The sequence below is a fragment of the Vibrio sp. 10N.261.55.C5 genome (assembly GCF_041470505.1).
Classification (GTDB): Bacteria; Pseudomonadota; Gammaproteobacteria; order Enterobacterales; family Vibrionaceae; genus Vibrio; species Vibrio crassostreae_C.
In genome coordinates this window covers 1-57671 of sequence record NZ_JBFRMS010000065.1, presented here as the reverse complement: position 1 = coordinate 57671, position 57671 = coordinate 1, and the positions used below count along the sequence as shown (strand labels likewise).

Genomic DNA, 57671 nt, shown 5'->3' with positions numbered 1-57671 from the left:
GGGCGCCGCTGAATATTGAAATTTCTGCTTTTGATGTTGGCAGCAAAAATATTGTTCACCCATTAACGCAAGCGATTCTAGGTAACGGCTTAGAAAATGCGATAGAGCGTGCGGACGTCATTACTGCTGAATTCGAACATATTCCTCACGATGTACTTGAGGTGTGTGAACGCAGCGGTAAGTTCTTACCGACAACAGAAGCAATTAAAGCCGGCGGTGACCGTCGTCTTGAAAAAGCCCTGTTAGACGAAGCAAATGTGAAAAATGCCAAATACTACGTGATTAACTCTCGCGAAGACTTTGACGCTGCGATCGCTCACGTTGGCTTACCAATGGTATTGAAGAGCACACTTGGTGGTTACGATGGCAAAGGTCAATGGCGCTTAAAAACATTAGACAATGTTGACGCAACTTGGACAGAAATGGCCGAGTGCATCGCCGCAACAGACAACCAAGCCATTGTGGCTGAAGAGTTCGTTCCGTTTGATCGCGAAGTATCACTGGTTGGTGCTCGTGGCGCTAATGGCGAGATTCAAGTGTACCCACTGGCTGAAAATGTTCACACCGACGGCGTGTTAAGCTTATCGACAGCGATTGATGACATTGAACTGCAAGAGCAAGCGAAAACCATGTTCACCGCAGTTGCAGAACGTTTGGACTACGTTGGCGTGCTTGCACTTGAGTTCTTTGATGTTCAAGGTTCACTGCTAGTTAATGAGATTGCACCACGAGTTCATAACTCTGGTCACTGGACGCAACAAGGCGCAGAGACTTGTCAGTTTGAAAACCACCTACGTGCCGTATGTGGCATGCCACTAGGCAGCACTAAACTGATTCGTCCAACCGCAATGATCAACATTCTTGGTGAAGATACCCTACCTGAAGCGATTCTGGCTCAAGGTGGTTGTCATGTTCATTGGTATGGCAAAGAGAAGCGTGCAGGTCGTAAGATGGGCCACATTAACGTGAGCGCTGACTACAACGCAGAGCTGCAAAGAGCGTTGTGCTCATTGGCTGAGATTCTTGATAAACAAGCCTACCCTGCTGTGCATGAGTTTGCTGAGCAGATGAAGTAAGCCTACATTGGCTTATTGATATAAAAAGTTTATTGGATACAAAAACGGCGCTCAGTGAGCGCCGTTTTTTTGTGTCTATAATATCGAGTTATTGAGATTGAATGTGGTGACACTTGCGATCTGCGCATTGCTTCTTGGTACCACTGGCCGTTTTCTTCTCCAGTAACAGTGGGAACTGGCACTCTTCACAGCGTCCTATAACTGGTGGCTGATTAACGGCAAACTTACACTTAGGGTAGTTACCACACGCATAGAAGATTTTGCCATAGCGAGATTTACGCTCAACCAAGTGACCTCGACCACACTCAGGGCAGGCAACAAGTGGCTGTTCTTCAGGTTGTTCTTTCGGTTGATCCAAAGATTCGATGTGATTACACGTTGGGTAACTACTACAACCAATGAACATCCCAAAGCGACCTTGCCTTAATACCAATTCGTTTTGGCATTTAGGACACGGCACGCCCAGCTCTTTCACCACATGACCATCATTTTGATGAAGAGGCTTGATGTAATCACAGCTCGGATACTGCTTACAGCCTAAAAATGGGCCGTGCTTGCCATGGCGAAGCTGAAGCTCTCCACCGCACTGTGGACATGGTTCATGCTCTAATGCATGTTCATGTGCTGAAAAAAGCTGATTATCAATCTTACTACTCATGACAAGCCTGTATTAATGCAAGATACCTTGCTCTTTGGTGTACAACAGCTCTTCCATTTGCGTGTAAGCACTTTCATTACCCGGCACATTAAATAGTACCATTAAGATAATCCACTTCAGATCATCCAACTCAAATTCATTGGTCTCTAACCCCATGACACGATCAATCACCATTTCACGAATCTCTGTCGTGAGGACGTTGATCTGCTCAAGGAACAACAAGAAACCACGACACTCCATATTAATACGTGATATCTCTTTACTTGTGTAAACACGCATCGAGGTATTAGAGCACATAGTAATCGCCGCTTGGTTATCGGTATCTTGCAGTGCAGCAAGGTCTTCTAACCAATGGAGAGCCTTATAAATATCATCTTGGTGAAACCCCGCTCGAAGAAGTTCATCTTCAAGTTCGTCTTGATCCACCTGCAATTCAGAATCGCTATGGATGTAGGTTTCAAACAAGTACATCAGTATGTCCATCATCATAGCTTAGCCTCTCCCCTTTCGAATATAGCCACCGGAAACTGCAACAACATGCCCTGAGAGCTCAAGCTCTAAAAGCTGCATCATGACTTCATGCACAGGTATATGGGTTCTCTGTGCCAAAATATCAACGGGTGTCGCCTCTAATCCTACGTTAGCTAACAGCTGTGGAAATGGCAATTGTTCATTTTCACCCTCATTCGGCGTAGGTTCGAATAAGCTCTGCTGCTGATCTATAGACCAGTTTAACAGACTCTTTATTTCAATCAGAACATCTTGAGCATTTTGCACTAAACATGCTCCAGCTTTGATGAGACTGTTACCTCCGCGACTGGTTGGGCTATGAATAGAACCGGGCAGCGCAAACACTTCTCGACCTTGCTCCATGGCATAGCGAGCGGTAATTAAAGAGCCACTCTTCTCAGCCGCTTCCACCACCAAGGTTCCTAACGACAAGCCACTTATAATACGGTTACGACGGGGGAAATGTTCAGGTCTTGGTTTAGCACTCGGTCGAAACTCTGAAATCAGCGCTCCGTTCTCACAGATCCTCTCAGCTAGATTTCGGTGGCGGGCAGGATAAATGGAGTCCAAGCCAGACCCCAACACTGCAAAAGTTTCCCCTCTTTTATCTAGAGCACCATCATGAGCATAGCCATCGATACCTAAAGCTAAGCCACTGGTGACAATTAAACCGTTTTGGACAAACTCTTTGGCGAAGGACTTGGCGGTCTGCAGTCCTTCAATACTGGCATTGCGGCTGCCGACCATCGCGATTTGAGGCTCGATCAGTTTTTCAACGTGACCTTTAACGAAAAGAACACTGGGCGCAGAGGCAATCTCATTAAGCAGTTTGGGATAATGTGGGCAATTAGGGGTAATGATGTGATGGTTAGGCTGTTTTGCTTGCCATGATAAGCAAGCCTCCACTTCTCTTGGGGCTTGCTCTCTTAGATAAGAAATTTGTTTGCCTGATAAACCCATCACTTGCAGCTGCTGGCTTGAGTAGCCAACAATGTTCGAAGGGGAATCGATACTCAGCAGGCGAGAAAGGCGTTTGCCACCCAATTGAGGAACAAAACTTAGAGTTAGCCAAGCACTCAGTTGTTGCTCATTCACTCGGTGCCCTTAACCTCTTCTGTCAAAGCAAGATCCAAAGGCGATACTGCCAGAATGCCCTTGCTAACAGGCTTAGAGCTCTGAGTGATCAACGCGAGGCTAAAATACTCATAAGGACGAATGACCATCAAGCTACCCAGCGAGGTACTTGGCAATTGCACCTTATCGCTCGCCGCAGACTCTTTATAACTGTATTCACCTTGCTTACCAAACACCACCGCACCGCTTTCGCTGAGGGTAAACATAGAACCTTGGCGAAGGTTATCCTGTGAACCTTTGTTGATCACCACTACCTGATTCTTCGCGCTGTACTGGCTGCCATCTAATGAGCCCAAGATATTAGCAAACTGACCTGCCGCACTAGGTGCAGGATAAAACGTGGTAGAGAGCTTCACCTGATCAACACCAAGTTCTGGTAGCACAAGGTCATTAAGCAGTACCTCTTGCAGCTGAGTGTCTATCTGCAAGCTGCTGAACTCAGCATCCACCTCTTTTAAGCGCGCAGTGGCGACCAGTCGCAAAGAGGTCATACTTGCTTGGGGTTGCTGCCGTTGGTAGGTTTCAACTGCGCGGTAGATACCCCACTTTTGATGTTGTTGGTTGCCCGAGATAAACAACCGGTCTTCACCCGATAAGAATCTCTTCCCATCACTCGTTCCTAATACTCGTTGTGCCGATTCGATATCTTGCTGCTCTACCAAGCGATCAGACTGTAAATAAGGTAGAACCAGTCCCTCGTTGACGGTAGGTACTGCTTTCTTCTCAGAAACACGAATCTTAGGGCTGAGTTTGATAACAGGCTTGAGGCTCAAGACAGGTTCACCATTAATCCAAACCAACGACAGTTTGTCTCCGGGATAAATAAGGTGAGGATTTTCTATCTCAGGGTTTACCTGCCATAACCTTGGCCACAACCATGGACTATCGAGATACATCGCAGAGATATCCCACAAAGTATCGCCCTTAACCACCACATACGCCTCAGGTGCGCCCTGTTTAATGGTTAAAGGTTGCTCACTATTTTCAGCCGTAGCGGCGAACGAAATCGAGGCACAAATAAGAGATAAAGCAGGCAATAAATGACGCATGACCTAGGTTCCTTGGTCTGAATATATGACATCTGATTGGAGAATTACCTTCAGGATGCTGTCATTTGACCTCTAAAATGTCTAGAATTGAGCCAACAAGGTTTAAGCTGTTTCGGCACAGTTCAATATTTCGAGTGTATATGTCTGTATTACAAGTATTAACATTACCAGATGATCGTCTACGTACCGTGGCGAAACCGGTAAAAGAAGTTACCCCAGAGATTCAAAAGTTCGTTGATGACATGATTGAAACCATGTACGACGAAGAAGGTATCGGCCTTGCGGCAACGCAAGTAGATTTCCACCAACGCATCGTTGTTATCGATATTTCAGAAACACGTGATGAGCCAATGGTGCTTATCAACCCTGAAATTACTGAGAAGCGCGGCGAAGATGGAATCGAAGAAGGCTGCCTATCTGTACCAGGCGCTCGAGCTCTAGTACCTCGCGCTGCAGAAGTAACGGTTAAAGCACTAGACCGTGACGGCAACGAATTCACATTCGACGCTGACGACCTTCTGGCTATCTGTGTTCAGCACGAACTTGACCACCTAGAAGGCAAGTTGTTTGTTGATTACCTATCGCCACTAAAGCGTAAACGTATCCAAGATAAGCTAGCGAAGATTAAACGTTTCAACGAGAAACAAGGTTAATAACCGCTGCTATTACTAAATTAGAAGGAAGCCTACCTTGAGTCAGTCTTTAAGAATTGTCTTTGCAGGTACTCCGGATTTCGCCGCCCGTCACTTGGCGGCGTTGTTGTCTTCGGAGCATGAAGTTGTTGCTGTTTACACACAGCCAGATCGCCCAGCAGGCCGCGGTAAAAAACTCACTGCGAGCCCAGTAAAAAACATCGCACTTGAAAACAATATTCCGGTTTACCAACCAGAAAACTTCAAGTCAGATGAGGCTAAGCAAGAGCTAGCTGAATTGAACGCTGACATCATGGTTGTTGTCGCTTACGGCTTATTGCTTCCGCAGGTTGTATTAGATACGCCTCGCTTAGGTTGTATCAACGTACATGGCTCTATCCTACCGCGCTGGCGTGGTGCTGCTCCGATTCAACGCTCTATTTGGGCAGGTGATAAAGAGACAGGCGTGACGATCATGCAGATGGATATCGGCCTAGATACTGGCGACATGCTAAGCATCGCAACGCTGCCTATCGAAGCGACAGATACTAGCGCATCAATGTACGAGAAGTTAGCGGGTCTTGGCCCTGACGCGCTTGTTGAATGTCTAGCGGACATCGCTTCTGGCAAAGCAGTTGCAGAAAAGCAAGACGATGAGCTTGCGAACTACGCGAAGAAGCTAAGCAAAGAAGAAGCGCGTATCAACTGGAGTGATGAAGCTGCGCATATTGAACGCTGCGTTCGTGCCTTCAACCCATGGCCAATGAGCCACTTTGAAGCTGCTGAGAACAGCATCAAAGTATGGCAAAGCCGTGTGGCAGAGCAAACTTCTGATAAGCCTTCAGGTACAATTCTGCAAGCGGATAAAACTGGTATCTACGTAGCGACAGGACAAGGCGTACTTGTTCTTGAACAGCTACAAGTTCCAGGTAAGAAAGCCATGTCAGTTCAGGATATCTTGAACTCACGTGCAAGCTGGTTTGAAGTTGGTACTCAACTTTCTTAACCGCTTTAAAGCTACTCAATATGCACTTAAAAATGTGTAGCTTGTAAAAACACAGTTTAGAAAACCTTTACGAGGGCAGAGATGTCCTCATGTATTCAAATAAATATTCGGTACCCCTCATGAATGTTCGCGCTGCTGCTGCAAATGTCCTATTCCAAGTTGTCGATAAAGGCCACTCTCTTTCACACGCTCTCCCTGCGGCTCAAAAAACGATCCGTCCGCGAGACCATGCTCTACTGCAAGAGATTTGCTACGGCGCACTTCGTTATCTGCCTCGTTTAGAGTCAATCGCTAACGAACTGATGGAAAACCCGCTTAAAGGTAAAAAGCGTGTATTCCACCACCTAATCTTGGTGGGCATTTACCAACTAAGCTTCATGCGTATCCCTTCGCATGCCGCGGTTGCTGAAACGGTTGAGGGTACTAAGACACTGCGCGGTCCAAGCCTGAGTGGTTTGATCAACGCTGTGTTACGTAGCTACCTACGTGACCAAGAAGAACTAGACGAGAAAGCCGTTAGCCACAATGCAGGCAAATACGGCCACCCAAGCTGGATTCTAAAAATGCTTCAAGAGAGCTACCCAGATCAATGGGAGCAACTGGTTGAAGCAAACAACAGCAAGGCACCAATGTGGCTGCGCGTTAACCGCCAACACCACACTCGTGACGAGTATGTTGAACTACTTAAAAACGAAAACATTGAATACACATTGCACCCAGAAGCAGCCGATGCCATAAAATTAGCTGCACCTTGTGATGTTACTTTGCTTCCTGGCTTCGACAGAGGTTGGGTATCAGTGCAAGACGCTGCCGCTCAGCTTTCGGTTGACTACCTAACACCAAAAGATGGTGAGCTGATCTTAGATTGTTGTGCTGCGCCAGGTGGTAAAACGGCACACATTCTTGAGCACACTCAAGACACTGAAGTGGTTGCGATTGACTGCGACATTAAACGTCTAGACCGCGTTTACGATAACCTTGAGCGTCTACAACTGCGTGCCGACGTAATTTGTGGTGATGCTCGCTACCCAGAAGAGTGGTGGATGGGTGATAAGTTCGACCGTATCCTACTTGATGCACCTTGTTCAGCGACTGGCGTCATTCGCCGTCACCCTGACATTAAGTGGCTACGCCGTGCCTCTGATATTGATGCACTAGCAGAGCTGCAAAGTGAGATTTTGGATGCAATGTGGCGCCAGCTAAAAGAAGGCGGCACCATGGTTTATGCGACATGCTCTATCACGCCGCAAGAAAACGTGCTGCAAGTGAAAGCATTCTTAGAGCGTACCGTGAACGCAACGCTGGTTGGGTCTGATATCGAAAAACCGGGTCGTCAAATACTGCCTGGTGAAGAAGATATGGATGGCTTCTACTACGCAGTTCTAGTAAAACAAGCATAACAACTAACAGCGGCTAAGAATTTATTTCTTAGCCGCTGTTTCTTTCTAGTGCATTATCAAAGCGAAAAGAGATCACTAGAATTACAACGGCAAAAAATAAGAGAAAGGCTATGAAGATCATTATTCTAGGTGCTGGACAAGTTGGCGGTACCCTTGCTGAAAACCTAGTGGGTGAAAACAATGACATCACGATCGTCGACCGTAATGCCGACCGACTTCGTGAACTTCAGGACAAATACGACCTTAGGGTTGTAAACGGTTATGCCAGCCACCCGAACACACTACGTGAAGCGGGCGCGCAAGATGCCGACATGTTGGTTGCCGTAACCAACATGGATGAAACCAACATGGCCGCATGTCAGGTTGCCTTCTCTCTGTTTAATACGCCAAACCGAATTGCTCGTATTCGTTCTCCTCAATATCTAGAAGAGAAAGAAGCGCTCTTCAAATCAGGTGCTATCCCAGTCGATCACCTGATTGCACCCGAAGAGCTAGTGACCAGCTACATCGAGCGCCTGATTCAATATCCAGGTGCACTGCAGGTTGTGAGTTTTGCTGAACAGAAGGTTAGCCTAGTAGCAGTAAAAGCCTACTACGGTGGTCCACTGGTTGGTAACGCACTGTCTGCTTTGCGTGAGCATATGCCGCACATCGATACTCGTGTTGCCGCGATTTTCCGTCAAGGTCGCCCTATTCGCCCACAAGGCACCACCATCATTGAAGCCGATGATGAAGTGTTCTTCGTCGCAGCGAGTAACCATATCCGCTCAGTAATGAGTGAACTACAACGCCTAGAGAAGCCGTACCGCCGCATCATGATTGTTGGCGGTGGTAACATTGGTGCAAGCTTGGCTAAACGCCTTGAACAGAGCTACAGTATCAAGCTTATCGAGCGCAGCTACACTCGCGCCGAGAAGCTATCTGAAGAATTAGAAAACACCATCGTATTCTGTGGTGATGCAGCAGACCAAGAGCTGCTGACCGAGGAGAACATCGATCAAGTTGATGTGTTCATCGCCCTAACCAATGAAGATGAAACCAACATCATGTCAGCAATGCTGGCGAAGCGAATGGGTGCCAAGAAGGTAATGGTACTGATTCAACGTGGCGCTTATGTCGACCTTGTTCAGGGTGGTGTGATTGATATTGCTATCTCGCCACAGCAAGCGACCATTTCTGCGCTGCTTACTCACGTTCGTCGTGCTGATATCGTAAACGTATCCTCTCTACGTCGCGGCGCTGCAGAGGCGATCGAAGCGATTGCTCACGGTGACGAAACCACCTCTAAAGTGGTTGGCCGAGCGATTGGCGACATCAAGTTACCACCGGGCACCACTATTGGTGCGATTGTTCGCGGAGAAGAAGTACTTATCGCGCACGATAGAACCGTAATCGAACAGGATGACCACGTAGTGATGTTCCTAGTGGACAAGAAATACGTACCGGATGTTGAGTCTCTATTCCAACCGAGCCCGTTCTTCTTATAGCCTTGTTCTCGTGAGCTTCTTCTCGCAACTTTCTTTTGTGAGAACGGCGCTCCGGCACAAAGCTGTAATCAATTAAAGCTATGGTCTATTAAGCTATGGTCAACTTTCGTCCGATATTATTAGTGATAGGGTTAGTGTTATCAAAACTCGCCCTTTTCATGTACATCCCTACATTGGTTGCCTTTTTCACAGGCACCGGTGGCTTCCTCGAGTTTGGTCAGTCGGTAGTGATCACGCACATTGTGGCGTTCATCTGCTTGAGCTTAGGCCGTTCAGCTAAGTTCCGACTTGGGGTACGGGATATGTTCCTGATCACCTCTCTGGTATGGACGATAGCCAGTGCCTTTGCTGCACTGCCGTTTGTCTTCATCAACCACATCAGCTTCATTGACGCCTATTTTGAAACCATGTCTGGTATCACCACGACAGGCTCAACCGTATTAAGCGGCTTAGACAGCATGGCTCCAAGTATTCTGTTGTGGCGTTCAATACTGCAATGGTTAGGTGGTATCGGCTTCATCGTGATGGCGGTAGCGGTTCTACCAATGCTCAACGTCGGTGGTATGCGCCTGTTCCAAACCGAATCATCCGATTGGTCAGATAAAAGTAGCCCACGAGCGAAAACAGTCGCGAAAAACATCGTGGCGGTTTATTTGGTTCTGACAGGCTTATGCATTATTAGTTATTTGTTTGCAGGCATGGGCATCTTTGATGCGATCAATCACGCGTTCACAACACTGTCGACGGGTGGTTACTCAACATCAGATAGCTCAATGAACCACTTCTCCAACAGCGCTCACTGGGTAGGAACCCTGTTCATGTTCCTTGGCGGTCTGCCATTCCTACTGTTTGTCAGCGCACTGCGTGGTAGAAAACTCTCAATCCTCTACAAAGACGCGCAAGTGAGAGGCTTCACGTATCTATTCTTAGTCACCAGTGCCGTGATATCGACATGGTTGGTGGTTAGAGATGACTACACAGTCATGGATGCGATGCGTGTTTCGATGTTCAACATTGTATCTGTTGTGACTACAACCGGTTTTGGCTTAGAAGACTTCACCGCGTGGGGCGCACTGCCAACCACCTTATTTGCGTTTCTAATGATGGCGGGCGCGTGCTCGGGTTCAACCTCTGGTGGTATCAAGATCTTCCGCTTCCAGATCGCGATGACCATGCTTCATAAACAGATGATGAAACTGATTCACCCGTCGGGCGTATTTGTTCAACGCTATAACCAACGACCAGTGAATGACGACATTGTGCGTTCACTGGTCGCATTTGGTTTGATGTTCTTTATTACGATTATCCTAATTGCAGGCGGCTTGAGCGCAATGGGACTTGATCCCGTGACCAGTATATCTGGCGCTATCACAGCCGTTGCCAACGTTGGTCCAGGTATGGGCAGCGTGATCGGTCCAACCGGGAACTTTGCTCCACTGCCCGACGCTGCTAAATGGTTGCTAAGCTTAGGAATGCTGATGGGGCGACTCGAGATACTGACGCTCATTGTTCTATTTTTCCCAGCCTTTTGGCGACGCTAACCAAGCACAAAATCAAGGAAACACAGATGAAATCATACGTACTTCTCGCTGGCGCATTGCTCGCAAACTCAGTATTCGTAAGTTCTGCCTTTGCTGATCAAATGGTCACACTGCCTGATGGAAAACAAGTGTTACTCAAAGATGATTTTACTTGGCAATACGTGGCACCGAAGCAAACGGAAACAGCAGCGACAACATCAGAGATCGAAGCGCCTATTGCAGCAGCCCCTGTCGTAGCCGTACCTGTCGCAACGAACACGCGTGGCACTACGATTGTGGTTAATAGTAAAAAGCCAAGCTTACAGCTGTCTCAGTCAGGAGTGGATGTTGTACTGGGTGCAAGTCGCTATGAAGACGGTGAGCTTATCATTCCGACAGCCATCACTAACCAAGGCACTCAAGCGGTCATTTTGGTATCACTTAACATCAGCGTATTTACTGCAGAAGGTGAGTTGTTGGCAGAAGAAGAAGTTGCTGTGTGGAAATCAATCAAACGAATGGCCGACACATACCTACGACCAAAGACGGGTGAAGAAGGCAAGCTCATCAAGCTCGACCTAGAACAACACCCTGAATATCAGATTAAAGCTGAGATTACTGAGGTGCTGACTCGTTAAACCGGAGTCACGTACAGATAGATAGCGAAGAAATGGCAAGCGCAGCCCGCCAACACAAACAAATGCCAGATGGCATGATTGTAAGGGATGCGTTTTGCCACATAGAAAATCACACCCAACGAGTAAATCACGCCACCGAGTGCTAGTAGCACCAAACCACCCATCTCGATATTCATCGCCAGTTGATAAACCACAATCAGCGATAACCAACCCATCGCCAAGTAAGTCACCAATGACAAACGCTTAAATCGGTAGACGAAGGCAATCTTCATAATGATTCCGACTAGCGCGATACCCCAAATCACTGCCATCAAACCCATCGCCAATGGTGTTCTTAAACTCACCAATAAAAATGGCGTGTAACTGCCCGCGATCAATAAGTAGATCGCACAGTGATCGAGAGTTTTCAGTAATCGCTTGGTCTTTTCTGTGGTGATCGAGTGATAAAGCGTGGAAGCGAGAAAGAGTAGGATAATACTGCTGCCATATACCGCCATACTCGCAATAGTCAGTATGTCGGCTTGATGGTCAAACGCACGAATCAGCAGCAGGATTAAACCAACCACGCCAAGCACAACACCCAAGCCATGGGTTATCGCATTGGCGCGTTCTTCGATGTCACTGTATTCGCTCGCCGATGATGCAGACATGATTATCCTACTAGAGTAAATGTTCGATTTGCCTAGTATTGCACATTAAGCTTACACGTGTAAGCTTAAGTTTTTATGACATCTTTTATGACATTAATAACGCCTAAACGGTGTGATGAAGCTAAGGTCTCTAAAGCTACAGAACCAAAGAGCTAACTAAGATGCGTTGTCTAGATACTCAAGTACCATCTTGCCCGCATCTTGTGGTGACGTATCCAATGGCACACTCAATTGACGCTGCAGTTGGCCAATGCCTAACAAGCTCGCCAACATGCCTTTTGCACCATCGCGATTGCGGTCTATCTCAAACCACAGCTTAAGCTCCGTATCATCACGATGAGCAACCACTTCCAGCTCACGCCAGCGGCCATGATAAGGGCCTGTGGTTGGAACAAATTCAAACTCTTGTACAAACGGTAATTCAAAGCCATCTACCGCTTCACATTCAACTTGGCGAATACGCAGACCTTGAGCTTCGAGTTCGTTAAAAATGCCATCAAGTAGCGCATCAGGACGAACCGTTAAAATATCCTTATCCGAAGGGTCAATCGCCATCGCAATATCGAGCCCGGTTTCAAGCCACACCTTTGAGTCACCAATCGTCACTGGGGTATTCAACGGCACATCAAACTCGCATTCAAAGTCACGAGTTTCTCCCGGCTGAATCACAAAGGAATACGGCAGGCTCCATTTGGCCAACGAGTATGTTTGGTGCATTCGACGTGTTTGACCGCCCTCTTGCCTTTGCGAATTCATAGTAATTTCTTTGACGTAACGACAGCACAAGTTGAGATCGATATTGTCGATCTCTTGTGGCTGAGCGCCACCATAGACATGCACAATAATGCTCGCCTTCTTGCCTGGATAAAGCACTTCCTGTTGCAATACAGAATCCACCTTGGCAGATCCAATTCCAAAACTTGCTAACGTTTTCTTTAAGAACGACATATGCACCTCCTTTAAAGCATCATCTTAAGCCTGAAAGAGGTTCAAACTCAAATATACTGCTCACACTATTTTAGCTCTAATATCGTCTATTTATCACTCAGGCGTCGATCGATAACTTAGATAGTGATAATCTAAGCCTTGATATGCATGCATATCATTATCCTGATTTATTTTTCGGATTGGCGAAAGCCAGACGAGTGACGCTTCAAGCAATTGAGGTGGAGCTCATGGTAAATCAGGCCATTAGATTGGCAATGGATATGCCTGACCGTTAGGTAAATTAATGCGCCCAACAGCTGTCAGGTTCTCGCACACCAACCGTAGTGCGATGCGTCGTCGTAGTGGCTTTGTTGCTGCTCCAACGGCTAAGAAATTGGCTCCTACAATGACTCTAGTTAAGAAGACTGCTTTATTAGCACCGACTACAACGAAAGTGATTAAAGCCGCTTAACAAAAAGCGCAGTTTTTACTGCGCTTTTTTCTTGCCCGCTCCCATCTTGAAATGTGTTTACACATTGGTATTCCCTACCCGATTTGATACCTTAGCCACAAATCATTATAAAATTTGTGGAGAAATAAAGTATGAAGTGTCACCGCATTGAAGAACTGCTTGAACTGATGGAGCCTGAGTGGCAGAAAGATCAAGAGCTTAACCTATTAGAGTTCATCATTAAACTATCAAAAGAAGCGGGCTACCAAGGCAAGCTTGAAGAACTGACTGACGATGTTCTTATCTATCACCTAAAAATGCGCAACAGCGAAAAAGATGAGATGATCCCGGGCCTGAAAAAAGACCAAGAAGATGATTTCAAAACCGCAATTCTAAAAGCACGTGGCCTTCTTTAGTCGCCCGTTAGTTTAGAGCTCAATTGCCGTATAGATAAAACACTCAATTTTAAAAAGCGACCACCAGGTCGCTTTTTTGTTTCTGTTCGCTATTTTTTCGTCACAACTGTTATGACTTTTGTTGTTAAAGGTTGATAGCGTTAAAGAAATGAGAACAAGATTGTCGCTATAATCGCCATCCATAAGAATCTTCTAAAATAATAAGAGTGAGTGCGATAACAACAAATGCACCAAGCTCAATTTCAACAGGTTCTCTAAACCATACTTTCAAGTAATGTCGTCATGCCCGACTTAACCGGGCAAACAAGCCACAAAAAGGATAGTCCATGAGTCAGGATAAAATCGATATCAAAGATGTGACTCCTAAAACCTTTAACCCGAAAACACATAAAGGTAATGGAGATCGATTTAACCCAAGTAACCGAATCTATGTTCGAGAAAGCAAAGGTAAATTCCAACAACTGCGTCGCTATGGCGGTTGGTTCTTACTTTTACTTTTTGCGCTTATCCCATGGATTCCCTTTGGTGAACGTCAAGCGATCTTGCTCGATATCGGCAGCCAACAGTTCAACTTCTTTGGCACCACCTTATACCCGCAAGATCTGACCCTACTCGCGATCCTATTTATGATTGCCGCGTTTGGCCTGTTTTTCATAACCACCTTCTTAGGCCGTGTCTGGTGTGGCTATTTATGCCCACAAACCGTCTGGACCTTCATGTATATCTGGTTCGAAGAGAAGCTAGAAGGCGCTGCCAATAAGCGAAGAAAACAAGACTCGGGCAAACTGACGAGCAATTTAATCCTCAGAAAAACCATCAAACACATTGCGTGGTGGGCGATAGCCATTGCGACGGGCTTAACCTTTGTTGGTTACTTCATCCCAATCAAAGAGTTAGTGGTTGGCTTCTTTACCTTTAACTCGTCTTTCTGGCCGGTGTTTTGGGTACTGTTCTTTGCTGGATGTACTTATGCCAATGCGGGTTGGATGCGTTCAATTGTTTGTCTGCACATGTGTCCTTACGCGCGTTTCCAGTCGGCAATGTTCGATAAAGACACCTTCATCGTTGGTTACAACACAGAACGTGGTGAAAGCCGTGGCCCTCGCTCTCGTAAAGCCGATCCAAAAGAGCTTGGTCTAGGCGACTGTATTGACTGTAATCTGTGTGTACAAGTGTGCCCTACGGGTATCGATATCCGTGACGGCCTGCAATACGAGTGTATTAACTGCGGCGCGTGTATTGATGCCTGTGACAACACGATGGAGCGTATGGGCTATGAGAAAGGCCTGATCAATTACACCACCGAGCACAGACTTGAAGGTCACTCGACCAAGGTAATGCGTCCCAAGCTGTTGGGCTATGGCGCTATCTTGATCGTGATGCTGGGCTTGTTCTTCGCCCAAATCGCGAGCGTTGATCCTGCCGGCCTAAGTGTTCTGCGTGACCGAAACCAACTGTTTAGAGTCAATAACCAAGGGTTGGTTGAAAACACCTACACCTTGAAAGTGATCAACAAGACTCAACAAGAGCAAGAGTACAAACTCGATGTTAGCGGACTGCCCGATTCTATCTGGTATGGTAAACAGACGATTACTGTCGATCCAGGCGAGGTTTTGAACCTACCTATCAGTTTGGGCGCCGACCCAGAAAAACTGAGCTCACCAGTTTCGACAATTCAGTTTATACTCTCGGATAATGAAGAGTTTACGATGGAAGTCGAAAGCCGCTTTATCAAGAAGCTCTGATACCCGCACCGTAGTGCTTGGTATAACAACCCAATAAATGGAAAAAGGCTCAGTAATGAGCCTTTTTTATTCTATGACGATGCAAGCCTTTAACTTTGATAACCTGACTCCTGACTTCATGTGGTACGCACTGGAGAGCATCGGAGTTCGCGCTGAATCCGGGCTTCTCGCTCTCAACAGTTACGAAAACCGTGTCTATCAGTTCACCGATGAAGACCGTAAGCGCTACGTCGTTAAGTTTTACCGTCCACAACGCTGGAACAAGGCACAGATCCAAGAAGAGCATGACTTCGCACTCGAGCTTATCGAACAAGAGATGCCGGTTGCGCCTCCAATGCGAATCAACGGTGCAACCTTACATGAATACCAAGGCTACCTATTTGCACTATTTGAAAGTGTTGGCGGCAGACAGTATGAAGTTGACAATCTAGATCAATTGGAAGGCGTAGGACGCTTTCTTGGTCGTATTCATAAAGCCAGCGCGGGAAGAACATTCCAGCATCGCCCGACCATCAGCTTAGATGAATACCTTTATCAGCCACGTAAGATTCTAGAGAACTCTCAGTTTATCCCGACGCACCTAGAAAATGCCTTCTTCAATGACGTTGACCTTCTGATCAAAGAGCTAGAGAGCCAGTGGCCGAGCAACATTGAGAATATCCGCCTGCACGGTGACTGCCACCCTGGCAATATTTTGTGGCGCGATGGGCCAATGTTCGTCGATCTTGATGACGCACGTAACGGCCCTGCGATACAAGATCTGTGGATGCTGCTCAATGGCGAGCGCCAAGATAAGCTGATGCAACTGGATATTTTGCTAGAGAGTTACCAAGAGTTTTGCGATTTTAATACCGCACAACTGAAACTAATCGAACCACTACGCGGTCTACGTATGGTGCATTACATGGCATGGTTGGCGAAACGATGGCACGATCCTGCGTTTCCTCTGGCCTTCCCGTGGTTTAATGATCCGAAATATTGGGAGCAACAAGTACTTGCTTGTAAAGAGCAAATTGCTACCCTGCAAGAGCCACCACTTTCGTTAATGCCTCAGTGGTAACAGCAATCGCAACATACAACTAGATAAAAATTCAAACATAATGGAGATTGGATAAATGAAAAAGCTATTCGCATTTTTCTCATTGATCATGTTGAGCCTTACCGCTCACGCTGCGAAATTTAACGAAGGTGAACACTACAAAGTTCTCGACCTAGAAGCATCAAAAAAACCAATGGTGACAGAGTTCTTCTCTTTTTACTGCCCACACTGTAATAGCTTTGAGCCAATCATCCAGCAGCTAAAACAACAGCTACCTAAAGACGCTAAGCTACAGAAGAACCATGTTTCATTCATGGGTGGCAACATGGGTCTGCCAATGAGCAAAGCTTACGCGACAATGATTGCACTGAAAGTTGAAGATAAAATGGTGCCAGTGATGTTTAACCGCATCCACACAATGAACAAGCCACCACGTGATGAAGAAGAACTGCGTCAAATCTTCCTAGACGAAGGCGTTGATGCGAAGAAATTCGATGCTGCGTATAACGGCTTTGCTGTAGATTCTATGGTTCGTCGCTTCGACAAAGCATTCAAAGACAGCGGCCTTTCAGGTGTACCCGCTGTTGTGGTTAACAACCGCTACCTAGTAGAAGCTCAAGGTATCAACTCTCTTGATGAGTACTTCGAGCTCGTGAACTTCTTATTAAAGAAGTAAGCCATTGATGAAAGGAAGCTTCGGCTTCCTTTTTTTTGCTAGTTCAAAAATCATTATTGATAAATAATTAACCTGGAAGTTTAAAGCTTTACTGCTATTAATAACCCGTCCTAAGAACCGGTGGGCAAGGAGCCCTTGAATGAAAATAAAAATAACTCTCTTGGCATTGAGCGTTGCGGCTTCTCCCGCTTTTGCCAAGCTTGCAGACCAACAAGGTTTCAGTGGTGAAATCTCTCTCAATACCGGGGTTACCTCTTCCACCTCGAACTTTAATACCGATGCTGATAGCAATCTTTCATCCACAGATCAGAAGGCTTCTTCGGAAAGCTCTTTTCTGGTTGCTCCTTTAGGTAGTGTTGCTTATACCTTTGGTGAAAAGCTAAACCATCAGGTATACACAGGTACCGCGCGAGATGATGTAGCAACAGGTACTGTAGTTCTCGAAGTCGGTTACAAATACCAACTTGAGTCAGGCATGGTGATCGACGCTTCACTGCTGCCAACCATTATGTCTGGTGAAACTTGGGCTGATCCATACAACACCACATCAGCTCGCACCAAGACCGATGAAACTGGCAATGCGTTTCGTTTGAAGCTAAGCAACATTGCGGGCTCAGCTTTCTCGCTAGACATGGCCTATGCGACCAAAGATGTCGACAAGGATGATATTCAAGATCAAGAGCTCAAACGAGATGCCAATACTCTCTACTTGAAAGGTCAATATCGCCTGCCACTTAGTCGTACCATGATGCTTATTCCATCCGTCATCTATCAAACACGTGATGCTGATGGTAAAGCTGAATCTTACGACCAATTCGGTGGTGAGGTAAGCTTGTTTGGTGGCATGGGGCGTCACAAGTACGCACTAACAGCGGGTTACAACCAACGCTCTTACGATGCGAGCAACCCGATCTACGACAAGAAACGCAGCGACGACAATATCAACCTATTCGCCGCCTATGAGTATGATCAATTCATGGATTGGGAAAACTGGTCGTTTATTTCACTGGCAGGCTACGGCACCAGCGACTCGAACATTACCTTCTACGACGAGTCTCAATATATAGTTTCAGTTGGCTTGAACTACAAGTTCTAACCTTAGCGAGTATGAACTGCAATCCAACGAAAGCCTGCATCTAAGCAGGCTTTTTCTGCTTGCTAGACAGCTTGAGCCGTGAGTTGTTTCAGCAAGCGATCCATCGCGCGATAGCCTAGCGCTTCTGATAGATGTTTCTTTTCGATCTGCTCGTTACCGTCAAGGTCGGCAATGGTTCGTGCCACCTTAATAATTCGATGATAAGCACGAATCGATAAACCCAAGCGATGTAGTGCTGTCTCAAGAAACTCTGCATCTTCGCGTCGCAGTGGGCAATACTTCTCAATTTCTCGGCTACCTAACAGTGCATTCGATTTATGGTTGCGAGATAGCATTAACTCTCGCGCCTGCCTAACCCTTTGCTTAACTACTTGAGTGGTTTCACCGCGATCACCGCCTTCGGCCAACATTCCTTTTGGCAACAGAGGTATCTCCAATGACATATCGAACCTATCCAGCAAGGGCCCAGATAAGCGATTGAGGTAACGCAGAATGATCTGTGGGTTGGCGCGCGCCTGGTTACCTTCGTAATAACCCGTTGGACTTGGGTTAAGTGCACCGACCAATTGAAAACGCGCAGGAAAACGAGTCTTGCCCGCAGCACGGGAGATAATGATCTCGCCCGACTCTAGTGGCTCTCGTAATGAATCAAGCACCTTGCGCTCAAACTCCGGCATCTCATCTAAGAACAATAAGCCGTTATGCGCTAAAGAGATCTCTCCGGGGCGAGGCACCGAACCACCACCCACTAATGCCGCCATTGAACTGGAATGGTGAGGAGAGCGAAAAGGTCGTTGCTTCCAGTTGTATTGATTGATTTCTTGTTGCGTTAACGAGGCCACCGACGCGGTTTCCATCGCTTCGTCATCACTCATTTCAGGTAATAGGTCACGCAGTCGAGAAGCGAGCATAGTTTTTCCGGTTCCGGGTGGGCCAAGAAACAATAAGTTATGATTCCCAGCAGCGGCTATCTCTAGAGCTCGCTTTCCTTGTTGTTGGCCGATAATATCTTGTAGGTCGCGAAGCACTGAAACATCAGCCTGATGATGTTCCGTTCTATATAGCCCAAGCTGAGCCTGTCCACACATGTCAGCACAAACCTCCAACAAGGTTTGTGCAGATTTATGCGCTCCCTTGCCCACCAGCGCAGCCTGATCACCGTTATGATGTGGGACAACTAAGCATCGCTCTACACTGTCGGCGGCTAACGTCGCAGGCAAAACGCCCTTTACCGAGCGAAGTTCTCCTGACAATGCCAACTCACCGATAAATTCATGTTGAGCTATTTTTGATGTCGGAAGCTGATCTGACGCCACCAAAATCCCAAGCGCGATGGGCAGGTCAAAACGGCCACCTTCTTTGGGCAAATCGGCTGGGGCGAGATTGACCGTGATTCTTTTCGATGGAAACTCAAAGCGAGAATTGATGATCGCGCTTCTCACTCGGTCTTTAGATTCCTTGACCGTTGTTTCAGGTAGACCCACCAGCGTGAAGCCAGGCATTCCGTTGCTTATATGCACCTCAACGGTCACTTCTGGCGCCTCTACACCCACACTAGCTCGGCTATGAATTATCGCGAGTCCCATAACTTTCCTTTGTCTTTGATTTAAAAGTATTCGCTCTGGATATTCGTTGCTCACCAAAGCGATAAGGTTGTTATATAGCTTGGTGGAATGGTATTTTAATGTGAAAAAAGAATGACATTTCCCTTGTCATGCGGCAGATTTGTGTGATAACACTAGAGATGTAGACATTTACTGAAGACAATAAACGAGAAAACTCGAATATTATGATTTTTAACGCTCGCATTTACGCACTGATTAACCTGATTATCGTAGTCATTATTAAGACTGCGCGGGGGCGAGTGGGAAGAAAGTAACCACGAATTAGAAAAAACCCCCGCACTGACAAGTCCGGGGGTTTTTTCTAATTTAAACATTCGATTTTTATATTTTTGAGCATTTTCGGCTTTGCCGATTTACAGGAAGAATGGGAGCACAAGATGTGCAGAGACAAAGGAAACAGTTACCAAAATAAAGGTAATACGGGAGAATTCCGATGAAAGGCGCAGAACTAGTCGTATCCGCACTCAAGCAACAAGGAATTGAGACCGTATTTGGTTACCCCGGTGGTGCCATCATGCCAATCTACGATGCACTCTATGACGGCGGGGTTGAACATATCCTATGTCGCCATGAGCAAGGCGCCGCTATGGCCGCGATCGGCATGGCTAGAGCAACACAAGATGTCGCTGTTTGTATGGCAACCTCGGGACCAGGTGCAACCAACCTAGTTACTGGCCTTGCTGATGCCTTTATGGATTCAATCCCATTGGTTGCTATCACAGGTCAGGTTGCAAGTTCCCACATTGGTACCGATGCATTCCAAGAAATGGATGTGATTGGTATGTCTCTGTCATGTACTAAACACAGCTACCTAGTAACTGATATTGAAGAGCTAGCTCCAACCCTCGCTGAAGCGTTTGTGGTAGCAAAGTCTGGCCGCCCTGGCCCGGTTATCGTCGATATCGCTAAAGACGTTCAACTAGCAGAAGCACCTGTTAACGCTCTTCCTGAATTTACTCCACCCGCAATTCCTGTTGCGACAACTGATGCCATTGAACAGGCACAGTACTTTTTTTCTCAAGCGACCCGTCCTGTTTTATACGTAGGTGGTGGTGTTCAACTTGCTAAAGCAACCGATGCGGTTCGTGAGTTTTTACGCCTAAACCCAATGCCAGCAGTAAGCACACTGAAAGGCTTGGGCACTATCGAACGTGACGACCCACACTACCTTGGCATGCTGGGTATGCACGGCACTAAAGCCGCTAACCTTGTGGTTCAAGAGAGTGACCTGTTGATTGTTGTCGGTGCTCGTTTTGATGACCGAGTAACTGGCAAACTCGATACCTTTGCGCCGCATGCTAAGGTTATCCATATCGATATCGATGCCGCTGAGTTCAGCAAACTGCGTCTTGCCAATGCGCCAATTCGCGGTGACATCAACAAGATCATGCCTCAACTAGAGCTAAGCCAAGACATCTCCTCTTGGGTTCATCACTCTGAAGGTCTTCGTAGCTCATTCAAATGGCGTTACGACCACCCTGGTGATCTGATTTTTGCTCCACTGCTGTTGAAGCAACTGTCAGACATGATGCCAGCAAGCTCTATCGTATCGACTGATGTGGGCCAACACCAAATGTGGGCAGCTCAGCACATTCAGCCTCGCGATCCACAGAACTTCATTACCTCTGCCGGTTTAGGCACCATGGGCTTTGGCTTGCCAGCTGCAATGGGTGCTTCGGTTGGGCGTCCTGATGACCAATCTATTCTTATCTCTGGTGATGGATCGTTCATGATGAACGTGCAAGAGCTTGGCACGCTGAAACGCCGCCAAATCCCAGTGAAGATGGTACTTCTTAACAACTCTCGCTTGGGTATGGTTCGCCAATGGCAATCGTTGTTCTTCGATGGCCGCCATAGTGAAACTATCCTAGATGACAACCCAGACTTCGTAATGCTAGCGAAAGCGTTCGATATCCCGGGTAAAACCATCACGCGTAAAGAAGAAGTAGAGCCAGCACTAAAAGAGATGCTAGAGAGCAAAACCGCCTACCTACTTCATGTTCTTATCGATGAAGAAGAGAACGTATGGCCACTAGTACCGCCAGGTGCTTCAAACAGTGAGATGTTGGAGAACACATAACATGAAAAGATACCTATTAGACATCAAAGCCGATGATAAGCCTGTACTACTAGAGCGTGTTCTTCGTGTTATCCGCCACCGTGGCTTTATTGTTAAGCAAGTAGCGGGCACTCAAAACCACGAAAGCAAAGTGGCGAGTGTTGAGATCATTGTAGACAGTGACCGTCCGATCTCTTTCTTAGTCAATCAAATCGAAAAGCTGTGGGATGTGCGTACCGTTGACGTTATCTCTATCAGTCGTAATGAATTGCCAAACAACAACTTACAACAAAAGATAAACGCATAAGGAACCACAAACATGACAGCTAAAACGGCAGACTATATTTGGTTTAACGGTGAGATGGTTCCTTGGGCAGAGGCGAACGTTCACGTCCTGACTCACGCAATGCACTACGGTACTTCTGTGTTTGAAGGTGTTCGTTGTTACAACACACCAAAAGGGCCGGTTATCTTCCGTCACCCTGAACACGCTAAGCGCCTAAAAGACTCAGCAAAAATCTACCGCTTCCCTATTCCTTACACAGAGGAAGAAATTATGGAAGCGACTCGCGAAACGCTACGTCAAAATAAGCTAGAGTCAGCGTACATCCGCCCTCTCGGCTTTGTTGGTAACGTAGGTTTGGGCGTATGCCCTCCAGAAAACACTGAGATGGAACTTATCATCGCTGCTTTCCCTTGGGGTTCTTACCTAGGTGAAGAAGCGCTAGAAAACGGCGTTGATGCAATGATTTCTAGCTGGAACCGTGCCGCTCCAAACACGATCCCAACCGCAGCAAAAGCCGGTGGTAACTACCTATCTTCACTATTAGTTGGTGGCGAAGCTCGCCGTCATGGTTACGATGAAGGCATCGCACTGAGTGTTGATGGTTACCTTTCTGAAGGGGCTGGTGAGAACATCTTTGTGGTACGTAACGGCGTGCTATCCACACCACCAGCGACCAGTGCGATTCTGCCGGGTATCACGCGTGATTCGATCATGACACTAGCAAAAGACATGGGTTATGAGATCCGTGAAGAGAACATTGCTCGTGAAGCGCTATACCTTGCCGATGAAGTATTCATGACAGGCACAGCGGCGGAAATCGTTCCGGTTCGCAGCGTAGACAAAATTACAGTAGGTGAAGGCAAACGCGGTCCTATCACTGAAAAAGTTCAAGCGGCTTACTTTGGTCTATTCAATGGAACCACTGAAGATAAGTGGGGCTGGTTAGACTACGTTTACCCAGCAGACCAAACTTCAGAAAACCAAACGCAAACAACTAAGTAAGCAACAGCCAAATATTTTATAAGGATTTAAGCAATGCCAATCTATCGTTCAGCAACGACTACCCACGGACGCAACATGGCTGGTGCGCGCGCTTTATGGCGTGCAACTGGCGTTAAAGATGATGACTTCGGTAAGCCAATCATCGCAGTTGTAAACTCTTTCACTCAATTCGTACCAGGCCACGTTCACCTTAAAGATATGGGTCAATTGGTAGCAGGTGAAATCGAGAAAGCGGGCGGTATCGCTAAAGAATTCAACACCATCGCAGTCGATGATGGTATCGCAATGGGCCACGGCGGCATGCTGTACTCACTGCCATCACGTGAGCTTATCGCGGATTCAGTAGAATACATGGTCAATGCACACTGTGCGGATGCGATGGTGTGTATCTCTAACTGTGACAAAATCACTCCGGGAATGATGATGGCAGCAATGCGCCTTAACATCCCAGTGATCTTTGTATCAGGCGGCCCAATGGAAGCGGGTAAAACCAAGCTTTCCGATCAAATCATCAAGTTAGACCTTGTTGATGCAATGATTCAAGGTGCCGATCCAACGATTTCTGATGAGCAAAGTGAGCAAGTAGAACGTTCTGCGTGTCCGACATGTGGTTCTTGTTCAGGTATGTTCACGGCTAACTCAATGAACTGTCTAACTGAAGCGCTAGGCCTATCTCAGCCTGGTAACGGTTCTATGCTAGCAACGCACGCTGACCGTGAAGAGCTATTCATCAATGCTGGTAAGCGTATCGTTGACCTAACCAAGCGTTACTACGAGCAAGATGACGCATCAGCACTGCCTCGTAACATCGCGAACCGCGCAGCCTTTGAAAATGCAATGGCTCTAGATATCGCAATGGGTGGCTCGAGTAACACCGTTCTTCACCTATTGGCAGCAGCTCAAGAAGGTGAAGTCGACTTTGATATGGGTGATATCGACGAGATGTCTCGCCGCGTTCCACACCTATGTAAGGTTGCGCCTTCAACACCTAAATACCACATGGAAGACGTTCACCGCGCTGGTGGTGTTATGGCTATCCTAGGTGAACTAGACCGCGCAGGCCTACTGAACAACCAAACTCGCACTGTACTTGGCCTAAGCATGCAAGAGCAGCTAGCTCAATACGACATCATGCAGACAGAAGACGAAGCGGTACTTAAGTTCTTCCGCGCGGGCCCAGCAGGTATTCGTACCACCAAAGCCTTCTCACAAGATTGCCGTTGGGATCGTCTTGATGACGACCGTAAAGAAGGTTGTATCCGTACTAAAGAGAATGCATTCAGCCAAGAAGGTGGCCTAGCCGTACTTTCAGGCAACATCGCCGTTGACGGTTGTATCGTTAAGACAGCAGGTGTTGATGAAGAGAACCTGAAATTCCAAGGTCCTGCTATCGTATTTGAAAGCCAAGATAGTGCTGTTGATGGCATCTTAGGTGGCAAAGTGAAAGCGGGCGAAGTGGTTGTTATTCGTTACGAAGGTCCTAAAGGTGGTCCGGGCATGCAAGAAATGCTTTACCCAACCACTTACCTAAAATCAATGGGTCTAGGCAAGTCTTGTGCTCTATTAACAGATGGTCGTTTCTCGGGTGGTACATCGGGTCTGTCTATCGGTCACGCTTCTCCAGAAGCAGCAAGTGGCGGTGTGATTGGTCTAGTAAACACTGGCGATATCATCACTATCGACATCCCTAGCCGTTCGATCACACTTGATGTGCCTGAAGCTGAACTAGAAGCGCGTCGTGTTAAGCAAGACGCACTAGGCTGGAAACCAGAAAACCGTCAGCGTGAAGTGTCTTTTGCACTGAAAGCTTACGCAAGCATGGCGACCAGTGCCGACAAAGGCGCCGTGCGTGATAAGTCTAAGCTAGAGGGCTAGTCTATGAGTGATGACACGGTCAGTCCCCAAAAACAAACTGGCGCAGATTATCTGCGTCAGATCCTGAGAGCGCCAGTTTACGAAGCCGCAATCGTGACACCTCTGCAAGAGATGCCTCGCTTAAGTGCTCGCATTGGTAATCAGGTTCAGCTAAAGCGTGAAGACCGTCAGCCGGTCCACTCGTTCAAGCTACGTGGTGCCTACAACATGGTATCAAGCCTTTCAGAGCAACAGAAAGCCGCAGGTGTGATTGCAGCATCGGCAGGTAACCATGCTCAAGGTATGGCGCTGTCCGGTTCTAAGCTTGGTATTCAAACCACGATTGTGATGCCAAAAACCACACCAGACATCAAGGTTGATGCGGTACGTGGCTTTGGCGGTAACGTAGTTCTACACGGCAGCAACTTTGATGAAGCTAAAGCTGAAGCAGAACGCCTTTCCGCAGAACATGGCTACACCTTTGTGCCTCCATTCGATCACCCATTGGTGATCGCCGGACAGGGCACCATGGGTATGGAAATGCTTCAGCAAAATGGTCACATGGATTACATCTTTGTGCCTGTCGGTGGTGGTGGTTTGGCTGCGGGTGTTGCCGTGCTAGTTAAGCAATTGATGCCGGAAATAAAAGTCATCGCGGTTGAACCTGAAGATTCATCTTGCTTGAAAGCAGCCCTCGATGCCGGTGAGCCAGTAGTACTGGATCAAGTCAGCATGTTTGCCGATGGCGTTGCGGTTAAGCGCATTGGTGAAGAGACATTCCGTCTGTGTCAGCAGTACATCGATGGTCACATTGCCGTGTCTAGCGATGAGATCTGCTCTGCGGTCAAAGACATCTTTGAAGACACTCGTGCGATTGCCGAGCCTTCTGGTGCGCTTGCTCTGGCTGGTTTAAAGAAGTTTGCAGAGCAGAATCAACTGCAAGGCAAGCAACTGGCGACGGTACTGTCTGGTGCTAACACCAACTTCCACGGTCTGCGTTATGTCTCTGAACGTTGTGAACTAGGTGAGAAGCGAGAAGGTCTACTTGCGGTTACGATTCCAGAGCGACAAGGAGCATTCCTAGAGTTCTGTAATATTATTGGTGGTCGAGCGGTAACTGAGTTTAACTACCGCCACAACGACGAAAGCCTAGCGAATATCTTCGTTGGTGTACGCCTACAAGGTGGTCAAGAAGAACTCGAACACATCATCAATGACTTACGTGAGGGCGGCTACCCGGTTGTCGATCTCTCTGATGATGAGATGGCAAAACTGCACATTCGCTACATGATTGGCGGTAAACCATCGAAGCCACTGAAAGAACGCCTATACAGCTTTGAGTTCCCAGAGTACCCAGGTGCATTGATTAAATTCCTTGATACCTTAGGGACACACTGGAATATCAGCCTATTCAATTACCGTAACCACGGTGCCGACTACGGCCGTGTATTGTGTGGCTTTGAACTTGAAGACGATGATTTGGCTCAGTTCTCAACACATCTACGAGAGCTTGGCTATCAGTGTAAAGATGAAACCGATAACCCTTCCTACAAGTTCTTCTTGTCATAAGAGTTAACGACCGAATCAAAAAGAGCGAGTATTTACTCGCTCTTTTTATTGGTGCTGATTCAACTCAAACTTGAAAAGGATCTTCTCGCTAAGATCATTAGACCGCCTTGCGATGATCCAACCAATCTTGGTGAAGTTGTTCACTCGATCCTAGGTATTTCACCATCCACTCGATCAACTTATGGTTATCGTCTTTTCGCCACACCAAACAACAATGACTCTGCGGACTCGGTTCAGGCAGTATTTTTTCCACCAGCAAGCCTTGTTCGATAATTGGCGCGGCAATGTGCCTCGGCATATAACCCACCCCTACTCCATTTTTAAGGCATTCAATTGCGCTATACCAATTGGGTAACAACAGGCGTCTTTGACTTGAGTAGTGGCCTGTGTGTCGCTTAGGGAGCACACTGGAGGTATCATCCAAGCAGATGGCTGGATATTTGCTCACGAACTCTTCATTGAGGTTCTGTTCGCGCACACACGGGTGACTTGGCGACATTACAAATGCCCAATCTAATTGCCCCATGTCTTTGACTTCAAAATCGCCACCAACTGGCACAGCTGAGGTGGCGCCAATCACGATATCCGCCCTGCCCTGTGCAATCGCTTCCCATGAGCCGTTGAATACCTCCATGTTGATCTGAAGTTCGGCAAACTCAAAGGTTTGATAGAACTCTTCAATCATCGGCTTCATCTTGTCGAGCTTCACCACATTATCGAGCGTCAGACGCAAGGTTTTCTTCCAACCTCGAGCTGCTCGACGAGTCTGGGCACTGACCTCTTCCATTTGCCTCAGTAGTGCACGCGCCTCTTCAATGAACAGTTCACCTGCCGGAGTGAGCTCAACCTTTCTCGGTAAACGCCTGAAAAGCAGCACATCCAGTTCTTGTTCGACCTGTCTGACACCATAACTGATCGCCGAGGGCACTTTGTGCAACTGCTCAGCCGCCGCGGTAAAACTGCCCAAGCGCGCTACCGTATCGAGCATTTCTAGAGAGGATTTAGAGAACATAAGCCTTCAAATTTTTTGATTGATAACCACATATTTTAGCGTTTTATTTTATCAGGTCTGAAAAATAGAATGTCAGCATAAATAAACAGGGGCTTTCACTTCTGTATATCAAACAATTTTTTTGATGATAAAAACATCATTACCTTTAGCTTAATGGCATCTTATGAATATTTCTAAATTTCAATTGGTCTACCTTGCAGTTCTTTCAATGCTTGGCTTTATTGCGACCGATATGTACCTTCCTGCATTTAAGGCAATGGAAGTTGATTTCGCAACCGGCCCAGAGCAGATTGCCCTGTCTTTAACGGTATTCCTTGGCGGTATGGCAATGGGTCAGCTTCTTTGGGGTCTGGCGAGTGACAAGTATGGTCACCGTAATACGCTGGCGGTTGGTCTTGTTATCTTTACTGCAGCTTCATTCGGCTTAGCATTCAGCACCGAGGTATGGCATCTACTGACACTGCGCTTCATTCAAGCGATCGGCGTATGTGCTCCTGCGGTAATCTGGCAAGCAATGGTTATCAAGCGTTACTCACAAAGCAGTAGCCAACAAATTTTTGCAACCATCATGCCTTTGGTTGCGCTATCTCCTGCATTAGCACCTCAGCTAGGTGTGTTACTGGCGGATAGCTTTGGCTGGCACAGCATCTTCATCACATTAACCTTGATGGGTGCACTGCTAGTGGCGACAACAATGGCTCAACCAAAAGAAGCGCCTGAAGTAAAACAGACATCGATTAAGACAGACATCAAGATGTTGCTTAAATCAAAGCCTTACATGGGTAATGTCTTAATGTTTGCTTCAGCATCTGCAGCGTTCTTCGCTTACCTAACGGGTATGCCAGAGATCATGGCTCAACTAGGTTATGAAGCAAAAGACATCGGTTTGAGCTTTATCCCACAAACAATCGCGTTCATGGCGGGTGGTTACTTCGGTAAGCAAGCAGTGAAGAAATATGGCGATGGCGTTGTACTAAGAAACCTTATCGGTTTGTTCAGTGTAGCGGCGATGCTTATCTTTATCGCATCACAGTGGGAACTGACGTCAATCTGGCCTCTACTTGCGCCTTTCTGTTTGATTGCTGTCGCAAACGGCGCACTTTACCCAATCGTAGTAAACCGTGCTCTATCAAGCGCTAAACAAAGCCCAGCAACAGCTGCTGGTCTACAAAACAGCCTGCAAATCAGTATCAGTGGCCTATCAAGTGCATTGGTCGCGGCAATGGCTAGCCAAGCACTAAGCGCGACGGGTATTGCCGTTGTGATCTGTTTGGGTGCGTTGTGGGTTGGCTATATTGTTTCGAACAAAGAGCTTTCTGAACACTTCGCGACACCTGACAACTCTCGAGTAGTCGCTGACGAGAAACAAGACTAGTTTCTAAGTTAACGAAAACAAAAAAGAGCGAGATTACTCGCTCTTTTTTTATATCTAAATTTTACTTCTACTTATTTTGCAGCAACTTCACCATCGACTACTTCTAACGCTGGCGCTTTATGGCGGCTATATTCATCATAGTTAACCACTCGGCTGCGGCCCATATCTTTCGCCATGTACAAAGCATTATCGGCCATCTTAACCAGAGACTCGGTATCAGACGCTGGCTTAGGATAAGTGGCGACACCTATCGAAACACCCAACTGACCTAATGACAGACCTTTATGCTCAAGGTGCATTGAACGCACCGTATCACATAAGGTTTGACCAAACTCCGTCGCTTCTTGCATTGAATAATGTGGAAGCAGTACCGCTAACTCCTCACCACCGAGTCGGCAAGCAATCTCGTCTTCGCTAACACTCTGTTTGAGCAGTGCGCTGATCTCTTTCAATACGAAGTCACCTGCATCATGACCAAAGTTGTCATTGAAGCGTTTGAAGTGATCCAAATCGAGCATCAATAGCGATAATGGCTGCTCGCTGGTGGGCGAATTCATTGAGTGCTCTTCCAGTTTTTGTTCGAAGAAACGACGGTTGAATAAGCCAGTCAGCGGATCGCTCAATGCTTGAGAACGCAGTTTCTCTTGCAAGCTGAGGTTGGCTAAAGCGAGCCCCAAGTGTTCAGAAACACTAAAAGCCAACTGTTCGATAATCGGATCAATCTTGATATCACCTTGACCAAAATAGAGGTGCATAATGCCAATGGTATTGCCGTGCGCCGTCAGCGGAATACACAAGGTTTGATTGTTGTCCATTTCATGCATGTGACCACAAGTAAGAGAATGAAAATCGTTATTCGATAGATGAGCACGCCCTTTGCGCAGCGACCAGCACTCTTCCGGAGCAAAGCTGACACTGCCTGGCCATGTTTCTCCCCAATCAAGCTGAGTGATCAACTGGTTACGAGATGCACGCATCAAAGAAACACTGCCATTCACCTGACCAAGAATACGCGGCAAGATATCTGAAACGATCTGCTGCGCCTCAACCATGTTGCTGCACGCGGCCAGCATAGTCGCAAGGCGATGCATCAGCTCAATTTCATGGGTTCTTTGGCGAATCCGTTCATCTTGCTTCTTTTGCTCCTCTTCCACTCGCTGAACGATTTGGCGATTGCTCACGTAAGAGGTGCCAATCAAGAAGCTTAAACTCAGCACGACCATGCCCACCAGTATTCCCATTAATTGGAAGTTCATCTGTTTCAATTGATGCATTGGCGAGGAGATCACGACAACGAAATCTTGTCCGTTAACGCTCTCTTTCATTGAATAATAGATTCGGTCGATGGAGGTCACGGTACTAAAACGGACATCACTGCCAATACCTTGTTGAAGCGCTTGTTGGAATTCGGGGCGGTTAGCGTGGTTTTCCACTCTCGCCAATGCATGCTCAGATAAGTCCGTATCCCCTATCACTACCCCATCGGTATTGATCACTTGAATTCGAAGGCGAGTATTGGCTTGGGTTAACCCTCCAATGTAGTGATCAACATCCACGCCAGCCGTAAATAACTCGCTGTCTTCACGAATTTCATAGATAACATCGGACATCAAAGAGACAAGATGATCGCGCTCATTCTCCACCACTAACTTTTCCAAGGTGACATAAAAGCCATAGAGACCTATTAACATTGAAAAAGACAAAATAATGATCGGCAATGTTTGCCATTTCTTTTCAACCAATATCACGATGTATTAACCCAACTTTACCGAACCGTAACCTGAATACTAACAAGCCTCCAACAAAATACAATTGGCAAATCTATTATTTCACTGTCAGTAAATTCTGACAAAAAAGCCAGCAACTGACGTTACTGGCTTTGATTGGAATCCAATTTTAAGTGCTGGAGGCGGAAAGGTTACTTCTTAGTCGGACGTTTCCAATCAGCGATCTTGCGCTCTTTAGCTCGGCTGATAACCAGCTCATTTTCCAACACATCACGCGTCACTGTAGAGCCAGCTCCAACGGTAGCACCATTACCAATCGTAACAGGCGCGATTAATTGGCTGTCTGAACCAACGAATACGTCATCACCAATAATGGTCTTAAACTTATTCGCCCCATCGTAGTTACAAGTAATTGCACCCGCACCCACGTTTACGCGCTGACCAATTTCAGCATCCCCAAGATAAGTCAGGTGGTTGGCTTTAGAGCCTTCGCCAAGGCGAGTGTTCTTCACTTCAACAAAGTTACCGACGTGCGAATCGTTACGCATGTCTGCACCAGGGCGTAGGCGAGTAAATGGACCAACCGTACAGTCTTCACCAACAGTCGCTCCTTCGATTACGCTGTATGGACGAATAACTGTGTTGTCATCGATCTCACAGTCTTTCAGCACGCAGCCAGTGCCGATAACCACGTTATCGCCAATGCTTACGCTGCCTTCGATGATAACGTTAGTATCAATCTCAACGTCCATACCGCACTGCAGTTCACCACGCAGATCAAAGCGGCTTGGGTCGCGTAGCATCACGCCTTGCTTCAATAGCTTATCGGCTTGCGTAGCTTGGTAAGCGCGCTCTAGGCGAGCCAGTTGCGAACGATCGTTAACGCCTTCCACTTCAATTGGGCTTACTGGGTGTACCGCTTCAACTGCACGACCTTCGTCGTGAGCCGCAGCGATAACGTCAGTCAGGTAATATTCACCCTGTGCGTTGTCGTTGCTTAGACCTGACAACCAGCGCTTCAGATCGCCACCAGTCGCCACCATAACGCCGGTATTGATCTCTTTGATAAGCTTCTGCTCATCCGTTGCATCTTTCTGTTCAACGATAGCCACAACAGGGCCATTACGACGAATAATACGTCCGTAGCCCATCGGGTTGTCTAACACGACAGTAAGTAGCGCGATGCCACCGTTTGGTTGAGCGTCTAATAGGTTTTCAATGGTTTCAGGTGAGATTAGTGGAACATCACCGTAGAGCACCAATACTTTTTCATCATCAGCGAAATGTGCAGATGCTTGATCCACAGCGTGACCTGTGCCGAGCTGTTCAGCTTGCAGTGCCCAGTTTACAGATTCTTCAGCTAAGGTAGCCTTCATCTGATCACCACCGTGGCCGTAAACCAGGTTGATGTTTTGAGCGCCTAGACCATTACATGTATCGATAACATGCTTCACCATTGGCTTACCCGCAAGTGTGTGCAGAACCTTTGGTGTGTTTGAATACATGCGAGTGCCTTTGCCCGCCGCGAGAATTACCGCGCTAAACTTCATTGTAAACCTATCCAACGTTATTTTTATTAAGCCGATATTGTAACCGTTTTTGGGCAAAAAATTAAATCGCAATAACCATTTAACCAGTAGTGATACGTAAAAGAAGCATTTTTGAGAATCTAAAAATGCAAAAAGGCGACCCTTAGGTCGCCTTTATCTCAGAGTCTGTAATCTTAAAAAGATTAACGACGCTGTTTTGTCAGTTCGATAACTCGTAACTGAGCAATGGCTTTAGCCAGTTCACCGGCCGCTTGTGCGAAGTCTATGTCGCCATGCTGATTTTGGATATTCTCCACAGCCTTGCGCTTAGCTTCTTCCGCCTTTGCTGCGTCTAGCTCTTCACCACGGATAGCTGTATCAGCCAGTACAGTTGCTGTACCAGGCTGAACTTCTACCATACCACCAGAAACATAAATGATTTCTTCGTGGCCGTGCTGCTTAACAATACGCACCATGCCAGGCTTTATAGCGGTCAGCAGTGGACAGTGACCATGGAAAATACCAAGTTCACCCTCACTACCGGTCACCTGAAACGTCTCAACAAGACCAGAGAAAAGCTTTTTCTCTGCACTTACTACGTCTAGGTGAAAGGTTATTGCTGCCATATCGCCTCCTAGTTAGCCTTATAGCTTCTTAGCATTCTCAATAGCTTCGTCGATAGTACCGCAGTACATGAACGCTTGCTCTGGAATGTCATCGTATTCACCAGATAGTAGACCTTGGAAGCCACGTAGAGTCTCTTTTAGAGGTACGTAAACACCTGGGTCACCAGTAAATACTTCCGCTACGTGGTAAGGCTGAGTAAGGAACTTCTCAATCTTACGAGCACGAGATACTACTTGCTTATCTTCTTCAGATAGCTCGTCCATACCTAGGATAGCAATGATATCTTTCAGCTCTTTATAGCGCTGAAGTGTAGACTGAACGCCACGAGCGATGTCGTAGTGCTCTTGTCCAACTACCAATGGATCCAGTTGGCGAGATGTAGAATCTAGCGGGTCGATCGCTGGGTATAGACCCATAGCTGCGATGTTACGGTTAAGTACAACCGTTGCATCCAAGTGCGCGAACGTTGTTGCTGGAGACGGGTCAGTCAAGTCATCCGCAGGTACGTATACCGCCTGTACAGACGTGATAGAACCTTGCTTAGTTGACGTGATACGCTCTTGTAGAACACCCATTTCTTCTGCAAGAGTAGGTTGGTAACCTACCGCAGAAGGCATACGGCCTAAAAGTGCTGATACCTCAGTACCTGCAAGCGTGTAACGGTAGATGTTATCTACGAATAGTAGAACGTCACGACCTTCGTCACGGAAACGCTCAGCCATTGTTAGACCAGTCAGTGCAACACGTAGACGGTTACCTGGTGGCTCGTTCATCTGACCGTAAACCATCGCTACTTTAGATTCTTCAGGGTTTTCAACGTTTACAACGCCTGCTTCCTGCATTTCAAAGTAGAAATCGTTACCTTCACGAGTACGCTCACCTACACCTGCAAATACAGATAGGCCAGAGTGTTGAAGTGCGATGTTGTTGATAAGTTCCATCATGTTAACGGTCTTACCTACACCTGCACCACCGAATAGACCGATTTTACCACCCTTAGCGAATGGACAAACCAAGTCGATTACCTTAACACCCGTCTCTAGAAGAGCTGTCTCGTTAGACTGTTCTTCGTAGCTTGGAGCTTCACGGTGAATTGCGTAGTGCTCTTCTGCACCGATTTCACCACACTCATCAATCGCGTCACCTAGAACGTTCATGATACGACCTAAGGTCTTAGTACCTACTGGTACTGAGATTGGAGCGCCAGTATTTTCAACTGTCAAACCACGACGTAAACCATCAGAGCTACCCATTACGATTGCGCGAACTACGCCACCGCCAAGTTGTTGCTGAACTTCAAGAACTAGACGCTCTTTCACTTCATTAACATTCAGAGCATCGTATACACGAGGTACTTCGCCCTGTGGGAACTCTACGTCGACTACCGCACCGATGATCTGTACGATCTTACCTGTAGCCATCGTTAATCCTCTAACTATTTAGTTTTACCTAAGCTTAAAACGAATAAGCGATTAAACCGCTGCTGCGCCTGAAACGATCTCAGAAAGTTCTTGTGTAATAGCCGCTTGACGCGCCTTGTTGTACACAAGCTCTAAATCATCGATTAGGTCGCTAGCGTTGTCGGTTGCAGCTTTCATTGCAATCATTCGAGCCGCTTGCTCACAAGCAAGGTTCTCTACCACACCTTGGTACACTTGAGATTCGACGTAACGAACCAATAGTGCATCTAGTAGTGGTTTTGGCTCAGGCTCATAAATGTAGTCCCAAGCATGATCGCGCTGCATATCTTCGCTATCTGATTTAGGCAAAGGAAGTAATTGATCGATCGTTGGTTCTTGTACCATAGTGTTCTCAAACTTGTTGAACACTACGAACAGGCGATCCAATTCACCTTCATCATATTTCTTTAGCATTACGCTTACAGAGCCGATTAAGTCTTCAAGGCTAGGGCTATCGCCTAGGCCAGAAACTTGAGCTGCTACTTTCGCGCCGCTGTTGTTGAAAAATGCTGTTGCTTTTGAACCGATAATTGCCAGTTCAACGTCAGCACCTTTCTCAGACCAATCTTTCATGTCGTTCATGGCTTTCTTGAACAAGTTAATGTTCAAACCACCACAAAGACCACGGTCTGTAGAAACGATGATGTAACCAACACGTTTGGCTTCACGTTCCTCAAGATAAGGATGCTTATACTCAAGGCTACCGTTAGCCAAATGACCGATCACTTTACGCATTGTTTCTGCATATGGACGAGTAGCTTCCATTGCGTCTTGAGAACGACGCATTTTTGAAGCTGCTACCATTTCCATTGCTTTCGTAATCTTCTGTGTGCTTTTAACACTACCGATTTTATTACGTATCTCTTTTGCGCCGGCCATCGTTACTCTCCGTTAATGGTATGAGGTGACCCGAAGGCCACCCACCAATTACCAGGTCTGGGTTGCTTTGAAATCGTCAACAAGCTTCTTCAGCTCAGCTTCGATATCATTGTTGTAAGCACCCGTTGTGTCGATCTGTGTAGCTAGATCGCCATATTGACCGCGAGCAAACGATAGTAAAGCAGCTTCAAAGTCTAGAAGCTTAGCAAGCTCTACGTCTTGAAGGTAACCACGCTCTGCAGCGAAGATTACAAGTGCTTGGTCAAATACAGACATAGGAGCGTATTGCTTCTGCTTCATTAGCTCTGTAACTTTTTGACCATGGTCTAGCTGCTTCTTAGTCGCTTCATCAAGGTCAGACGAGAACTGTGCGAATGCCGCAAGTTCACGGTACTGTGCTAGAGCTGTACGGATACCGCCAGATAGCTTCTTGATGATTTTAGTCTGCGCTGAACCACCTACACGAGATACTGAGATACCTGGGTCAACAGCTGGACGTACGCCCGCGTTGAATAGCTCAGTTTGTAGGAAGATCTGACCATCGGTAATCGAGATTACGTTCGTCGGTACGAATGCAGATACGTCACCAGCTTGCGTTTCGATGATAGGAAGAGCAGTTAAAGAACCAGTCTTGCCTTTCACTTCACCGTTAGTGAATGTTTCTACGTAGTGTTCGCTTACACGAGCAGCACGCTCTAGTAGACGAGAGTGAAGGTAGAAAACATCACCTGGGAACGCTTCACGACCTGGTGGACGCTTAAGTAGTAGCGAGATCTGACGGTAAGCTACTGCTTGCTTAGATAGATCATCATAAACAATCAGTGCATCTTCACCGCGATCACGGAAGTATTCACCCATCGCACAACCTGCGTATGGCGCTAGGTATTGTAGCGCTGCAGATTCAGAAGCTGATGCAACAACAACGATAGTGTTAGCTAGCGCGCCGTGCTCTTCTAGTTTGCGAACTACGTTAGCGATAGTCGATGCTTTCTGACCGATTGCTACGTAGATAGAGAAAATACCTGAATCTTTTTGGTTAATAATCGCATCGATCGCCATCGCTGTTTTACCAGTTTGACGGTCACCGATTACTAGTTCACGTTGACCACGACCGATTGGGATCATTGAGTCAACAGACTTGTAACCAGTTTGTACAGGTTGATCTACCGATTTACGGTCGATTACACCTGGTGCAATTACTTCTACAGGCGAAGTCAGTTTCGCTTCGATAGGACCTTTGCCATCAATTGGCTCACCTAGTGTGTTTACAACACGACCAAGTAGTTCTGGACCTACTGGCACTTCAAGAATGCGGCCCGTACCTGTAACTTTCATGCCTTCCTGTAGGTCAGCATATGGGCCCATTACAACAGCACCAACCGAATCACGGTTCAAGTTAAGTGCTAGCGCGTAACGGCCACCCGGTAGTTCAATCATTTCACCTTGCATCACGTCCGCTAGGCCGTGAATGCTAAGGATGCCATCGCTTACCGAAACGATAGTACCTTCATTGCGAGCTTCACTAACAACGTCGAAAGATTCAATACGTTGTTTAATTAGATCGCTAATTTCAGTGGAATTAAGTTGCATGCTCCAATCCCCATTAAGACTGCAATGCATCGCTCAGGCGGTCTAAACGACTGCGCGCTGAGTTATCGATGACTAGGTCTCCGGCTCGAATAATAACTCCACTAAGTAGAGTCTCATCTATACTGCAATTCAGCTGAACTTTGCGCGCTAAGCGCTGTTCCAATTTGCTGCTGATCTCTGCGCGTTGTTCTTTAGAAAGTTCAACCGCTGAAGTGACTTCAACGTCGATCTCTTTCTCGTGCTCTTGTTTGAGCAATAAGAACTCTTTGCAAACATCAGGAAAAGCCATTAAGCGGCCATTCTCTGCCATTACTTTTATCAAGTTCTGGCCGAATTCATCAAATTGTTCGCCACAAATTACAATGAATACTTCAGCTAATTTTTCAGCAGTTTGAGAGCTGCTTAAGAAATTGTGAACATCATCATTTTGTGCCACTTCGGCAGCAAAAGTAAGCATCTGACCCCATTGGTCTAGCTCACCTTTCTCTACCGCAAAGTCAAACGCTGCTTTAGCATAGGGGCGTGCGATTGTAGTCAAATCAGACATATACAGCCCCTTGCTTTAAAGTTTTGCAGTAATGTTGTTAAGAAGATCATCGTGTACATCTTTATCGATTGTACGCTCAAGGATTTTCTCAGCACCAGCAATTGCCAGAGTTGCGACTTGTTTGCGCAGGTCATCACGGGCACGTGTGCGCTCAGCTTCAATTTCGGCTTCCGCTTGCGCTAAGATTTTCTGGCGTTCTGCCTGAGCCTCTTCGCGAGCTTCATCAATAATTTGAGCCTTGCGTTTATTTGCCTGTTCAATAACCTCAGTTGCGGTGCGCTTCGCTTCTTTCAATTGGTCAGAAGCGTTGGCTTGTGCTAGATCCAAGTTTTTAGCAGCGCGTTCAGCGGCTACTAGACCGTCAGCAATTTTTTTCTGACGCTCTTCAATTGCTTGCATGATTGGTGGCCATACATATTTCATGCAGAACCAAACAAACATAGAAAAAGCAATTGCTTGACCTAACAGAGTTGCGTTCATATTCACAACAGCTACCCCTCGTTAAGAATCAACTACAAAAATTTAATTAACTAATTAACAGTTAATTAGCCTGCTAGTTGACCAACAAATGGGTTAGCAAACGTGAATAGTAGTGCGATTACGATACCGATCATTGGAACAGCATCCAGTAGACCAGCGATGATGAACATCTTAACTTGTAGCATTGGAGCCATTTCAGGTTGACGCGCAGCGCCTTCTAGGAATTTACCACCAAGAATAGCAAAACCAATTGCAGTACCTACGGCACAAAGACCAACAATAATAGCAACAGCGATTGCTGAAAAACTTAGTACAGTTTCCATTTACGTTCTCCGATTAACATTAATAGTTAGAATAAAACTTAAAAATTTTTAGTGATCGCCATCTTCATGGGCCATTGATAAATAAACAATTGTTAACATCATGAAAACAAATGCTTGAATCAAAATAACCAAGATATGGAAGATAGCCCAAGGTAGAGAGCCTACCCATTGTAAATACCACGGTAGCATTGCCGCACAAAGAATGAATACAACCTCACCTGCGAACATGTTACCGAATAGACGCATACCAAGTGATAGAGGCTTCGCGAGTAGCGATACCACTTCAATCAGTAGGTTAAACGGGATCATGATTGGGTGATTAAATGGATGTAAAGCAAGTTCTTTGGCGAATCCACCTAAGCCTTTTACTTTGATGCTGTAGTAGATCATCAGAGCAAAAACACCTAAGGCCATTGACATGGTTATATTAACATCAGCTGAAGGAACCACTTTCAAATAAGGGATACCTAGCCAATGCTCCGCAGGATATGGTAAGAAATCGATAGGCACTAAGTCCATCAAGTTCATTAAAATAATCCAGCAGAATATAGTCAGTGCTAATGGAGCAATCAGAGGGTTGCGGCCATGGAAAGTGTCTTTAACGTTGCCATCAACGAATTCAACTACCATTTCAACAAAACACTGAAGCTTACCAGGTACACCTACTGTTGCTTTCTTAGCGACTGAGCGAAAAACCCAAAGGAATAACATCCCTGTCAACACCGAAAAAAACAGACTGTCTATATGTACGTTCCAGAAACTTGTCTCCTCTACAAGACCAAACTTAGCTAAAGAAAGGTTTTGTAAGTGGTGCTCAATGTATCCGGATGCTGTTGGCGCAGCCATAACTCATCCTATTTTTTATTGTTAATGAAAAGCACTGGCGCAAAGATATTAATACCTAGAACCAGTAAATAGGTCAGTTTGAGGGGAACTAATTCCACCTGCATATACATGTAGACAATAGAGAATAGTAGAACTGTGATAAGGATTTTTAGCGCTTCGCCTGCATAGAACGACGCCGCAACTAACTTAGTTGCGCGAGCTCCACTAAATAGGAAAGCACACACACAAAAAACTGCATTCGCGATGACAAAAATACCGCCACCGATTAATGCAGCAAAACCCCAATCAGGATTAACAGCTAAACCTAACCCTATCGCCACTAATATAACCGCGCTAAGCTCGATCAATAACATTTGCTTTGCAAGCACTCGTCCTGGTCTTGCTAACGCCGCTACCATGTATTCGTTCCTCTTTTAAGCCCACTTTACCACTCGCTTAAAAGCGTGCTGAGAAATTGGCGAAAATTATACGTTCAGCCAAATTGATTGCAATAACAATGCTGCAATCATTTACATTTTTGCATACAAACCTACAACTTTTGTACGAAATCACTTGTTTATTACATAATTGACCTAAATCAATTATCTCATTTAGTACTCTAGTTTAGCAATAAGTTGCTCTAATTTGTGAGGCTCATCAAGAGTAATTGTCACTTTTGACTTACCGCTAACAGAACGAGTAACTGAAACGTTTGCTTGCAATTTTTCCGTGAGTCTTCGTGAAAGTTCGATGGCCTCAGTGTCTTCGGGCTTCGATTCAGCTTCAACGTCTGGTTTTAAGCACTTTTTGACAAGTTGCTCAGTTTGACGCACGGTCATTTTTTTGGTTGCTGCGGTATTCGCTGCCTCAACCTGGGTAACACCTTCAAGCGCAAGCAGTGCTCTAGCATGCCCCATTTCTAGTTGTTTACTGGAAACTAAACCTTTTACTTCATTTTCGAGCTGATTTAGACGTAATAAGTTACTAACGGTAGCTCTGGATTTACCAATCACATCGGCGACCTGCTGATGTGTCAGTGAAAACTCGTTCTGCAAGCGCTCTAGCGCTTGTGATTCTTCGATAACATTCAGATCTTCACGTTGAATGTTCTCGATCAATGCCATCGCAATCGCGGCCTTGTCTTCTACTCTCTTGATCAAGCATGGAACTTGTTTAAGACCAGCTTGACGAGCCGCTCTCCAACGACGTTCACCAGCAATAATCTCAAATTGGTCGTGCGCTAAAGGGCGTACAACGATCGGTTGGATAATGCCTTGAGATTGTATAGATGCCGCTAACTCTTCTAGCGCTTCCGGCGCAATATCCTTACGCGGTTGATATACACCAGGCTTCAAGCAACCAACAGCCAGTTCAATAAGCTCACCATCAGCCGACAACGCCTGACTATGAGAAGCAACTTGCTGTTTTTCACGAGCCAATGAGCTAGTTGCAAGCAATGCATCTAGCCCTTTTCCTAAACCACGCTTAGACATTGAGCGAATTCCTTTGGTTGGACCTATACTGGGACTTCTTCACGACGCAACATTTCGCCAGCAAGAGCAAGGTAAGCCTTAGCTCCTGCGGAATATTTGTCGTAGTACATTGCTGGCTTGCCGTGACTCGGGGCTTCTGCCAGACGCACATTTCTAGGGATCACAGTTCGGTAGACTTTGCTACCAAAGTGTTTTTTGAGTTGATCAGATACTTCGTTCGATAAGCGGTTGCGAGGATCGTACATAGTACGCAGAAGACCTTCGATCTTCAGGTTCTCGTTTACAACAGCCGCTAGCTTACTGATGGTATCCATCAATGCAGTCAAACCTTCCAAAGCAAAGTATTCACATTGCATAGGAACCAATACGGAGTCGGCCGCAGCCATCGCGTTGATTGTAAGAAGGTTTAATGAGGGCGGGCAATCAATAAAGATGAAATCATAGTTATTACGAATGGGTTCGAGTGCATTTTTTAAACGAACTTCACGAGCAAACACTTCCATCAGCTTGATTTCTGCCGCAGTAACATCACCGTTCGCGGCGATGAGGTCATAATTGCCAGATGTACTCCGGCAAACCACCTCATCAAATGGGGTGTCTTCAACCAACAAATCGTAAGCTGTTGCTTCAACTTGATACTTGTCGACACCGCTCGCCATAGTGGCATTACCTTGAGGATCGAGGTCAACAACCAATATCTTGCGTTTTGTTGCCGCCATTGATGCTGCTAAATTAATGCAAGTTGTTGTTTTTCCTACGCCACCCTTCTGGTTGGCAATTGCTACGATTCTACCCACTATGGCCTCGCTGATTATCCCTGACGCGATAAAGTAACTAGATGACGCTCTCCATCAAGCTCTGGCACTTGCAAAGCTTTAATGTCTGTCACTGAACACCATTCAGGTAACTGGTCGATTTCGTCTCTAGGATGTTGTCCCTTAAGAGCCAAAAATACACCGGATTGCTCTTTAGGTAAATGGTGACACCACTCTACCATGTCTGTCATTGACGCAAATGCACGACTGAGCACTGCATCAAACTTTTCTTCTGGTTGAAATTCTTCAACGCGACTTTGAACCGGTACCACGTTGTCGATACCCAGCTCATGAATCACCTGTTTGATAAAACGAATACGCTTACCTAGGCTGTCTAGCAAGTAAAACTCGCAGTCTGGATTCATGATTGAGAGCGGAATCCCAGGAAGACCAGGTCCCGTACCCACATCGATAAAGCGCTTACCTTGTAAGTGAGTGCTAACAATGATGCTATCTAAGATATGTTTCACCATCATTTCTTGTGGGTCACGAACTGATGTTAGGTTATAAGCTTTGTTCCACTTGTTCAGTAACTCAACGTAGCCAACCAACTGGCCACGTTGTTTTTCAGATACTTCAAGTTCAGTCTGGCCAATAAGGTGATCCAGTTTTTCGCGTAATGCGCTCATTATGCTTCCTCACCTTTTTTCAACAGGCCGTGTTTTTTCAAGTAAACCAACAGAATTGAGATTGCTGCAGGTGTGATACCTGAAATTCGCGAAGCAATACCAATTGAGTCAGGCTTAGCTGTCGTTAGTTTAAGAACCACTTCGTTAGAAAGTCCTTTTACCTTGCTGTAATCGATATCAGCAGGCAGTTTGGTGTTTTCATGACGCAGTGATTTTTCAATTTCGTCTTGTTGACGCTGAATGTAACCATCGTACTTCACTTGGATCTCAACTTGCTCAGACGCTTGTTGATCTTCCAGTGCAGGACCAAAACGATCCAATGCGGTTAACTGTGAATAAGTCATTTCAGGGCGACGAAGAAGATCTTCACCGCTCGCTTCACGAGACATTGGTGTTTTCAGAATTTGGTTCAGTTGATCAATATCTTCAGATTTTGGATTAATCCAAGTCTCTTTCAGACGTTGACGCTCCTTCTCCATGTTTTCCATCTTCTCGTTGAAACGAGCCCAACGAGCGTCATCAACAAGGCCAAGTTCACGCGACTTTTCAGTCAAGCGGATATCGGCGTTGTCTTCACGAAGCAGCAGACGGTATTCCGCGCGAGACGTAAACATGCGGTAAGGTTCTTTGGTACCCATGGTAGATAGGTCGTCGATAAGCACGCCCATGTAAGCTTGGTCACGACGTGGACTCCAGCCTTCTTTGCCTTGAGTAAACAAACTTGCATTCAGACCGGCCATCAAGCCTTGTGCAGCCGCTTCTTCATAGCCAGTGGTACCGTTGATTTGACCCGCAAAGAATAGACCTTTGATAAACTTAGTTTCGTAAGTCAGCTTAAGGTCGCGAGGATCAAAGAAATCGTACTCAATCGCATAGCCAGGGCGAACGATATGAGCATTTTCAAAGCCCTTCATCGAACGAACAATTTGAACCTGTACATCAAACGGCAGACTGGTAGAGATACCATTCGGGTATAGCTCGTGAGTCGTTAGACCTTCTGGCTCAATAAAAATTTGGTGACTGTTCTTGTCAGCAAAACGCATTACTTTGTCTTCAATCGAAGGGCAGTAACGAGGGCCAATGCCTTCAATCACACCCGCGTACATAGGGCTGCGATCAAGGTTGGCACGAATTACGTCATGCGTATTTTCATTGGTATGCGTGATGTAACATGGAATTTGACGAGGTTGTTGAGCTCGGCTGCCCATGAACGAGAAAACAGGCGTCGGGTTATCACCGTGCTGAACCTCAAGCTCAGAAAAATCAACGCTACGCGCATCGATACGAGGAGGAGTACCTGTTTTCAGGCGATCAACTCGGAATGGAAGATCACGAAGACGGTCAGCCAGTGCGATCGATGGTGGATCACCAGCACGGCCACCTGAAGAACTTTCCATACCAATATGGATCTTGCCGCCTAGGAATGTGCCCACAGTCAGAACCACAGCGCTTGCGCGGAACTTAAGGCCCATCTGCGTTACCACACCTACCACTTGATCCTGTTCAACGATCAAGTCATCAACCGACTGTTGGAACAAAGTCAGGTTTGGCGTGTTTTCAAGAACGTTACGAACAAAGGCTTTGTACAGTGCGCGGTCAGCTTGTGCACGAGTAGCACGAACCGCAGGGCCTTTTGATGCGTTCAATGTTCTGAACTGAATACCTGCATGATCAATAGCTTGCGCCATTAATCCACCCATTGCATCGACCTCTTTTACCAAGTGGCCCTTACCGATCCCGCCAATGGCTGGGTTACAAGACATTTGTCCTAGTGTATCGATATTATGAGTAAGTAATAACGTACTTTGACCAGTACGTGCAGATGCGAGTGCGGCTTCCGTTCCTGCATGGCCACCACCAACAACGATGACGTCAAATTTTTCGTGATAAAGCATGAACCGACCTCAGGTATTCAAACGTTTTCTAGATTGATAAAAAGGAGCGATATTCTACCTGTTTTCATAGCCTGAGAAAACGTTTTTGGGATTTTTCGAAAAAGCTGTTTTTAATTAATATAGATAAGATCTTTAAGGAGATCTTTTATTAGATCTATTATTAGGATCGAGGGTATCTGTGGATAAGTCGGAAATGATCAACGAGATCATGGATCTTTTTTGGATCAAATGATGTGATCTAACTTTGATCAGGATGAGGATTAGCTGGGATCAAAATGGCTACTTATTCACAGGAGGAAATTAGCCTAAAACTTGTTATTTGGATAACTATAGGTTAATCACCGTATATGTATGATCTTATCCACAGCAGAAATTGAAAATAGATCGCTAATTTTCGGTGTTTTTGAAAAAAAGTTATTCACAATCACGATGTTCAGAGACAAAAAAAGCGGCATAAGCCGCTTTTTGAGAGAGGAGAGAGGTTAAAACTGGTCGCTATGATCGTTGAACCAAGCTTCTGCTGCGTCTTCTGGTACCGGAGTTTCCAATACATCGATGGTAAAACAGTCAGAAATAGGCTGAGCACCGAGCTCTTTCATCTGGCTGTGGACTGATTTTCCCGCCAAACAGAAGGTATCGTAACTCGAATCACCAAGCGCCACGACAGCAAAGCGAACCGGGCTTAAATCTGGAGATTGCTGGGCCAATGCGTCGATAAACGGCTTAATATTATCTGGAAATTCACCCGCACCATGAGTTGAAGTCACCAGCAACCAAAAGCCTTGTTGGGGAATATCATCGAATTCAGGCTGATTATGAAGGGTGATCTCGTGGCCTTGCTCTTCAAGAAGATCATTAAGGTGATCGCCAACGTACTCTGCACCACCTAAGGTGCTGCCTGTAATAATGTGGATCATTAAGCTGTCCTTACTAAAGAAAAAGGCCAGCATGAGCCGGCCTTTAAAGGTTATTTACCAATACAGAAAGAGGTGAAGATACGGCCGAGTAGGTCATCGGAACTGAATTCACCAGTAATCTCGTTAAGGTGTTGCTGCGTTATACGCAGTTCTTCTGCCAAGATTTCCCCTGCCATATAGCCTTCGAGCTGTTGCTGGCCAATATCTAGATGCTCAGATGCGCGTTCTAGGGCATCTAAGTGGCGACGACGTGCCATGAAGCCACCTTCATTGCCACCAGCAAAGCCCATGCAATCTTTTAAGTGATTACGTAGTGCATCAACGCCTTGTCCCGTCTTTGCTGATAGTCGAATCAGAGTTGGATCATTAACATGGCAAATCCCGAGATCTTCACCGGTTTGATCGGCTTTGTTACGAATCACGGTCATTCCGATGTTATTCGGCAGACGATCAACGAAATCTGGCCAGATATCTTTCGGGTCGGTTGCATCGGTAGTGGTGCCATCGACCATAAATAAAACGCGATCGGCTTGAGCAATTTCTTCCCAAGCGCGTTCAATACCGATTTTTTCGACTTCATCCGAGGCTTCACGCAGGCCTGCGGTATCAATAATGTGCAGTGGCATACCATCAATATGGATATGTTCACGAAGTACATCACGGGTTGTACCTGCAATATCAGTCACAATCGCGGAGTCTTTACCCGATAATGCATTCAGTAAGCTCGACTTACCGGCATTAGGACGACCTGCAATCACCACCTTCATACCTTCACGCATGATGGCACCTTGATTGGCTTCTTGGCGAACCGCTTCGAGGTTGTCGATGATAGCTTGTAAGTCAGCACTTACTTTACCGTCAGCAAGGAAATCAATCTCTTCTTCTGGGAAGTCGATAGCGGCTTCAACATAGATGCGTAAGTGAATCAGAGAGTCCACCAGCGTATTAATGCGTTTCGAGAACTCACCTTGCAACGATTGCAGAGCTGATTTCGCCGCTTCTTCTGAACTGGCATCAATGAGGTCAGCAATCGCTTCTGCTTGGGTTAAATCCATCTTGTCGTTCAAGAAGGCACGCTCCGAGAACTCACCTGGGCGTGCTGCGCGTAGCCCTGGAATAGCGAGGATGCGCTTGATGAGCATATCCATTACCACAGGACCACCGTGGCCTTGCAGCTCTAAAACGTCTTCACCGGTAAACGAGTGCGGGTTAGGAAAGTAAAGCGCGATGCCTTGGTCTAGCTCTAAACCATCGTGAGATTTAAAAGGGGTGTACTCAGCGTAACGTGGTTTCAGTACTTTGCCGGTAACTTCAAGCGCAACTTGGGCTGCTTGTGGGCCTGAAACGCGAATAATACCGACGCCGCCACGGCCGGGTGCAGTCGCTTGAGCAACAATCGTATCTGTAGTCATAGTTGTGCCTGCTAGCATGTGAAAGCCAAAAAGGGGCGCTCACGATTAATCAATTAGCTGAATTGTAATCAGCTAAAAACAAAAAGGCGACCTTTTGGTCGCCTTTCTTTGTCTCTTTCTATTATCGAACTTACTTAGAATGTAAGCCTTTCTTTTCCAGCGCGCGGTAGATAAGCGTTTGCTGAATCAGAGTTACGATGTTCGATACTAGCCAGTATAGAACCAGACCTGAAGGGAAGAACAGGAAGAAGAATGTGAACATAACCGGCATAAAGGTCATGATCTTCTGCTGCATTGGATCCGTTACAGTTGTCGGGCTCATCTTCTGGATTAGGAACATTGAAGCACCCATCAGAAGTGGCAAGATGTAGTATGGGTCTTGTGCTGAAAGGTCAGTAATCCAACCGAAGAACGGTGAGTGACGCAGTTCAACAGACTCCATTAGTGCCCAGTATAGCGAAATGAAGATAGGCATTTGCAGAAGGATAGGTAAACAGCCACCTAGTGGGTTTACTTTCTCTTTCTTGTAAAGCTCCATCATTTCTTGGCTCATGCGTTGACGGTCGTCGCCGATACGCTCACGCATTGCAGTCAGCTTAGGCTGAAGCATACGCATTTTCGCCATAGACGTGTACTGAGCTTTCGTTAGTGGGTACATAGCACCACGAACGATGAAAGTTAGACAGATGATTGCCAGACCCCAGTTCACAACGATGCCTTGAATGAACGAAAGCAGAGTATGAAGTGGTTTAGCAATGAACCATAACCAACCGTAGTCAACTACTAGGTCTAGGTTAGGTGCAACAGCAGCCATTTGGTCTTGAAGTTTAGGACCAACCCAAAGCGTTGCTTTGAAGTTTGCTTCGTCGCCAGTAGCGATGGTTTTGTTCGGCATGCGAACACCGATGTCGCCAAGGTTACCAATTACACGAGTGTAAAGGTTGCTGCCTGCTTCGTCGCGTGGGATCCATGCACTTGCAAAGTAGTGCTGAATCATCGCTGCCCAACCTTGACCGTTTGCTAGGTTAAGAGACAGGTTGCGATCTTGCATGTCGTCGAAGCTGTATTTTTTGTAACGCGTATCTTCCGTAGAGTAAGCACCACCACGGTAAGTTGGCATTGTTAGGCTACCGCCGTCATCCATTACGTTCTGACGCAGGTGAGCGTACATGCCGAATGTCGCGTTGTTACCAGAGTTGTTGACTACATCGTATTCAACATCCATTGCGTAGCTGCCACGCTTAAGGATGAATGTTTTCGTGTAATCAAGGCCGTTCGCTTGGTAAGTCATCGGGATGCGTAGTTCATCCTGACCATCAGCAAGCGTGAAGCTGTCTGCTGAAACTGTGTAGCTTGGGCGGTTTGTGCTGCTTAAATCGATACCTTGAGGACCCACTAGACCGCTTTGTGCGATAAATTGGTGACCGGGTTCGTTTTTAAGAAGAACAAACGTATCTTCAGAATCGAACTCAGCAGAGTAATCGTTTAGGTTTGCTTTAACGACATCACCACCAACCGTATCAATTGACAGAGTCAGTACATCAGTTGTTACTGTGATAGTTTTAGCAGAAGAAGCAACTTGACCAGGAGCCGGGTCTAGATCATCTGCATAAGATGGCGCTGGTAGGGTGCTGCCAGATTGTGCCTGCTCAACCGCTTGTGGTGCTGGATTCTGAGCTACGTTCCATTGTTGGAACAGTAGGAAAGAAACCAAAGCCAATGCGATTAACAGGATATTACGTTGAGAATCCATCGTTATTTATCTCTGTCTTGTTTTTGGACTGGTGGAACGGGGTCAAAGCCCCCTTCGTTCAAAGGATGGCATTTTAATAGACGTTTGCCTGATAACCAACACCCTTTTACAAAACCGTGAGCTTTCAACGCTTCTATCGCATATAAAGAGCAGGTTGGAGTAAATCGGCAGCGTGGGCCGATGAGTGGACTAATAAACCATCTATAAAAATAGATGGGTATTAGCGCTATCCACGCGAAGGGCGAGACAGGCGAAGCCATAATTTGTCGAGTAGCTTGAACATTTCTTCATTGCTTAAATCTTGCGCGCTCTTCTTAGCGATTACAACAAAATCTTTGTTAGGAAGTTTGTGTTGAGTGTTACGAAAGCTTTCACGAGTAAGACGCTTGAATCGGTTACGACCCACGGCGGTTTTAATCTGCTTTTTCGGAACGGCTAATCCAAGACGAGGATTTGAAAGAGAGTTATTTCGGGCAATGATGGTGAAATGAGGGGAGCCAGCTCGATGAGCTTGCTTGAAGACATTTTGATAATGTTCGGGAGTTAACAAGCGTAACTCCCGACCGAAGGCTAGCTTATTCAAAATAATCAAAGATTACTTAGAAAGACGCTTACGGCCTTTTGCACGACGTGCATTGATTGTTGCGCGACCGTTCTTAGTAGCCATGCGAGCACGGAAACCGTGAGTACGCTTACGCTTTAGAACTGTAGGTTGAAAAGTGCGTTTCATTGTAATTACCTTACTGATCAGTAGTTTTAGGTTTTTGTTAAACCCGGCGTGGGCATTTTTTCTCTTCTTTATATAAGAAAGGAAAACCGACGCCTCTCAACAAAGAGGCGGAATTGTAATCACTGTCACAAAAAGTGTCAATGATTGGGTTAACTAAAATTCCGGTCGGGGGATTATACGTAGAATAACTAAAATCACAAGGATCCTTAGTCGATCCCAATCTTATTTAAGAATTTTTTTAATTTAGGATCCTGTGGATTACCAAAAATATCCTGTGGAGATCCCTGCTCGATAATATGACCGTCAGCCATGAAGATCACTCGGTCTGCGACCTCTCTCGCGAACTGCATTTCATGGGTAACCACCAGCATGGTTTGATGCTGATTTGCCAGTTTTTTCATTAGGTTAAGCACTTCGCCAACCCACTCAGGATCGAGCGCTGAAGTCGGCTCATCAAACAGTAAAAGCTCGGGTTGTAGTGCCATTGCACGGCCAATACCCACCCGTTGTTGCTGGCCACCAGAGAGCGCGGCTGGGTAGCTATCACCTTTGTCACCTAAGCCAATATCATCAAGTATTTGTTGTGCTTTTTCATGGGCTTGCTGTTTTTTCCAACCACGAACTGTAATTAAACCTTCAGCAATATTCTGTCTCGCGGTTTGGTGAGCGAACAGTGCATAGTTTTGGAACACAAAACCGGTCTTACGACGCAGTGCAAGCACCTCTGCCTTAGTGTGTTTCTGAGTATCAACCTTGATATCATCAATCGAAATCGTGCCTTGATCGGCTTGCTCTAGAAAATTCACACAACGCAGTAGGGTAGATTTACCCGTACCACTTGAACCTATGATGACAATTATCTCACCTTGTTTGATTTCTAGGTCGATCCCTTTCAAAACTTCGGTGTCACCAAACTGCTTGTGGATATTTTGTAATTTGATCATCGTACATACGCCTTATTCAGTTTCACTTCGGCCCAAATTTGAATACGAGTGAGGATAACCACCACGCCCCAGTAAATCAGTGCGACTGCTAAGAAAGCCTCGAAGAAGCGGAAACTTGAAGAAGCCTCCATCTGAGCTTTAGCCATGATTTCGGCGACACCTAGGGTGAAGGCAAGTGAAGTCGACTTGATCATATCGATGAAGTAGTTCATCAACGACGGCAGTGCCACGCGAGTTGCTTGCGGTAAGATCACTCGGCGCATCGCTTGGCTGGTTGTCATACCGACCGAAAGGCTGGCTTCCATCTGGCTGCGATCAATACCGATAATCGCGGCACGAATACTTTCTGCCATATACGCGGCAAAGTGCAGGGTTAAGCCAATCACAGCGGCGCTGAAGGCATCCAACCCAACCATCCACGGGAAGACTTGTGGTAAGCCGTAATAAAGGAGGAACAGCTGCACCAACAGTGGTGTGCCTCGGAAGAAGCTAATGTACAGCTGGCTCAGTTGGTCGAGCACTGGGATTTTGAATACACGAATATTCGCCAGTATCAGAGACAGGATCAGAGCAAAGAACAAGCCCCAAATCGCCATCTCCATGGTGGTGCCGAGATACTTTAACAGTATCGGCAACAGCTCTAGCATGTAATTAAAGTCAAATCCCATAATCTATCTCGTATTTTTATTGGCAGTGTTGTTCTATATGTAAGTACTGTTGTATCAGGTTTTTTAATCAGTGCACAAAAGCAAAAAGCCCACCGCTGTATAAAGCAGTGGGCCTTGAATGGAGAAAGTGAGTAATTACTTCTGAGTAATGTCCGCACCAAACCATTTCTGAGAGATACTTTCTAGCGTACCATCTGCGCGCATTGCTGCTAATGCTTCATTTACTTCTGCTTGCAGTTTTTTGCCGTTATCGTTGTCGACGAAAGGCCAAGCGTTTTCAATTGTTTCGAATGGCTGACCTGCTAGTTGTAATGGTAGACCAGTCTTCTTGATAAGCTCTAGTGCTGATAGGCGATCCATTACGAATGCATCGGCACGACCCAGTGCCACGTCATGTTCAATACCTGTATCGTAGGTTTTTACATTGATCTTGCCATCTTTGTCGTAGCTGCGAAGCAGTTGTTCAAAGTTTGAGCCTAGGTTTACCGCAACCGTCTTGCCATCAAGGTCTTCGATGCCTTTAATGCTGTCATTACCTTTACGAACGGTAATTTGTGCGCCGTCTACTACGTATGGGTCTGCGAATAGGTATTTCGCTTTACGTGCATCCGTCATTGTAATTTGGTTTGAAATGGTATCGATGCGACCCGTTTCAAGAAGACCAAACAGACCAGAGAAGTTTGCCGTTACGTATTCAACCTTGTAATCGTTACGCTTACCGATCTCATCCCATAAATCCACTTCAAAACCCTGTAGCTGGTCTTGTTTAACGAACGTAAACGGGAAATAGCGACCAGACATGCCGACTTTAACTTCAGTCGCAGCTTGAACAGTAGCAGCAGAGAGTGCGATAGCCGCAATTGCAGCCTTAATCCAGTTATTCATTTGGTAACTCCTTATATTTATGGGTTTGGATGTTACTGGGAAAATGCTCACTAGAATAAATAACCAGATGTTATTAACCATAACCAGATTGAATTCCCGATTTGGGGATAACTAGCAAGGATCCGGGCATAAGTGGATCATTGTGTGAGTAAATTAGGGGCAAGATGTGTGGATCCACCGATAAATTACAAATTTATTGTGAATAACTTGGATCTTATTCACTGGATCTGTGATCAATTGCTGGTGATCTGACTTATCAACAGGTAAAATTAGCGGTCATTTCATATTACTTTAAATAGAGTGAGGGCACCGTGTCATCTTCGCTTTGGTTGCAGTGTTTGCAACAGCTTCAAGAAGAGTTACCAGCTACAGAATTCAGTATGTGGGTTCGTCCGTTACAAGCGGAACTCAATGACAATACTCTAACTCTATTTGCACCGAACCGTTTCGTACTCGATTGGGTTCGTGATAAGTATCTAAATAGCATTAACCGTCTGCTGCAAGAATATTGCGGTAACGATATCCCACATCTTCATTTTGAAGTGGGAAGCAAGCGTGTGATTGCACCAAAGCCTGCGACACCGACACCAACTCAGACTCGCACTGCAGCTGATGTGGCCGCTGAGTCATCAGCACCTGCGCAATTACAAGCTCGCAAACCTGTCCATAATATCTGGCGTGATGAAGAGCCTGTCGCGGTTGACTTGAATCACCGCTCAAACGTGAACCCAAAACATAAGTTCAATAACTTTGTTGAAGGTAAGTCGAACCAACTCGGTTTGGCTGCGGCACGTCAGGTTTCTGATAACCCAGGTACAGCCTACAACCCGTTGTTCCTATACGGCGGCACTGGTTTAGGTAAAACGCACTTGTTGCATGCGGTGGGTAACGCCATTGTTGATAATAAGCCGAATGCGAAAGTGGTTTACATGCACTCAGAGCGTTTTGTTCAGGATATGGTAAAGGCTCTGCAAAACAACGCGATCGAAGAATTTAAGCGCTACTACCGTAGTGTTGATGCATTGCTTATCGATGACATCCAATTCTTTGCTAATAAAGAGCGTTCTCAAGAAGAGTTCTTCCATACCTTTAACGCGCTGCTTGAAGGCAATCAACAGATCATCCTAACGTCTGACCGTTATCCAAAAGAGATCAACGGGGTAGAAGATCGTCTTAAATCTCGTTTCGGCTGGGGTTTGACGGTAGCGATTGAGCCACCAGAGCTTGAGACACGTGTTGCGATCTTGATGAAGAAAGCCGAAGACCACCAAATTCACCTTGCGGATGAAGTGGCGTTCTTTATTGCCAAGCGTCTACGCTCTAACGTTCGTGAACTGGAAGGCGCATTGAACCGTGTTATTGCGAATGCAAACTTCACTGGCCGCCCGATCACGATCGACTTCGTGCGTGAAGCACTGCGTGACCTACTTGCACTGCAAGAAAAACTGGTCACTATTGATAACATTCAAAAGACAGTAGCCGAGTACTACAAAATCAAAGTCGCTGATCTATTGTCTAAGCGTCGTTCTCGTTCTGTTGCTCGTCCACGTCAATTGGCGATGGCACTGGCGAAAGAGCTAACAAACCATAGCTTGCCTGAGATTGGCGATGCATTCGGTGGTCGTGACCACACGACGGTACTGCATGCTTGTCGTAAGATTGCTCAGCTGCGTGAAGAGAGCCACGACATTAAAGAAGATTATTCGAACTTGATTCGTACCCTTTCTTCTTAATACACAGTATTCTTAACCTTAATAAGCAGAATCTTGGCCACGTACTATTACGCAGTGCCATTTAGACCGTAAGAGCAAGATATGAAATTTACCATTGAACGTAGTCACCTGATTAAGCCATTACAACAAGTATCTGGCGCACTCGGTGGCAGGCCAACGCTTCCAATTCTAGGAAACCTACTGATTAAAGTAGAAGATAACGTGTTGTCGATGACAGCGACGGATCTAGAAGTTGAACTGATCAGCCGTGTAACGCTTGAAGGTGATTTCGAAGCGGGTAGCATTACCGTACCTTCACGTAAATTCCTAGATATCTGCCGTGGATTGCCAGATAACTCAGTGATCACGGTGGTATTGGATGGTGACCGTATTCAGGTTCGCTCTGGTCGTAGCCGCTTCTCTTTAGCAACATTACCTGCGGCAGATTTTCCAAATATTGAAGACTGGAGCAGTGAAGTTGAAGTGTCAGTGACACAAGCTGAACTTCGCGGTCTTATCGAGAAAACACAATTCTCAATGGCGAACCAAGATGTTCGTTATTACCTCAACGGTATGTTGTTTGAGATTGAAGGCTCTATCCTGCGCAGCGTGGCGACCGATGGTCACCGTATGGCAGTATCTCAAGCACAACTGGGTGCGGATTTTGCTCAGAAGCAGATCATTGTTCCTCGTAAAGGTGTTCAAGAGCTAGTGAAGCTATTGGATGCACCTGAACAGCCAGTAACACTGCAAATTGGTAACTCTAACGTGCGAGCTGAAGTGAACAACTATGTCTTCACTTCTAAGCTGGTTGATGGTCGTTTCCCTGATTATCGCCGTGTAATGCCGCAAAATACCACCAAGACACTTGAAGCTGGCTGTGATGAATTACGTTCAGCATTTTCTCGTGCTGCGATTCTATCGAATGAAAAATTCCGTGGTGTTCGCGTTAACCTTGCGGATAGCGAGATGCGCATTACCGCGAACAACCCAGAGCAAGAAGAAGCAGAAGAAGTACTCGATGTTAACTTCGACGGTGACGCGCTAGAGATTGGCTTCAACGTAAGCTACGTATTGGATGTTCTGAACACACTGCGTTGTGAACAGGTTCGCATCTCAATGTCAGACGCCAATGCGAGTGCTCTTATCGAGAACGCACAAGATGACAGCGCGATGTACGTTGTTATGCCAATTCGCTTATAAGCAGCCCTATGTTGACCTACCGAGTCGTGATTGAAGATTAATATGAAGACGTTATGCCTTTATCGCGCTTAATCGTTAAGCAGTTTAGAAATATTGAAGCCTGTGACATTCAACCGTCATCAGGCTTTAACTTTCTTATAGGGGCTAACGGAAGCGGCAAAACCAGTGTCCTTGAAGCTGTGTATCTGCTCGGACATGGTCGCTCATTCAAGAGTTCACTTACCGGTCGTATCATACAAAACGAGTGTAGTGAGCTGTTTGTACATGGCCGTTTTATGACCTCGGATCAATTTGAGCTGCCAATTGGCATTAATAAGCAGCGCGATGGCACGACAGAGGTTAAAATAAGCGGTCAAACTGGGCAAAAGTTGGCTCAGTTAGCTCAAGTCTTACCTTTGCAGTTGATTCACCCTGAAGGGTTTGATTTACTAACCGATGGACCTAAGCATCGCCGAGCATTCATTGATTGGGGAGTCTTCCACAGTGAGTCGGGCTTTTATGATGCGTGGGGCAGGGTAAAGCGCCTCAATAAGCAGCGAAACGCCTTATTGAAAACGGCAACGCACTATCGAGAGCTGAGCTATTGGGACCAAGAATTGGCCCGTTTAGCAGAAAGCATCAGTCAGTGGCGTGCCACCTACGTTGATCAGCTCAAAGAAGTCGCCGAAGAAATCTGTGCGACCTTCCTTCCTGAGTTTGAGATAAAGATTAACTACTATCGTGGCTGGGACAAAGACACCCCGTACGCCGATATATTAGAAAAGAATTTTGAAAGGGATCAGCAGCTTGGTTACACCTTTAGTGGGCCAAACAAAGCGGATCTGAAGATAAAAGTGAACGGCACTCCAGTGGAAGATGTCTTGTCACGAGGTCAATTGAAGTTGATGGTGTGCGCGCTACGAGTAGCACAAGGGCAACACCTCACTCAAATGACAGGTAAGCAGTGCATCTATTTGATAGATGACTTCGCTTCCGAATTAGATAGCCAACGCCGAGCACGTCTTGCTGAGTGTTTAAAGGCGACCCAGGCTCAAGTTTTTGTAAGCTCTATTACCGCTGATCAGATTGCAGATATGCATGACGAAAATAGCAGGATGTTTCATGTGGAACATGGCAAAATAGAGCAAGGATAATTAGTCAGAGAGTAACTATGTCAGATAATTACGATTCATCGAGTATTAAAGTACTGAAGGGTCTGGATGCGGTACGTAAGCGTCCTGGAATGTACATTGGCGACACGGATGATGGTACCGGTCTGCACCACATGGTTTTTGAGGTGGTAGATAACTCTATTGATGAAGCGCTAGCTGGTCACTGTAATGACATCATTGTAACTATCCATGAAGATAGTTCTGTGTCTGTGAGCGATGACGGCCGTGGTATTCCAACAGAATTGCACCCAGAAGAAAACGTATCTGCAGCCGAAGTAATCATGACGGTTCTTCACGCTGGTGGTAAGTTCGATGATAACTCGTACAAGGTATCTGGTGGTCTGCACGGTGTTGGTGTTTCAGTAGTTAACGCACTTTCTAAGCAAGTTACTCTTACTATCCACCGCGGTGGCAAAATCCACACTCAAACCTACAGCCACGGTGAGCCTCAAGCGCCACTAGCGGTTATCGGTGACACGGATAAAACAGGTACAGAGATTCGTTTCTGGCCGAGTGAAGAAACCTTCACTAACATCGAGTTCCATTACGACATTTTAGCTAAGCGTCTACGTGAGCTATCATTCTTGAACTCAGGTGTATCAATTAAGCTAATTGACGAGCGCGAAGAAGACAAAATGGATCACTTCGAATACGAAGGCGGTATCCAAGCGTTTGTTGAACACCTTAATACTAACAAAACGCCAATCATCCAAAAAATCTTCCACTTTAACTCTGAGCGCGAAGACGGTATTACCGTTGAAGTTGCGATGCAGTGGAATGACGGCTACCAAGAAAACATCTACTGTTTCACCAACAACATCCCTCAACGCGATGGTGGTGCTCACTTAGCAGGTTTCCGTGCGGCGCTAACGCGTACTCTGAACAGCTTCATGGACAAGGAAGGCTTCTCTAAGAAAGCGAAGACTGCGACCTCTGGTGATGATGCTCGTGAAGGTCTGACGGCGATTGTTTCTGTTAAAGTGCCTGATCCTAAGTTCTCAAGCCAAACTAAAGATAAGCTGGTTTCTTCAGAAGTGAAGTCTGCCGTTGAATCTACAATGGGTGAGAAGTTGTCTGAGTTCCTTATTGAGAACCCAGGTGAAGCGAAAACAGTTTGTTCTAAAATTATTGATGCAGCACGTGCTCGTGATGCAGCGCGTAAAGCTCGTGAAATGACTCGTCGTAAAGGCGCATTAGATTTAGCGGGTCTTCCTGGTAAGCTTGCTGACTGTCAGGAAAAAGATCCTGCACTGTCTGAACTATATATTGTGGAAGGAGACTCTGCTGGCGGTTCAGCTAAGCAGGGGCGTAACCGTAAGAACCAAGCAATCCTACCGCTGAAAGGTAAAATCCTTAACGTAGAGAAAGCACGTTTCGATAAAATGCTGTCTTCTCAAGAAGTAGCAACGCTAATCACCGCTCTTGGTTGTGGTATTGGTCGTGACGAATACAACCCAGATAAACTGCGTTACCACAACATCATCATCATGACCGATGCCGATGTCGATGGTTCTCACATCCGTACCCTGCTACTGACGTTCTTCTACCGTCAAATGCCAGAGCTGATTGAACGTGGCTACATCTACATTGCTCAACCGCCACTTTACAAAGTGAAGAAAGGTAAGCAAGAGCAGTACATTAAAGATGAAGATGCGATGAACCAGTATCAAGTATCTTTGGCTTTAGACAACGCAGAACTGCACGTAAACCCTGAAGCGCCAGCATTTGCAGGTGAAGGTTTAGAGAAGCTTGTTCAGCAATACAATGCAGGCATCAAGCTTGTTGATCGTATGAGCCGCCGTTACCCACGCGCATTGGTTCACGAACTGATTTACGTTCCTCGTCTAACGGCCGAGCAGTGTCATGATGACGCGGCAGTTGAAGCTTGGGGTAAGCAGCTTGTTGAACAGCTAAACGCGAAAGAAGTAGGTGCAAGCCAATACAGCCTTGAAGTTGAAAAACACGAAGAGCTAGGCTTAAGCGTTCCTAAGATTGTGGTTCGTACTCATGGTGTGACTCATGAACACCTACTAAGCATCGATCTTATTAACTCTAAAGAGTTTGGTAAGCTAGCGGATCTTTCTGAAGCTCTTGATGGCTTGATTGAAGAAGGCGCTTACATTAAGCGTGGTGAGCGTACTCAAGAAGTTTCTAGCTTCGTTGATGCTCTGAACTGGTTAGTGAAAGAGTCTCGTCGTGGTCTAAGCCTACAGCGATACAAAGGTCTAGGTGAGATGAACCCTGATCAACTTTGGGAAACCACGATGGATCCTGAAACTCGCCGTATGATGCAAGTAACAATTGAAGACGCTGTTGGTGCTGATTTGTTGTTTACGACGCTAATGGGTGACCAAGTTGAACCTCGTCGTAACTTCATCGAAGAGAATGCACTGAAAGTAGCAAACCTAGACGTTTAGTCTCTTTGATACTTCGCTCTTTGGCTTAATTTCTGTGTCAGAGGTGCTCACATACATTCGTATGCTCCGCGCCTCTTCCTTGAACTAAAGCCAAATAGCTTCGTCTCAAAAAACTAAAATCATTTTAAAGCACTATCCTTTGGATGGTGCTTTTTTATGGTGCGCCGA

General features: G+C 46.2%; 55 protein-coding genes (1 of these 55 running past the window's edge). 23 read left to right on the top strand and 32 right to left on the bottom strand.

Annotated features, from left to right (window positions below; genetic code table 11):
- Positions 1-1076, top strand: partial view of a 5-(carboxyamino)imidazole ribonucleotide synthase gene (locus AB4263_RS21540; RefSeq protein ID WP_017058768.1) — the 3' portion only. It extends 55 nt beyond the left edge of the window; the window shows 1076 of its 1131 coding nt (coding positions 56-1131); the start codon falls outside the window, past its left edge; it ends in the stop codon at positions 1074-1076.
- An 88-nt stretch (positions 1077-1164) separates the two neighbouring features.
- Here AB4263_RS21540 and AB4263_RS21535 read toward each other — a convergent pair whose 3' ends face one another.
- The 4 genes from AB4263_RS21535 to AB4263_RS21520 are packed head-to-tail and all read right to left on the bottom strand — an operon-like array spanning position 1165 to position 4427.
- Positions 1165-1734: a type I DNA topoisomerase gene (locus AB4263_RS21535; protein ID WP_372098871.1), complete on the bottom strand. Its 570-nt coding sequence runs from the start codon at positions 1732-1734 to the stop codon at positions 1165-1167.
- Positions 1735-1746: 12 nt separating this feature from the next.
- Positions 1747-2223 carry a DUF494 family protein gene (locus AB4263_RS21530; RefSeq protein WP_029235095.1) on the bottom strand — a complete coding sequence of 159 codons (477 nt, stop codon included), beginning with the start codon at positions 2221-2223 and terminating at the stop codon, positions 1747-1749.
- A 3-nt stretch (positions 2224-2226) separates the two neighbouring features.
- Positions 2227-3339, bottom strand: a complete 1113-nt coding sequence (gene dprA, locus AB4263_RS21525) for a DNA-processing protein DprA (RefSeq protein ID WP_372098870.1) — start codon at positions 3337-3339, stop codon at positions 2227-2229.
- Entirely contained in the window at positions 3336-4427 is a 1092-nt protein-coding gene (locus AB4263_RS21520) for a LysM peptidoglycan-binding domain-containing protein (RefSeq protein WP_102331967.1), read from the bottom strand. The genes dprA and AB4263_RS21520 overlap by 4 nt, the downstream gene beginning before the upstream one ends.
- A 140-nt stretch (positions 4428-4567) precedes the next feature.
- Between AB4263_RS21520 and def the strand changes: the two genes are divergently transcribed.
- The 6 genes from def (at position 4568) to AB4263_RS21490 (ending at position 11110) form a co-directional block, all read left to right on the top strand.
- Entirely contained in the window at positions 4568-5080 is a 513-nt protein-coding gene (def, locus tag AB4263_RS21515; protein WP_017058772.1) for a peptide deformylase, read from the top strand.
- A gap of 37 nt (positions 5081-5117) precedes the next feature.
- Entirely contained in the window at positions 5118-6065 is a 948-nt protein-coding gene (gene fmt, locus AB4263_RS21510) for a methionyl-tRNA formyltransferase (RefSeq protein ID WP_017063006.1), read from the top strand.
- 119 nt (positions 6066-6184) lie between these two features.
- Positions 6185-7465 (top strand): 16S rRNA (cytosine(967)-C(5))-methyltransferase RsmB, encoded by a 1281-nt coding sequence (rsmB, locus tag AB4263_RS21505; protein WP_102393479.1) that lies wholly within the window; start codon positions 6185-6187, stop codon positions 7463-7465.
- A 110-nt stretch (positions 7466-7575) separates the two neighbouring features.
- Positions 7576-8952 carry a Trk system potassium transporter TrkA gene (gene trkA / locus AB4263_RS21500; RefSeq protein ID WP_004735766.1) on the top strand — a complete coding sequence of 459 codons (1377 nt, stop codon included), beginning with the start codon at positions 7576-7578 and terminating at the stop codon, positions 8950-8952.
- Positions 8953-9047: 95 nt separating this feature from the next.
- Positions 9048-10493: a TrkH family potassium uptake protein gene (locus AB4263_RS21495; protein WP_372098869.1), complete on the top strand. Its 1446-nt coding sequence runs from the start codon at positions 9048-9050 to the stop codon at positions 10491-10493.
- A gap of 26 nt (positions 10494-10519) precedes the next feature.
- Positions 10520-11110, top strand: coding sequence for a DUF3157 family protein (locus tag AB4263_RS21490; RefSeq protein ID WP_372098868.1), 591 nt, complete (start codon positions 10520-10522; stop codon positions 11108-11110).
- On the opposite strand, the gene AB4263_RS21485 is transcribed toward AB4263_RS21490, so the two are convergent.
- Positions 11107-11760: a hemolysin III family protein gene (locus AB4263_RS21485; protein ID WP_017063010.1), complete on the bottom strand. Its 654-nt coding sequence runs from the start codon at positions 11758-11760 to the stop codon at positions 11107-11109. The two genes, AB4263_RS21490 and AB4263_RS21485, sit on opposite strands and share 4 nt — an antisense overlap.
- A gap of 156 nt (positions 11761-11916) precedes the next feature.
- Positions 11917-12708, bottom strand: coding sequence for a sporulation protein (locus tag AB4263_RS21480; protein ID WP_372098867.1), 792 nt, complete (start codon positions 12706-12708; stop codon positions 11917-11919).
- Positions 12709-12991: 283 nt separating this feature from the next.
- Between AB4263_RS21480 and AB4263_RS21475 the strand changes: the two genes are divergently transcribed.
- The 6 genes from AB4263_RS21475 (at position 12992) to AB4263_RS21450 (ending at position 18110) form a co-directional block, all read left to right on the top strand.
- Positions 12992-13159, top strand: a complete 168-nt coding sequence (locus tag AB4263_RS21475) for a hypothetical protein (RefSeq protein ID WP_372098866.1) — start codon at positions 12992-12994, stop codon at positions 13157-13159.
- 131 nt (positions 13160-13290) lie between these two features.
- On the top strand, positions 13291-13554 hold the full coding sequence (locus tag AB4263_RS21470) for a YihD family protein (RefSeq protein ID WP_009848104.1): 264 nt from the start codon (positions 13291-13293) through the stop codon (positions 13552-13554).
- A gap of 326 nt (positions 13555-13880) precedes the next feature.
- The gene (gene ccoG / locus AB4263_RS21465) at positions 13881-15299 is read left to right on the top strand and encodes a cytochrome c oxidase accessory protein CcoG (RefSeq protein WP_017066750.1); all 1419 of its coding nucleotides are present in this window, start codon (positions 13881-13883) and stop codon (positions 15297-15299) included.
- Between the two features lie 73 nt (positions 15300-15372).
- On the top strand, positions 15373-16359 hold the full coding sequence (locus AB4263_RS21460; RefSeq protein WP_017058781.1) for a serine/threonine protein kinase: 987 nt from the start codon (positions 15373-15375) through the stop codon (positions 16357-16359).
- 55 nt (positions 16360-16414) lie between these two features.
- Positions 16415-17014, top strand: a complete 600-nt coding sequence (locus AB4263_RS21455) for a thiol:disulfide interchange protein DsbA/DsbL (protein ID WP_017063015.1) — start codon at positions 16415-16417, stop codon at positions 17012-17014.
- Positions 17015-17153: 139 nt separating this feature from the next.
- Positions 17154-18110, top strand: coding sequence for a DUF2860 domain-containing protein (locus tag AB4263_RS21450; protein ID WP_017066751.1), 957 nt, complete (start codon positions 17154-17156; stop codon positions 18108-18110).
- 62 nt (positions 18111-18172) lie between these two features.
- Here AB4263_RS21450 and AB4263_RS21445 read toward each other — a convergent pair whose 3' ends face one another.
- Entirely contained in the window at positions 18173-19696 is a 1524-nt protein-coding gene (locus tag AB4263_RS21445; RefSeq protein ID WP_017058783.1) for a YifB family Mg chelatase-like AAA ATPase, read from the bottom strand.
- A gap of 472 nt (positions 19697-20168) precedes the next feature.
- Between AB4263_RS21445 and ilvG the strand changes: the two genes are divergently transcribed.
- The 5 genes from ilvG to ilvA are packed head-to-tail and all read left to right on the top strand — an operon-like array spanning position 20169 to position 26505.
- Entirely contained in the window at positions 20169-21815 is a 1647-nt protein-coding gene (gene ilvG, locus AB4263_RS21440; RefSeq protein ID WP_372098865.1) for an acetolactate synthase 2 catalytic subunit, read from the top strand.
- Between the two features lies 1 nt (position 21816).
- Complete coding sequence (gene ilvM / locus AB4263_RS21435; protein WP_017055442.1) at positions 21817-22101, top strand: acetolactate synthase 2 small subunit; 285 nt, start codon at positions 21817-21819, stop codon at positions 22099-22101.
- A 12-nt stretch (positions 22102-22113) separates the two neighbouring features.
- Positions 22114-23082 carry a branched-chain amino acid transaminase gene (locus AB4263_RS21430; protein ID WP_017063017.1) on the top strand — a complete coding sequence of 323 codons (969 nt, stop codon included), beginning with the start codon at positions 22114-22116 and terminating at the stop codon, positions 23080-23082.
- A gap of 33 nt (positions 23083-23115) precedes the next feature.
- Entirely contained in the window at positions 23116-24957 is a 1842-nt protein-coding gene (gene ilvD, locus AB4263_RS21425; RefSeq protein WP_065584155.1) for a dihydroxy-acid dehydratase, read from the top strand.
- A 3-nt stretch (positions 24958-24960) separates the two neighbouring features.
- Positions 24961-26505 (top strand): threonine ammonia-lyase, biosynthetic, encoded by a 1545-nt coding sequence (ilvA, locus tag AB4263_RS21420; protein ID WP_372098864.1) that lies wholly within the window; start codon positions 24961-24963, stop codon positions 26503-26505.
- Positions 26506-26602: 97 nt separating this feature from the next.
- Here ilvA and punR read toward each other — a convergent pair whose 3' ends face one another.
- Positions 26603-27517: a DNA-binding transcriptional activator PunR gene (punR, locus tag AB4263_RS21415; protein ID WP_372098863.1), complete on the bottom strand. Its 915-nt coding sequence runs from the start codon at positions 27515-27517 to the stop codon at positions 26603-26605.
- Between the two features lie 163 nt (positions 27518-27680).
- Here punR and punC point away from each other — a divergent pair, with 163 nt between their 5' ends.
- Positions 27681-28892, top strand: a complete 1212-nt coding sequence (gene punC / locus AB4263_RS21410) for a purine nucleoside transporter PunC (protein WP_017063021.1) — start codon at positions 27681-27683, stop codon at positions 28890-28892.
- Between the two features lie 71 nt (positions 28893-28963).
- Here the strand turns inward: punC and AB4263_RS21405 are convergent, their stop codons facing one another.
- From AB4263_RS21405 to AB4263_RS21290, 24 genes are all read right to left on the bottom strand, one after another.
- The gene (locus AB4263_RS21405) at positions 28964-30583 is read right to left on the bottom strand and encodes a sensor domain-containing diguanylate cyclase (protein WP_102429019.1); all 1620 of its coding nucleotides are present in this window, start codon (positions 30581-30583) and stop codon (positions 28964-28966) included.
- A gap of 227 nt (positions 30584-30810) precedes the next feature.
- Positions 30811-32169 (bottom strand): bifunctional UDP-N-acetylglucosamine diphosphorylase/glucosamine-1-phosphate N-acetyltransferase GlmU, encoded by a 1359-nt coding sequence (glmU, locus tag AB4263_RS21400; protein ID WP_372098862.1) that lies wholly within the window; start codon positions 32167-32169, stop codon positions 30811-30813.
- 182 nt (positions 32170-32351) lie between these two features.
- Positions 32352-32774 carry a F0F1 ATP synthase subunit epsilon gene (locus AB4263_RS21395; protein WP_017069564.1) on the bottom strand — a complete coding sequence of 141 codons (423 nt, stop codon included), beginning with the start codon at positions 32772-32774 and terminating at the stop codon, positions 32352-32354.
- An 18-nt stretch (positions 32775-32792) separates the two neighbouring features.
- Positions 32793-34196, bottom strand: coding sequence for a F0F1 ATP synthase subunit beta (atpD, locus tag AB4263_RS21390; RefSeq protein ID WP_008221380.1), 1404 nt, complete (start codon positions 34194-34196; stop codon positions 32793-32795).
- A gap of 51 nt (positions 34197-34247) precedes the next feature.
- Positions 34248-35114 carry a F0F1 ATP synthase subunit gamma gene (gene atpG, locus AB4263_RS21385; protein WP_008221382.1) on the bottom strand — a complete coding sequence of 289 codons (867 nt, stop codon included), beginning with the start codon at positions 35112-35114 and terminating at the stop codon, positions 34248-34250.
- 48 nt (positions 35115-35162) lie between these two features.
- On the bottom strand, positions 35163-36704 hold the full coding sequence (gene atpA, locus AB4263_RS21380) for a F0F1 ATP synthase subunit alpha (protein ID WP_008221384.1): 1542 nt from the start codon (positions 36702-36704) through the stop codon (positions 35163-35165).
- Positions 36705-36717: 13 nt separating this feature from the next.
- A complete protein-coding gene (gene atpH / locus AB4263_RS21375; protein WP_017058795.1) occupies positions 36718-37251 on the bottom strand; it encodes a F0F1 ATP synthase subunit delta in 534 nt (177 codons plus the stop codon).
- A 15-nt stretch (positions 37252-37266) separates the two neighbouring features.
- Positions 37267-37737, bottom strand: coding sequence for a F0F1 ATP synthase subunit B (gene atpF, locus AB4263_RS21370; RefSeq protein WP_032545592.1), 471 nt, complete (start codon positions 37735-37737; stop codon positions 37267-37269).
- A gap of 59 nt (positions 37738-37796) precedes the next feature.
- Complete coding sequence (atpE, locus tag AB4263_RS21365; RefSeq protein ID WP_004411110.1) at positions 37797-38054, bottom strand: F0F1 ATP synthase subunit C; 258 nt, start codon at positions 38052-38054, stop codon at positions 37797-37799.
- Positions 38055-38102: 48 nt separating this feature from the next.
- On the bottom strand, positions 38103-38900 hold the full coding sequence (gene atpB, locus AB4263_RS21360) for a F0F1 ATP synthase subunit A (protein WP_017058797.1): 798 nt from the start codon (positions 38898-38900) through the stop codon (positions 38103-38105).
- Positions 38901-38908: 8 nt separating this feature from the next.
- Complete coding sequence (locus AB4263_RS21355; RefSeq protein ID WP_017058798.1) at positions 38909-39298, bottom strand: F0F1 ATP synthase subunit I; 390 nt, start codon at positions 39296-39298, stop codon at positions 38909-38911.
- Between the two features lie 192 nt (positions 39299-39490).
- Positions 39491-40372 carry a ParB/RepB/Spo0J family partition protein gene (locus AB4263_RS21350; protein WP_017063024.1) on the bottom strand — a complete coding sequence of 294 codons (882 nt, stop codon included), beginning with the start codon at positions 40370-40372 and terminating at the stop codon, positions 39491-39493.
- A 23-nt stretch (positions 40373-40395) separates the two neighbouring features.
- Complete coding sequence (locus tag AB4263_RS21345; RefSeq protein ID WP_029235097.1) at positions 40396-41169, bottom strand: ParA family protein; 774 nt, start codon at positions 41167-41169, stop codon at positions 40396-40398.
- A 14-nt stretch (positions 41170-41183) separates the two neighbouring features.
- Positions 41184-41816: a 16S rRNA (guanine(527)-N(7))-methyltransferase RsmG gene (rsmG, locus tag AB4263_RS21340; protein WP_372098861.1), complete on the bottom strand. Its 633-nt coding sequence runs from the start codon at positions 41814-41816 to the stop codon at positions 41184-41186.
- Positions 41816-43711, bottom strand: coding sequence for a tRNA uridine-5-carboxymethylaminomethyl(34) synthesis enzyme MnmG (mnmG, locus tag AB4263_RS21335; RefSeq protein WP_017058802.1), 1896 nt, complete (start codon positions 43709-43711; stop codon positions 41816-41818). Before mnmG ends, rsmG begins: the two co-directional genes overlap by 1 nt.
- Before the next feature lie 482 nt (positions 43712-44193).
- A complete protein-coding gene (gene mioC / locus AB4263_RS21330; protein ID WP_136974237.1) occupies positions 44194-44628 on the bottom strand; it encodes an FMN-binding protein MioC in 435 nt (144 codons plus the stop codon).
- Positions 44629-44678: 50 nt separating this feature from the next.
- Positions 44679-46040 (bottom strand): tRNA uridine-5-carboxymethylaminomethyl(34) synthesis GTPase MnmE, encoded by a 1362-nt coding sequence (gene mnmE, locus AB4263_RS21325; RefSeq protein ID WP_029235098.1) that lies wholly within the window; start codon positions 46038-46040, stop codon positions 44679-44681.
- Between the two features lie 130 nt (positions 46041-46170).
- Positions 46171-47793, bottom strand: coding sequence for a membrane protein insertase YidC (yidC, locus tag AB4263_RS21320; protein ID WP_017058806.1), 1623 nt, complete (start codon positions 47791-47793; stop codon positions 46171-46173).
- 2 nt (positions 47794-47795) lie between these two features.
- Complete coding sequence (yidD, locus tag AB4263_RS21315) at positions 47796-48053, bottom strand: membrane protein insertion efficiency factor YidD (protein ID WP_004735802.1); 258 nt, start codon at positions 48051-48053, stop codon at positions 47796-47798.
- Positions 48020-48343 (bottom strand): ribonuclease P protein component, encoded by a 324-nt coding sequence (gene rnpA, locus AB4263_RS21310; RefSeq protein WP_017055478.1) that lies wholly within the window; start codon positions 48341-48343, stop codon positions 48020-48022. Before rnpA ends, yidD begins: the two co-directional genes overlap by 34 nt.
- A 45-nt stretch (positions 48344-48388) precedes the next feature.
- Positions 48389-48523: a 50S ribosomal protein L34 gene (gene rpmH / locus AB4263_RS21305; RefSeq protein WP_004735800.1), complete on the bottom strand. Its 135-nt coding sequence runs from the start codon at positions 48521-48523 to the stop codon at positions 48389-48391.
- Between the two features lie 206 nt (positions 48524-48729).
- Positions 48730-49467, bottom strand: a complete 738-nt coding sequence (locus AB4263_RS21300) for an amino acid ABC transporter ATP-binding protein (RefSeq protein ID WP_372098860.1) — start codon at positions 49465-49467, stop codon at positions 48730-48732.
- Positions 49464-50135, bottom strand: coding sequence for an amino acid ABC transporter permease (locus AB4263_RS21295; RefSeq protein WP_017632660.1), 672 nt, complete (start codon positions 50133-50135; stop codon positions 49464-49466). The genes AB4263_RS21300 and AB4263_RS21295 overlap by 4 nt, the downstream gene beginning before the upstream one ends.
- Before the next feature lie 135 nt (positions 50136-50270).
- Entirely contained in the window at positions 50271-51020 is a 750-nt protein-coding gene (locus AB4263_RS21290; RefSeq protein WP_009848135.1) for an amino acid ABC transporter substrate-binding protein, read from the bottom strand.
- Between the two features lie 311 nt (positions 51021-51331).
- Here AB4263_RS21290 and dnaA point away from each other — a divergent pair, with 311 nt between their 5' ends.
- From dnaA to gyrB, 4 genes are all read left to right on the top strand, one after another.
- Entirely contained in the window at positions 51332-52753 is a 1422-nt protein-coding gene (dnaA, locus tag AB4263_RS21285) for a chromosomal replication initiator protein DnaA (RefSeq protein WP_017058808.1), read from the top strand.
- 81 nt (positions 52754-52834) lie between these two features.
- A complete protein-coding gene (gene dnaN / locus AB4263_RS21280) occupies positions 52835-53935 on the top strand; it encodes a DNA polymerase III subunit beta (protein ID WP_017058809.1) in 1101 nt (366 codons plus the stop codon).
- Between the two features lie 53 nt (positions 53936-53988).
- On the top strand, positions 53989-55068 hold the full coding sequence (recF, locus tag AB4263_RS21275) for a DNA replication/repair protein RecF (protein WP_017058810.1): 1080 nt from the start codon (positions 53989-53991) through the stop codon (positions 55066-55068).
- Between the two features lie 17 nt (positions 55069-55085).
- Positions 55086-57503 (top strand): DNA topoisomerase (ATP-hydrolyzing) subunit B, encoded by a 2418-nt coding sequence (gene gyrB / locus AB4263_RS21270; protein WP_017058811.1) that lies wholly within the window; start codon positions 55086-55088, stop codon positions 57501-57503.
- Positions 57504-57671: the final 168 nt, after the last annotated feature.

What these genes read in the sequence shown, in the direction of transcription:
- AB4263_RS21535 (WP_372098871.1), bottom strand. Translation starts at nt 1,734, where the DNA reads ATGAGTAGTAAGATTGATAATCAGCTTTTTTCAGCACATGAACATGCA.
- AB4263_RS21530 (WP_029235095.1), bottom strand. Translation starts at nt 2,223, where the DNA reads ATGATGATGGACATACTGATGTACTTGTTTGAAACCTACATCCATAGC.
- AB4263_RS21520 (WP_102331967.1), bottom strand. Translation starts at nt 4,427, where the DNA reads ATGCGTCATTTATTGCCTGCTTTATCTCTTATTTGTGCCTCGATTTCG.
- def (WP_017058772.1), top strand. Translation starts at nt 4,568, where the DNA reads ATGTCTGTATTACAAGTATTAACATTACCAGATGATCGTCTACGTACC.
- rsmB (WP_102393479.1), top strand. Translation starts at nt 6,185, where the DNA reads ATGAATGTTCGCGCTGCTGCTGCAAATGTCCTATTCCAAGTTGTCGAT.
- trkA (WP_004735766.1), top strand. Translation starts at nt 7,576, where the DNA reads ATGAAGATCATTATTCTAGGTGCTGGACAAGTTGGCGGTACCCTTGCT.
- AB4263_RS21495 (WP_372098869.1), top strand. Translation starts at nt 9,048, where the DNA reads ATGGTCAACTTTCGTCCGATATTATTAGTGATAGGGTTAGTGTTATCA.
- AB4263_RS21490 (WP_372098868.1), top strand. Translation starts at nt 10,520, where the DNA reads ATGAAATCATACGTACTTCTCGCTGGCGCATTGCTCGCAAACTCAGTA.
- AB4263_RS21485 (WP_017063010.1), bottom strand. Translation starts at nt 11,760, where the DNA reads ATGTCTGCATCATCGGCGAGCGAATACAGTGACATCGAAGAACGCGCC.
- AB4263_RS21480 (WP_372098867.1), bottom strand. Translation starts at nt 12,708, where the DNA reads ATGTCGTTCTTAAAGAAAACGTTAGCAAGTTTTGGAATTGGATCTGCC.
- AB4263_RS21475 (WP_372098866.1), top strand. Translation starts at nt 12,992, where the DNA reads ATGCGCCCAACAGCTGTCAGGTTCTCGCACACCAACCGTAGTGCGATG.
- AB4263_RS21470 (WP_009848104.1), top strand. Translation starts at nt 13,291, where the DNA reads ATGAAGTGTCACCGCATTGAAGAACTGCTTGAACTGATGGAGCCTGAG.
- ccoG (WP_017066750.1), top strand. Translation starts at nt 13,881, where the DNA reads ATGAGTCAGGATAAAATCGATATCAAAGATGTGACTCCTAAAACCTTT.
- AB4263_RS21460 (WP_017058781.1), top strand. Translation starts at nt 15,373, where the DNA reads ATGACGATGCAAGCCTTTAACTTTGATAACCTGACTCCTGACTTCATG.
- AB4263_RS21455 (WP_017063015.1), top strand. Translation starts at nt 16,415, where the DNA reads ATGAAAAAGCTATTCGCATTTTTCTCATTGATCATGTTGAGCCTTACC.
- AB4263_RS21450 (WP_017066751.1), top strand. Translation starts at nt 17,154, where the DNA reads ATGAAAATAAAAATAACTCTCTTGGCATTGAGCGTTGCGGCTTCTCCC.
- AB4263_RS21445 (WP_017058783.1), bottom strand. Translation starts at nt 19,696, where the DNA reads ATGGGACTCGCGATAATTCATAGCCGAGCTAGTGTGGGTGTAGAGGCG.
- ilvG (WP_372098865.1), top strand. Translation starts at nt 20,169, where the DNA reads ATGAAAGGCGCAGAACTAGTCGTATCCGCACTCAAGCAACAAGGAATT.
- ilvM (WP_017055442.1), top strand. Translation starts at nt 21,817, where the DNA reads ATGAAAAGATACCTATTAGACATCAAAGCCGATGATAAGCCTGTACTA.
- AB4263_RS21430 (WP_017063017.1), top strand. Translation starts at nt 22,114, where the DNA reads ATGACAGCTAAAACGGCAGACTATATTTGGTTTAACGGTGAGATGGTT.
- ilvD (WP_065584155.1), top strand. Translation starts at nt 23,116, where the DNA reads ATGCCAATCTATCGTTCAGCAACGACTACCCACGGACGCAACATGGCT.
- ilvA (WP_372098864.1), top strand. Translation starts at nt 24,961, where the DNA reads ATGAGTGATGACACGGTCAGTCCCCAAAAACAAACTGGCGCAGATTAT.
- punR (WP_372098863.1), bottom strand. Translation starts at nt 27,517, where the DNA reads ATGTTCTCTAAATCCTCTCTAGAAATGCTCGATACGGTAGCGCGCTTG.
- punC (WP_017063021.1), top strand. Translation starts at nt 27,681, where the DNA reads ATGAATATTTCTAAATTTCAATTGGTCTACCTTGCAGTTCTTTCAATG.
- AB4263_RS21405 (WP_102429019.1), bottom strand. Translation starts at nt 30,583, where the DNA reads ATGTTAATAGGTCTCTATGGCTTTTATGTCACCTTGGAAAAGTTAGTG.
- glmU (WP_372098862.1), bottom strand. Translation starts at nt 32,169, where the DNA reads ATGAAGTTTAGCGCGGTAATTCTCGCGGCGGGCAAAGGCACTCGCATG.
- AB4263_RS21395 (WP_017069564.1), bottom strand. Translation starts at nt 32,774, where the DNA reads ATGGCAGCAATAACCTTTCACCTAGACGTAGTAAGTGCAGAGAAAAAG.
- atpD (WP_008221380.1), bottom strand. Translation starts at nt 34,196, where the DNA reads ATGGCTACAGGTAAGATCGTACAGATCATCGGTGCGGTAGTCGACGTA.
- atpG (WP_008221382.1), bottom strand. Translation starts at nt 35,114, where the DNA reads ATGGCCGGCGCAAAAGAGATACGTAATAAAATCGGTAGTGTTAAAAGC.
- atpA (WP_008221384.1), bottom strand. Translation starts at nt 36,704, where the DNA reads ATGCAACTTAATTCCACTGAAATTAGCGATCTAATTAAACAACGTATT.
- atpH (WP_017058795.1), bottom strand. Translation starts at nt 37,251, where the DNA reads ATGTCTGATTTGACTACAATCGCACGCCCCTATGCTAAAGCAGCGTTT.
- atpE (WP_004411110.1), bottom strand. Translation starts at nt 38,054, where the DNA reads ATGGAAACTGTACTAAGTTTTTCAGCAATCGCTGTTGCTATTATTGTT.
- atpB (WP_017058797.1), bottom strand. Translation starts at nt 38,900, where the DNA reads ATGGCTGCGCCAACAGCATCCGGATACATTGAGCACCACTTACAAAAC.
- AB4263_RS21355 (WP_017058798.1), bottom strand. Translation starts at nt 39,298, where the DNA reads ATGGTAGCGGCGTTAGCAAGACCAGGACGAGTGCTTGCAAAGCAAATG.
- AB4263_RS21350 (WP_017063024.1), bottom strand. Translation starts at nt 40,372, where the DNA reads ATGTCTAAGCGTGGTTTAGGAAAAGGGCTAGATGCATTGCTTGCAACT.
- rsmG (WP_372098861.1), bottom strand. Translation starts at nt 41,816, where the DNA reads ATGAGCGCATTACGCGAAAAACTGGATCACCTTATTGGCCAGACTGAA.
- mnmG (WP_017058802.1), bottom strand. Translation starts at nt 43,711, where the DNA reads ATGCTTTATCACGAAAAATTTGACGTCATCGTTGTTGGTGGTGGCCAT.
- mioC (WP_136974237.1), bottom strand. Translation starts at nt 44,628, where the DNA reads ATGATCCACATTATTACAGGCAGCACCTTAGGTGGTGCAGAGTACGTT.
- mnmE (WP_029235098.1), bottom strand. Translation starts at nt 46,040, where the DNA reads ATGACTACAGATACGATTGTTGCTCAAGCGACTGCACCCGGCCGTGGC.
- yidC (WP_017058806.1), bottom strand. Translation starts at nt 47,793, where the DNA reads ATGGATTCTCAACGTAATATCCTGTTAATCGCATTGGCTTTGGTTTCT.
- yidD (WP_004735802.1), bottom strand. Translation starts at nt 48,053, where the DNA reads ATGGCTTCGCCTGTCTCGCCCTTCGCGTGGATAGCGCTAATACCCATC.
- rpmH (WP_004735800.1), bottom strand. Translation starts at nt 48,523, where the DNA reads ATGAAACGCACTTTTCAACCTACAGTTCTAAAGCGTAAGCGTACTCAC.
- AB4263_RS21300 (WP_372098860.1), bottom strand. Translation starts at nt 49,467, where the DNA reads ATGATCAAATTACAAAATATCCACAAGCAGTTTGGTGACACCGAAGTT.
- AB4263_RS21295 (WP_017632660.1), bottom strand. Translation starts at nt 50,135, where the DNA reads ATGGGATTTGACTTTAATTACATGCTAGAGCTGTTGCCGATACTGTTA.
- AB4263_RS21290 (WP_009848135.1), bottom strand. Translation starts at nt 51,020, where the DNA reads ATGAATAACTGGATTAAGGCTGCAATTGCGGCTATCGCACTCTCTGCT.
- dnaN (WP_017058809.1), top strand. Translation starts at nt 52,835, where the DNA reads ATGAAATTTACCATTGAACGTAGTCACCTGATTAAGCCATTACAACAA.
- recF (WP_017058810.1), top strand. Translation starts at nt 53,989, where the DNA reads ATGCCTTTATCGCGCTTAATCGTTAAGCAGTTTAGAAATATTGAAGCC.
- gyrB (WP_017058811.1), top strand. Translation starts at nt 55,086, where the DNA reads ATGTCAGATAATTACGATTCATCGAGTATTAAAGTACTGAAGGGTCTG.